At 71.5% G+C, this 57671-nt stretch carries 47 protein-coding genes and 2 pseudogenes (1 of these 49 running past the window's edge); 22 read left to right on the forward strand and 27 right to left on the reverse strand.

Features of this window, described 5'->3' with window-relative positions; all coding sequences use genetic code 11:
• The first annotated feature begins 62 nt into the window (after nt 1-62).
• Both ligD and ACRWND_RS04860 read left to right on the forward strand, forming a co-directional pair.
• Nucleotides 63-962, forward strand: a complete 900-nt coding sequence (ligD, locus tag ACRWND_RS04855; RefSeq protein ID WP_431946252.1) for a non-homologous end-joining DNA ligase — start codon at nt 63-65, stop codon at nt 960-962.
• Between the two features lie 138 nt (nt 963-1100).
• A complete protein-coding gene (locus ACRWND_RS04860) occupies nt 1101-1955 on the forward strand; it encodes a DNA ligase (protein WP_431946254.1) in 855 nt (284 codons plus the stop codon).
• Nucleotides 1956-1978: 23 nt separating this feature from the next.
• Here the strand turns inward: ACRWND_RS04860 and ACRWND_RS04865 are convergent, their stop codons facing one another.
• From ACRWND_RS04865 to ACRWND_RS04905, 9 genes and pseudogenes are all read right to left on the reverse strand, one after another.
• On the reverse strand, nt 1979-3031 hold the full coding sequence (locus ACRWND_RS04865; RefSeq protein ID WP_431946256.1) for a PHP domain-containing protein: 1053 nt from the start codon (nt 3029-3031) through the stop codon (nt 1979-1981).
• Between the two features lie 10 nt (nt 3032-3041).
• Nucleotides 3042-3863 carry an ABC transporter permease gene (locus ACRWND_RS04870; RefSeq protein ID WP_431946258.1) on the reverse strand — a complete coding sequence of 274 codons (822 nt, stop codon included), beginning with the start codon at nt 3861-3863 and terminating at the stop codon, nt 3042-3044.
• The gene (locus ACRWND_RS04875) at nt 3860-4840 is read right to left on the reverse strand and encodes an ATP-binding cassette domain-containing protein (protein ID WP_431946260.1); all 981 of its coding nucleotides are present in this window, start codon (nt 4838-4840) and stop codon (nt 3860-3862) included. The genes ACRWND_RS04870 and ACRWND_RS04875 overlap by 4 nt, the downstream gene beginning before the upstream one ends.
• Before the next feature lie 535 nt (nt 4841-5375).
• The gene (locus tag ACRWND_RS04880; protein WP_431946262.1) at nt 5376-5639 is read right to left on the reverse strand and encodes a hypothetical protein; all 264 of its coding nucleotides are present in this window, start codon (nt 5637-5639) and stop codon (nt 5376-5378) included.
• Between the two features lie 85 nt (nt 5640-5724).
• Nucleotides 5725-6204 carry a hypothetical protein gene (locus ACRWND_RS04885; RefSeq protein WP_431946264.1) on the reverse strand — a complete coding sequence of 160 codons (480 nt, stop codon included), beginning with the start codon at nt 6202-6204 and terminating at the stop codon, nt 5725-5727.
• 269 nt (nt 6205-6473) lie between these two features.
• Nucleotides 6474-6796 (reverse strand): annotated as a pseudogene (locus ACRWND_RS04890) (replication initiator); the annotation flags it as partial.
• A 65-nt stretch (nt 6797-6861) separates the two neighbouring features.
• The gene (locus ACRWND_RS04895) at nt 6862-7260 is read right to left on the reverse strand and encodes a hypothetical protein (protein WP_431946266.1); all 399 of its coding nucleotides are present in this window, start codon (nt 7258-7260) and stop codon (nt 6862-6864) included.
• The gene (locus ACRWND_RS04900) at nt 7242-7529 is read right to left on the reverse strand and encodes a hypothetical protein (protein ID WP_431946268.1); all 288 of its coding nucleotides are present in this window, start codon (nt 7527-7529) and stop codon (nt 7242-7244) included. The genes ACRWND_RS04895 and ACRWND_RS04900 overlap by 19 nt, the downstream gene beginning before the upstream one ends.
• 339 nt (nt 7530-7868) lie before the next feature.
• A pseudogene (locus ACRWND_RS04905) lies at nt 7869-8774 on the reverse strand (tyrosine-type recombinase/integrase); the annotation flags it as partial.
• Nucleotides 8775-9364: 590 nt separating this feature from the next.
• On the opposite strand from ACRWND_RS04905, the gene ACRWND_RS04910 reads away from it, so the two are divergent.
• The gene (locus ACRWND_RS04910; protein WP_254705840.1) at nt 9365-9640 is read left to right on the forward strand and encodes a hypothetical protein; all 276 of its coding nucleotides are present in this window, start codon (nt 9365-9367) and stop codon (nt 9638-9640) included.
• Nucleotides 9637-10047, forward strand: coding sequence for a type II toxin-antitoxin system VapC family toxin (locus ACRWND_RS04915; RefSeq protein ID WP_189897941.1), 411 nt, complete (start codon nt 9637-9639; stop codon nt 10045-10047). The genes ACRWND_RS04910 and ACRWND_RS04915 overlap by 4 nt, the downstream gene beginning before the upstream one ends.
• A 410-nt stretch (nt 10048-10457) precedes the next feature.
• On the opposite strand, the gene ACRWND_RS04920 is transcribed toward ACRWND_RS04915, so the two are convergent.
• Entirely contained in the window at nt 10458-11300 is an 843-nt protein-coding gene (locus ACRWND_RS04920) for a patatin-like phospholipase family protein (protein WP_431946271.1), read from the reverse strand.
• Between the two features lie 140 nt (nt 11301-11440).
• On the opposite strand from ACRWND_RS04920, the gene ACRWND_RS04925 reads away from it, so the two are divergent.
• Nucleotides 11441-12097: a TetR/AcrR family transcriptional regulator gene (locus ACRWND_RS04925; RefSeq protein WP_431946273.1), complete on the forward strand. Its 657-nt coding sequence runs from the start codon at nt 11441-11443 to the stop codon at nt 12095-12097.
• A 310-nt stretch (nt 12098-12407) separates the two neighbouring features.
• Here ACRWND_RS04925 and ACRWND_RS04930 read toward each other — a convergent pair whose 3' ends face one another.
• From ACRWND_RS04930 to panB, 3 genes are all read right to left on the reverse strand, one after another.
• Complete coding sequence (locus tag ACRWND_RS04930; RefSeq protein WP_431946275.1) at nt 12408-13118, reverse strand: anti-sigma factor family protein; 711 nt, start codon at nt 13116-13118, stop codon at nt 12408-12410.
• Nucleotides 13115-13666 (reverse strand): sigma-70 family RNA polymerase sigma factor, encoded by a 552-nt coding sequence (locus ACRWND_RS04935; RefSeq protein WP_431946277.1) that lies wholly within the window; start codon nt 13664-13666, stop codon nt 13115-13117. The genes ACRWND_RS04930 and ACRWND_RS04935 overlap by 4 nt, the downstream gene beginning before the upstream one ends.
• A gap of 364 nt (nt 13667-14030) precedes the next feature.
• Nucleotides 14031-14912 carry a 3-methyl-2-oxobutanoate hydroxymethyltransferase gene (gene panB, locus ACRWND_RS04940; protein WP_431946279.1) on the reverse strand — a complete coding sequence of 294 codons (882 nt, stop codon included), beginning with the start codon at nt 14910-14912 and terminating at the stop codon, nt 14031-14033.
• Between the two features lie 169 nt (nt 14913-15081).
• On the opposite strand from panB, the gene ACRWND_RS04945 reads away from it, so the two are divergent.
• From ACRWND_RS04945 to ACRWND_RS04965, 5 genes are all read left to right on the forward strand, one after another.
• Nucleotides 15082-16686: a DHA2 family efflux MFS transporter permease subunit gene (locus ACRWND_RS04945; RefSeq protein WP_431946281.1), complete on the forward strand. Its 1605-nt coding sequence runs from the start codon at nt 15082-15084 to the stop codon at nt 16684-16686.
• Complete coding sequence (locus tag ACRWND_RS04950) at nt 16683-17363, forward strand: TetR/AcrR family transcriptional regulator (protein ID WP_431946283.1); 681 nt, start codon at nt 16683-16685, stop codon at nt 17361-17363. The genes ACRWND_RS04945 and ACRWND_RS04950 overlap by 4 nt, the downstream gene beginning before the upstream one ends.
• Before the next feature lie 295 nt (nt 17364-17658).
• Nucleotides 17659-18579 carry an endonuclease/exonuclease/phosphatase family protein gene (locus ACRWND_RS04955; protein WP_431946460.1) on the forward strand — a complete coding sequence of 307 codons (921 nt, stop codon included), beginning with the start codon at nt 17659-17661 and terminating at the stop codon, nt 18577-18579.
• Nucleotides 18580-18752: 173 nt separating this feature from the next.
• Complete coding sequence (locus ACRWND_RS04960) at nt 18753-19976, forward strand: MFS transporter (RefSeq protein WP_431946285.1); 1224 nt, start codon at nt 18753-18755, stop codon at nt 19974-19976.
• A gap of 303 nt (nt 19977-20279) precedes the next feature.
• Nucleotides 20280-20996, forward strand: a complete 717-nt coding sequence (locus tag ACRWND_RS04965; RefSeq protein WP_431946287.1) for a hypothetical protein — start codon at nt 20280-20282, stop codon at nt 20994-20996.
• Nucleotides 20997-21259: 263 nt separating this feature from the next.
• Here ACRWND_RS04965 and ACRWND_RS04970 read toward each other — a convergent pair whose 3' ends face one another.
• Nucleotides 21260-23017 (reverse strand): NAD+ synthase, encoded by a 1758-nt coding sequence (locus ACRWND_RS04970; protein ID WP_431946289.1) that lies wholly within the window; start codon nt 23015-23017, stop codon nt 21260-21262.
• A gap of 272 nt (nt 23018-23289) precedes the next feature.
• On the opposite strand from ACRWND_RS04970, the gene ACRWND_RS04975 reads away from it, so the two are divergent.
• Nucleotides 23290-24651 (forward strand): glutamine synthetase family protein, encoded by a 1362-nt coding sequence (locus ACRWND_RS04975; protein WP_431946290.1) that lies wholly within the window; start codon nt 23290-23292, stop codon nt 24649-24651.
• 162 nt (nt 24652-24813) lie between these two features.
• On the opposite strand, the gene ACRWND_RS04980 is transcribed toward ACRWND_RS04975, so the two are convergent.
• Nucleotides 24814-28602, reverse strand: coding sequence for a hypothetical protein (locus ACRWND_RS04980; RefSeq protein ID WP_431946292.1), 3789 nt, complete (start codon nt 28600-28602; stop codon nt 24814-24816).
• A gap of 362 nt (nt 28603-28964) precedes the next feature.
• Nucleotides 28965-30026 (reverse strand): hypothetical protein, encoded by a 1062-nt coding sequence (locus ACRWND_RS04985; protein ID WP_431946294.1) that lies wholly within the window; start codon nt 30024-30026, stop codon nt 28965-28967.
• A 329-nt stretch (nt 30027-30355) separates the two neighbouring features.
• Between ACRWND_RS04985 and ACRWND_RS04990 the strand changes: the two genes are divergently transcribed.
• Both ACRWND_RS04990 and ACRWND_RS04995 read left to right on the forward strand, forming a co-directional pair.
• Nucleotides 30356-30829, forward strand: a complete 474-nt coding sequence (locus tag ACRWND_RS04990) for a carboxymuconolactone decarboxylase family protein (protein ID WP_431946296.1) — start codon at nt 30356-30358, stop codon at nt 30827-30829.
• Between the two features lie 149 nt (nt 30830-30978).
• On the forward strand, nt 30979-31902 hold the full coding sequence (locus tag ACRWND_RS04995; RefSeq protein ID WP_431946461.1) for an RNA polymerase sigma-70 factor: 924 nt from the start codon (nt 30979-30981) through the stop codon (nt 31900-31902).
• 42 nt (nt 31903-31944) lie between these two features.
• Here ACRWND_RS04995 and ACRWND_RS05000 read toward each other — a convergent pair whose 3' ends face one another.
• The 4 genes from ACRWND_RS05000 to ACRWND_RS05015 form a co-directional block, all read right to left on the reverse strand.
• A complete protein-coding gene (locus tag ACRWND_RS05000) occupies nt 31945-32997 on the reverse strand; it encodes an SPFH domain-containing protein (protein ID WP_431946298.1) in 1053 nt (350 codons plus the stop codon).
• Between the two features lie 4 nt (nt 32998-33001).
• Nucleotides 33002-33433, reverse strand: coding sequence for an NfeD family protein (locus ACRWND_RS05005; protein ID WP_431946300.1), 432 nt, complete (start codon nt 33431-33433; stop codon nt 33002-33004).
• Nucleotides 33434-33643: 210 nt separating this feature from the next.
• A complete protein-coding gene (gene glpK / locus ACRWND_RS05010) occupies nt 33644-35158 on the reverse strand; it encodes a glycerol kinase GlpK (RefSeq protein WP_431946302.1) in 1515 nt (504 codons plus the stop codon).
• 165 nt (nt 35159-35323) lie between these two features.
• Nucleotides 35324-36091, reverse strand: coding sequence for an IclR family transcriptional regulator (locus ACRWND_RS05015; protein WP_431946304.1), 768 nt, complete (start codon nt 36089-36091; stop codon nt 35324-35326).
• Between the two features lie 182 nt (nt 36092-36273).
• On the opposite strand from ACRWND_RS05015, the gene ACRWND_RS05020 reads away from it, so the two are divergent.
• The gene (locus tag ACRWND_RS05020; RefSeq protein WP_431946306.1) at nt 36274-36699 is read left to right on the forward strand and encodes an ATP-binding protein; all 426 of its coding nucleotides are present in this window, start codon (nt 36274-36276) and stop codon (nt 36697-36699) included.
• Nucleotides 36700-36802: 103 nt separating this feature from the next.
• Nucleotides 36803-37225, forward strand: a complete 423-nt coding sequence (locus ACRWND_RS05025; RefSeq protein WP_431946308.1) for a TOBE domain-containing protein — start codon at nt 36803-36805, stop codon at nt 37223-37225.
• Nucleotides 37226-37334: 109 nt separating this feature from the next.
• Here ACRWND_RS05025 and ACRWND_RS05030 read toward each other — a convergent pair whose 3' ends face one another.
• From ACRWND_RS05030 to ACRWND_RS05045, 4 genes are all read right to left on the reverse strand, one after another.
• Nucleotides 37335-38354, reverse strand: coding sequence for a TolB family protein (locus ACRWND_RS05030; protein ID WP_431946310.1), 1020 nt, complete (start codon nt 38352-38354; stop codon nt 37335-37337).
• Between the two features lie 19 nt (nt 38355-38373).
• The gene (locus ACRWND_RS05035) at nt 38374-39624 is read right to left on the reverse strand and encodes an MFS transporter (protein WP_431946312.1); all 1251 of its coding nucleotides are present in this window, start codon (nt 39622-39624) and stop codon (nt 38374-38376) included.
• A 7-nt stretch (nt 39625-39631) separates the two neighbouring features.
• Nucleotides 39632-40531 (reverse strand): alkaline phosphatase family protein, encoded by a 900-nt coding sequence (locus ACRWND_RS05040; protein WP_431946314.1) that lies wholly within the window; start codon nt 40529-40531, stop codon nt 39632-39634.
• Nucleotides 40532-40726: 195 nt separating this feature from the next.
• Nucleotides 40727-43084, reverse strand: a complete 2358-nt coding sequence (locus ACRWND_RS05045; protein WP_431946316.1) for an N-acetylmuramoyl-L-alanine amidase — start codon at nt 43082-43084, stop codon at nt 40727-40729.
• 224 nt (nt 43085-43308) lie between these two features.
• Here ACRWND_RS05045 and ACRWND_RS05050 point away from each other — a divergent pair, with 224 nt between their 5' ends.
• Complete coding sequence (locus ACRWND_RS05050) at nt 43309-46269, forward strand: bifunctional [glutamine synthetase] adenylyltransferase/[glutamine synthetase]-adenylyl-L-tyrosine phosphorylase (protein ID WP_431946318.1); 2961 nt, start codon at nt 43309-43311, stop codon at nt 46267-46269.
• Nucleotides 46270-46348: 79 nt separating this feature from the next.
• On the opposite strand, the gene ACRWND_RS05055 is transcribed toward ACRWND_RS05050, so the two are convergent.
• Genes ACRWND_RS05055 through ACRWND_RS05065 form a run of 3 tightly spaced genes read right to left on the reverse strand, consistent with a single transcriptional unit; the run spans nt 46349 to nt 50001 of the window.
• Nucleotides 46349-47188, reverse strand: coding sequence for a phosphatase PAP2 family protein (locus ACRWND_RS05055; protein ID WP_431946320.1), 840 nt, complete (start codon nt 47186-47188; stop codon nt 46349-46351).
• A gap of 37 nt (nt 47189-47225) precedes the next feature.
• Complete coding sequence (locus ACRWND_RS05060) at nt 47226-48314, reverse strand: LacI family DNA-binding transcriptional regulator (protein ID WP_431946322.1); 1089 nt, start codon at nt 48312-48314, stop codon at nt 47226-47228.
• Between the two features lie 25 nt (nt 48315-48339).
• Nucleotides 48340-50001 carry a glycoside hydrolase family 13 protein gene (locus tag ACRWND_RS05065; RefSeq protein WP_431946324.1) on the reverse strand — a complete coding sequence of 554 codons (1662 nt, stop codon included), beginning with the start codon at nt 49999-50001 and terminating at the stop codon, nt 48340-48342.
• Nucleotides 50002-50328: 327 nt separating this feature from the next.
• Between ACRWND_RS05065 and ACRWND_RS05070 the strand changes: the two genes are divergently transcribed.
• The 6 genes from ACRWND_RS05070 to ACRWND_RS05095 all read left to right on the forward strand — a co-directional run.
• Complete coding sequence (locus tag ACRWND_RS05070) at nt 50329-51597, forward strand: extracellular solute-binding protein (protein ID WP_431946326.1); 1269 nt, start codon at nt 50329-50331, stop codon at nt 51595-51597.
• Between the two features lie 299 nt (nt 51598-51896).
• Nucleotides 51897-52898 carry a carbohydrate ABC transporter permease gene (locus tag ACRWND_RS05075; RefSeq protein ID WP_431946328.1) on the forward strand — a complete coding sequence of 334 codons (1002 nt, stop codon included), beginning with the start codon at nt 51897-51899 and terminating at the stop codon, nt 52896-52898.
• A gap of 53 nt (nt 52899-52951) precedes the next feature.
• Nucleotides 52952-53872, forward strand: coding sequence for a sugar ABC transporter permease (locus ACRWND_RS05080; RefSeq protein ID WP_431946330.1), 921 nt, complete (start codon nt 52952-52954; stop codon nt 53870-53872).
• 98 nt (nt 53873-53970) lie between these two features.
• A complete protein-coding gene (locus ACRWND_RS05085) occupies nt 53971-55641 on the forward strand; it encodes a glycoside hydrolase family 13 protein (protein WP_431946332.1) in 1671 nt (556 codons plus the stop codon).
• A gap of 31 nt (nt 55642-55672) precedes the next feature.
• Entirely contained in the window at nt 55673-56713 is a 1041-nt protein-coding gene (locus ACRWND_RS05090; RefSeq protein WP_431946334.1) for a LacI family DNA-binding transcriptional regulator, read from the forward strand.
• A gap of 191 nt (nt 56714-56904) precedes the next feature.
• On the forward strand, nt 56905-57671 hold the 5' portion of the coding sequence (locus ACRWND_RS05095) for an alpha/beta hydrolase (protein WP_431946336.1). 520 nt of this gene lie beyond the right edge of the window; the window shows 767 of its 1287 coding nt (coding positions 1-767); its start codon is at nt 56905-56907; the stop codon falls past the right edge of the window.

The raw sequence follows: 57671 nt of genomic DNA on the forward strand, positions 1-57671 counted from the left end.
TTAAGGCCCGGCCCCGCGACGGAATCGCATACTTTTGTCCCTTTCGGGGGACGTTCCTGACCATGCCCGCCCCGTCAGCCTCCCCCGACCGGCAGACGGTCGAGGTGGACGGCCGCCGCCTGGTCCTCACCCACCTGGACAAGGTCGTCTTCCCGGCCACCGGACACACCAAGGCCCGACTGCTGCAGTACTACGCGGGCATCGCCCCGCTCCTGGTGCCGCACGCCGACGGGCGCCTGGCCTCCTTCGTCCGCGCCCCCGAGGGCCCGAACGCCCAGCGCTGGTTCGCCAAACGCCCGCCCGCCGGCACACCCGACTGGATCACCACCGCCGGCGAGGCCGACGAGCCGCACATCGTCGTCGACTCCGTCCCCGCCCTCGTCGCCGTGGCCAACCTCGGCGCCTGGGAGGTCCACGTCCCGCAGTGGACGGTGGCCGGCGGCCGCGACGCCCACGACCGGCTCGTCCTCGACCTCGACCCCGGCGAGGGCGCCGACCTCGTCCTGTGCTGCCGGGTCGCCGAACGCCTGCGGCAGATGATGGAGGAGGACGGGCTCAGCGCCTTCCCCGTGACCTCCGGCAGCAAGGGGCTCCACCTCTACGCCCCGCTGCGGCCGACGCCTGAGGCCGCCGCCACGGGCTACGCCAAGGCGCTCGCCGCCCGCATGCGCGACGAGCACCCCGGTCTCGTCGTCTTCTCCATGACCCGCAGCCTGCGCGCCGGGAAGGTCTTCATCGACTGGTCGCAGAACGCCTCCGCGAAGACCACCGCCTGCCCCTACACCCTGCGGCTGCGCGACCGTCCCGGCGTCGCCACCCCCGTCACCTGGGACGAGGTCTCCGCCTGCCGGAAGGCCGAGGACCTCGCCTTCACCCCGGACGAGGTCCTGGAACGCGCAGCCGGCCACGGCGACCTGCTGGCCGCCCTCCACGACGCCACCGGACGCGGCACCCTGCCGTGACAGCCGCCCCGCGCCGACCGCCCCGTGCCGGCCGCCGCCGTCGGCGAGCCGTTCCCCGCGCCCGGGCGCGCACGGGTCGAAGCTGACCTCATGGATCCCGCGCCGCCGGCAGTAACCCTTCGACCACCGGTCGACGTCATGCGACCCCGGCCGGCGGACGAGATCCCCCCGGGGGACAGCATGCCCGGCGGCTGCCAGTACTCCCTCAAACTCGACGGGTTCCGCGCCCTCGCCTTCGTCCTCGACGGCGAAAGGGTCTTCCTGCAGTCCCGGTCGCGAAGGGACCTGTCCGGGGAGTTCCCCGAGATCGCCGCGCACCTGGGAGCCCACCTGCCGGCCGGAACCGTGCTGGACGGCGAGTTGTGCGCCTACCGCGAGGGCCGGCTGAGCTTCACCGACCTGCTGCGCTCCCACCGGGACCGCGAGCGGGCGGGAGTACCGGTGTCCTACATCGCGTTCGACATCCTCGCCGTCCCGGGCCGGGACGTCAGGGCCCTGCCCCTGGGCGAGCGGTGGGAGCTCCTGGGCGCGGCGCTCTCGGGAGTCGGTCCGCCGCTGCAGCGTGTGCTGGCGACGACGGACGAGGCAACGGCCCACGACTGGTTTCGTGACATGAGAGCCGTGGGCGTCGAAGGGATCGTGGCGAAGGCGCTGAGATCGCCGTATCGGGCCGGGGCGACCTGGAACTGGAGGAAGATCCGGCACTCCGACACCACGGACGGCGAACTCCTCGGGGTCTTCGGCGCGCTGCGGCGGCCGCGGGCCCTGCTCGTCCGGCTCCCCGACGGCCGGACGGTGAAGACCTCGCCCCAGCTGACCACGGTGCAGGCACGGCAGGTGGCCGACCTCGTGGGCGACCGCCCGGGCGAACCGGCGGACCACCCGGAGCACGGCCCGGTGTGGATGCTGGGCGAGCCCCTCCCCGTGGAACTGCGCCAGGCGGCCGGACGCCACGAGACCGCCCGCTTCGTCCGCGTACGGCCTGACGCGTGAACGCGGGGCGCGCCTGCCACCTGTCAGGAGCGGGCCGCCGCGGGCATTTCGCGGGTGCGGGTCCAGCGCAGCAGGGTGTCCGCGTCCCAGGTGTTGACCACCCGCTCCGGGGGCACGCCGCACTCCTCGGCCCGGGCACAACCGAAGATCTGCCAGTCCAGCTGGCCGGGGGCGTGGGCGTCGCTGTCGATGCTGAAGAGCACGCCGGCCTCGACGGCCTGGCGCAGCAGCCGGCGCGGCGGGTCGAGGCGGTCCGGACGGCTGTTGATCTCCAGGGCCACCCCGAAGCGCTCGCACGCCGCGAGGACCAGGTCCGCGTCGAACTCCGACTCCGGGCGCCGCTTGCCGGCCACCAGCCGCCCCGTGCAGTGGCCCAGCACGTCCACGAGCGGATTGCTGATCGCGGAGATCATGCGCCGGGTCATCTCGTCCCGTCCCATGCGGAGCTTGGAGTGGACGGAGGCGACGACCACGTCCAGCCGGTCCAGCAGCCCCGCGTTCTGGTCGAGGGCGCCGTCGGCGAGGATGTCGCACTCGATGCCGGTCAGCAGCCGGAAGGACGGCGGCAGCCGCTCGTTCAGCTCGGCCACCGCGTCCAGCTGGGCGCGCAACCGCTCGGCGGTCAGGCCGCGGGCGACGGTCAGCCGGGGCGAGTGGTCGGTGAGCGCCGCCCACTCGTGGCCGAGCTCCATCGCGGTCCGGGCCATCGCCTCGATCGGGCTGCCGCCGTCGGACCAGTCCGAGTGCACGTGGCAGTCGCCGCGCAGCGCGGCCCGCATCCGCCGGCCCGCGTCGCCCGCCGGCCGGGCCACGGCGTCCGCGGCGCCCTCCGCCAGCCGGGTGAGGTAGGCGGGCCGCTCACCCGCCAGGGCCTCCCGGACGACCGCGGCGGTCTTCGGCCCGAGCCCCTTGACCTCCTCCAGGCCGCCCGGCCGCTGCGCCCGCCGCCGCAGCTCCTCCGGCGGCAGCGCGGCGATCACGGCGGAGGCGCCGCGGAAGGCACGGACCCGGTACGTCGGGGCGCCGTCCCGTTCCAGCAGGAACGCGATCCGGTCCAGCGCCTCGACGGGGTCCATGCCTCCAGCATCACGTCTTGTCGCGGAACCTCGCCACCGCCAGCGGCGCGCTGATCACCGTGATGCCCACGGCCCACATCACCGTCATCGTCGCCGAGTGGGCCACGGCGCCGCCGTTGATCAGGTTGCGGGAGGCGTCCGCGAGGTTGGACAGCGGGTTGTAGCGGGTGAAGGCCTCCAGCCAGCCCGGCATGGTGGTCGGCTTGGCGAAGATCGAGCTGCCGAACTGCAGCGGCAGGACGACGATCATGGCGAGCCCCTGGACGGACTGGGGGGTCCGGGCGACCAGACCCAGGAGGATGAAGACCCACATCAGCGAGGCCCCGAAGGCCAGCGACAGCACCACCGCGCCCAGCAGCCCGAACACGCCGTTGTCCACGTGCAGCCCGAGGATGAAGCCCATCAGCAGCAGGATCACCGTGGCGACCAGCGCCCGGCCGATCTCCACCACGATCTTCGCGATCAGCACGGAGGAGCGGGCGATCGGCATCGTCCGGAAGCGGTCCATCACCCCCGTCTTGAAGTCGGAGTTGACGCCCGTGCCGACGGCCATGGCGATGTTCATGCCCATCATGGCCATCAGGCCGGGCACCATGTAGTTGACGTACTTCTCCTGGCTGCCCTCGAGCGCGCCGCCGAAGACGTACACGAACAGCAGCGTGAAGACGATGGGCATCAGCAGCGCGTCGAACATCGACTCCGGGTCCTGCCGGATCTGCAGGACGTTGCGCCGCACGAGGGCGCCGATGTGGCGCAGGTTGGCGCGCAGCCCGATCCGCGGATCGGCGGTCGTGGCCCTGGTGCCCCCTGCGGGGACGGTGACGGCGGTCATGCCGCGAGCTCCTCTCGTTCCCGGGTGCCGCTGCCGTGCGTGACGGCCAGGAACACCTCGTCCAGGCTGGGCAGATGGGTGTCGATGCCGGCGATGGCGAAGCCGTGCGCGCCGAGCGAGGCCACGATCTGCGTCAGCTGCCCGTCGCTGAGGATCGGCACGTTGAGCACCCCGCCCGTGTGGTCCGCCACGGCCCGCGCGCCCGCGCCGAGCGCCGCCGCCATCGCGTCCAGCGCCCCCGGGTCCACCGGCCGCACCTGCAGCGTCCGGCCGCCGACCTTGGCCTTCAGCTCCTCGACCCGGCCGCCGGCGATCACCCGGCCGCGGTCGATGACCGTCAGCTCGTGCGCCAGCTTCTCGGCCTCCTCCATGTACTGCGTGGTCAGCAGCACGGTCGTGCCGTCCGCGACCATGCTCTGCACCTCGTCCCACACCTCGTTGCGGGTGCGGGGGTCCAGACCGGTGGTCGGCTCGTCCAGGTACAGCACCGCCGGGCGTCCGATCATCGACGCCGCCAGGTCCAGGCGGCGGCGCATGCCGCCGGAGTACTGCTTGGCGGGCTTGCGGGCGGCGTCCGTCAGCGAGAACCGCTCCAGCAGTTCGTCCGCCCTGCCGCGGGCGTCCCGGCGGGACAGGTCCAGCAGCCGGCCGATCATGTAGAGGTTCTCGCGGCCCGACAGCGACTCGTCGACCGAGGCGTACTGTCCGGTCAGCCCGATCACCCGGCGCAGCTGCCGGGGCTGCGCCACGACGTCGTAGCCGGCGACCGTCGCGGTGCCGGCGTCCGGCCGGATCAGCGTGGACAGGATCCGCACCAGCGTCGTCTTCCCGGCGCCGTTCGGCCCCAGCACGCCGAGCACGGTCCCCTGCCGCACATCGAGGTCCACCCCGTCGAGGGCCTTCGTCTCCCCGTAGCGCTTGACGAGCCCCCGCACCCTGACGGCGGCGTCCGCGCCCTTGGCATCTCGTTGTGTCATGCCGCCACGGTCGCGCGCCCCACCGACAGGGCACCGACATGTCACCGACAGCCCACCGACAGCCCACCGACAGCCCACCGACATGGCACCGACCTCCGCTCCCGCGCGAGTTCGGCGAGGAGGCGGAGGCGGTGGTCGAGGGTGCCGGTGGTGGTCTCGGCGCCCTTGGTGGCGTACTTGGCGATGTAGGCGGCGACGTGCCGGTCGGTGACGGGGTCGTCTCCAGTGGCCCTTCGCGCCCGTTGCCGGGCCCGCCGAGGGGTGACCGGCCCCGCTGCCGGCGGGTGTGGATGAGGTCGTAGACGGTGGAGCGGCCGACCTTGAGGTAGGCCATGACCTCGGGGACGGTGAGGAGTTCGGTGCCGGCGGTCCCCGCGCTGCTGGACTGGCCAACGCATGCGCCGGCCGACCGTCGAGCCGCCGAGAGCCCCCCGGACCGCCCACGGGGCCCGGGATCTGGCAGGCCGCCGGCCCAAGATCGGGTCAACACCCCGCGGATCGTGGACGCGGTAGGTGGACAGGAGGTGAGGGGAGATCAGTCGGTGGCTTTGGGGTGTCCGGTGCCTGCGTAGGTGATCCAAGCGGTGCGGTTGGCGTCGTCGACGAGATACCAGATGCGGCCGCCGCCGGTGACCTCGTACTGCCAGCGCTCCAGCGTCTGCCCCTTCCAGATCGTGGAGCCGAGCTTGCCCTTGAGGCGGTGGTGGCGCTCGGGGTCGTCGGTGGCGCGCGGGGCGGATCGGATTTGTCGAAGGTGCGGCGGAGGTTGCCTGCTGCGTGGCGGGAGAGATGGTCCCATCCGTTGGCCGCCTCGGTGTTGGCGAAGCGTAGGTCGCATTCGTCGCCGACAGGGGGCGGGGCCGCGCGGTCACCGCGCTTGGGGCTCACTCGGCGGTCTCGCCTTCAGGTACGGGGACAGTGCCGAGGTCGCCCTCGGGCTCGCGGGTAAGGATGGCGTGCAGGGCTGGGTCGGCGTAGATCTCGGCGCTGTGCCGCCACTGGGCCAGCAGGAGGGCGATGGGTGCGAGGTTCTCCAGCGCAGCAGCTCCGCGGGCGGTGTCCACGAGCTCGCCGAGCATCGCCTCGACGTCGTCCTCGGGGAGGAAGACCGACCAGGGCAGGGCATCTGGCAGGGCCTGGCGCAGTGCGGCGGTGTTCTCGGTGCGGACCAGCCCGGCGAGCAGGCGGGCGGTGAAGTCGACGACGGTGGAGTCCTGCTCCAGCTGGTCGGCGCGAATGAGTGCGAGGTCGCCCGCGTCGCGTCGGCGCAGGCGCAGGGCGCGGACCGTGTCCAGGCGCCGGGCGGTGGCAGCGGGGTGGTGGAGCAGCTCGCTGAAGGGCACGTCCTCGTAGGCCGTCGTCATGACATCCACAGTAGCTCGGATGTCCTGCCTCGGGCAGCGGATCGCGGCCGGGGCGCGCTCGGCAAGGAGACGATCGCGATTGCTGGGGAGTCGCAACAGGGCTATACCTCTGACGGCAACCCGACCTGACACCAGCGCATTTCCACGGACGTCAGCGGACTGCCTATTCGCCGTTGACCTGCGAAAACGCAGGTAGGAAGGGGTCGCCCAGCACACGTACTAACGTCCCCGGCGGGCTGCGGTTGCTTCGCCGGTTCGCCCTCGTGGTGGACGCGGGTGCGTGTGGCGGCGGCGCGGACGGCGTGGTCGAGGAGCTGGGCGGTGGCCCAGGCGGGCGGGGTGCTGCCGGGGCCGGTGGGTCCGTCGATGCGGATGACGGCGTGGAAGTGGACCTGGCCCCGTTTCTGGTACTCGGCGACCTTCGCGTACGAGAGGGTGGCGTGGTCCCGCAGGGCCCGCTGCGTCAGCCCCGCCGCCTTCGCGATCTCGCGGCGCAGGTGGTGGTGAAGCGTGCCCACAGGGCCGGGGCATGGGCGTTCCACAGGACCGCGCCCGCGTAGTCGTACGGCCCCCTGCCCGCACCCGACCCCAACCCGGGCAGGCCACCGGCCCAAGATCCCGCCAACACCCGCGTAGTCACGTGACCGTTGTGGGCTGTCAGACGGTGAAGAGCCGCAGCTTGACGCCGATGGAGTCGGCAAGGTGGTTGAGATCCTCGGGATCGCTGGTGACCACTGCGGCCTGGTACTGGACCGCGGTGGCGACGACGATCGCGTCGACGACGTCCGTGGTCCCGGAGGCCGCGCAGGCAACACCGGCGGCGCGACCGGTGCGCTCGTCGTCGGGGCGGATGTCGCAGCCCTTGAGCACGCGCGGAATCTGGTGCTGCGGTCCGCCGCGCCATGCCTGAGCGAGAACTACCACCGGAACAATCGGCCGAATGCGGGCGGCGGTCAGCTCGTCGTGCAGGGCGAGAAAGTCCGGGTTTCGCCGTTCGGCGGCCAGCAGAGCGCCGGTGTCGTAGACGATCGTGCGCACTACCCGGCCGCCCGCCACGGCTCGTCGTCGAGCAGCCCGGCTTCCAGCAGGAACTCGCGGGCGCGCTGCCGAGACTCCTCGGGCAGCTTTCCGTGCTCGCTCTCGTACTCGGCCACCAGCTCGCGGGCAGCGGCACGGCCCGCCGCATGCAGGGCGGCGATGTGGGCCTTCTCGACGGCGGCCTCGGCCAGCCACGCGGAGACCGGCTTGCCCTCTTCCGCTGCCGCCGCCTTGATCGTCTCCTCGACCTCGGGCGGCACCGAGATCGACAGCTTCCGTGCAGTCATGGCTCCACAATAGCGCTTGGTAGGAACACGTTCCTACCGTTTCCTCTGTCTCGCCAAGGTTCAGACCTCTGACGGTAAGCATCCGGACTTGAGGTCGGCGCCGTTCCGGCTGGCCCAAGTGCTTCGATCGGCCTTCGGTCTTTCGGTTCATGACCTGCAATACGTCACCGCATGGGTGCAAGGTGAGATTTCACTGGAAACACTGGAAAGAGCGCCTTCAGATGACTCGGTAAGTCAGCCTCAGCTCATAACATTCTGTAGAAATTTCGAGAGGCCCCACCGAATAGCTATTCGGTGGGGCCTCTCGGGCGTTTGACGGCAACGCTGACGGCAACGCCAGCGGACGACGGCCGCGGCGGGTGGGTCGTCGTGGTCGCCATCGGTCGACCTGAGGGCGTTGCCGAGGGTGTCGATGGCCTGGCGCTGGAGGCGGAGCCTTACGTGGGCGTAGACGCCGGCGGTGACGCCGATGTGGGCGTGCCCCAGGAGTTCCTTGATCACGACGAGGTCGACGCCCTGTTCCAGAAGCAGGGTGGCGGTCGAGTGCCGTAGGTCGTGAAACCGGATGCGGCGAAGCCCTGCGCGGTTGAGGAGTCGACTGAAGCTGCGGGTGAGATTGGCGGGTTCGAGAGGGCTGCCGGTGGGGGTGGTGAACACGAGGCCGTTGTCCGACCAGCTCGTGCCCGCGGCCTTGCGTGCCTCATCCTGCTGTTCCCGGTGAGTCTTCAGCGAGTTGACGCATTCGATGGGGAGGACGATGCGACGTTCGGATGCACGGGTCTTGGTGTGCAGGACGGTCAGGCCGCTGGTGCGGGTGCGCTGGAGGGAACGGTGGACGGCGGCGGTTCCTGTGTTGAGGTCAAGGTCGTCCCAGTGCAGCCCAAGGAGTTCGCCCTTGCGGAGCCCGGTGTGCAGGGCGAGTTCGTACAGGGCGTGGAGCCGGTCGCTGCTGGCTGCGTGGAGGAACTGCCGGGCCTCGCTCGCGGTGAAGGGCTTGAAGCGCCGGGGGCGGGGTGCCGGGATCTTGACATTTCGGGCGACGTTACGGGGAAGGTCGTCTTCGCGGACGGCGTGCTCCAGGGCGGACTTGAGGACCGAGTGGACGTAGGTCACAGTCAGCGGGGAGAGCCGCTTGTTGCAGCACTGGCCGATGGCGCAGCAGGAGCGCCGGTCGGCGTCCTGCCCCTGGGTGCAGCACTGGCAAGCGACGCGGAGGCGGTCGAGGAAGGTGCGGACGTCGCGGGCGCCACCGCGACCACCCCGACCATGATGCCGAGGCTGATGACCAAGACGGCAGGGAGGTCACCGAACCCGCAAGCGGAACGGCGGCCCGCGTCGAGGCGCTGGAACGTGCCCTGGCCGACGCCCTCGAGGAGATCGCCGACCTCCGTCACCGCGTCCAGGCCCTGGAGGCGGGCGGAGAGGAGCAGGACCACTGACCCGCCGCGCCGGGCGGGCTCCCGGGCTGCGTTCAGATTTTCTCTTCGAGGTTCAAGGCGGGCCCGCCCGCCAAGGCTGACCGCCGTCGCCGACAAGCCCCGCCGCTTGCTCCCGCGATCAGGCGCTACTGGAGGGCCGAGCCGAAGCGGTAGCCGGGCTGCGGGAGCGGCAACCGGCCAGATCGCCGGGATGATCGGAGCCGGGCTCCTGGCGGAGCAAGCTATCGCCTACGACCGTCCTACGGCCGGGTCGCAGGCACGGGGCCGACCAGGGGGCCGACCCTTCACGTGCGTCGCGCAGGCTCACCGAGGGCGGTGGTCGGCACCACGCCAGCGGTGGTGAACCTTCTGCTGATCCGGCTGTCCGAGGCGGTGGGGTCGTCCTACACTGCTGGCGTGACCGCTGCATACGACTACGAGGACATGCACCACCTGGTGGACCGGCTCACCCCGACCCAGGTCCGACGCCTGCGCCTGCTCGTCACCCAGGACGAGGAACTGTCCCAGGTCGCCCAGTCGCTGCCGGCGGTCGAAGCGAACGAGGACGAGGAGTCGGTCCCGGCCGGGCTGCTGGCCCTGATCGGCAGCGTGAACGGCCCAGAGGATTTGGCCGAGCGGCACGACGACTACATCCGCGAGCGGATGCGCGAGCGCTTCGGCGACTCGGCGTGATCGCCACGGTCCTGGACACCGGCCCCCTGGCCGCGGCGTTCAACGCGGCCGACCGGCGCCACCCCGAGTGCGCCTCCCTGCTGACGTCGCTGACCGGCCGCCGCCTGCTGCCCAGCCCGGTCATGACCGAGGTCTGCTGGCTCCTGGAGCGCTGGCCCCAGGTCGAAGCGGCGTTCCTCGCCGAGGTCGCACGGGGAACATTCGAGCTGGTCCACCTCACTCCCACCGACCTGACGCGCATGGGCGAGCTGGTCCTCCAGTACGCCGACTTCCCGCTCGGCGGGGTCGACGCCTCGGTCATCGCGGTGGCCGAGCGCTTCGGCGTGGACCGGGTAGCCACCCTCGACCGGCGACACTTCAGCGTCGTCAAGCCCGCCCACGTCCCCGCGCTGACACTCCTGCCGTAGCCCGACCAGCGGCCCATACCCCTGACGGCAGTACTGACGGCAACAAGCGCGGACACCAGGGCACAGCCACGGACGCCAGCGGAGCACGAAACCACCGGTGACCTGCGAAAACGCAGGTGGGGAGGGGTCGCGTAGCACACGTACTATGTGGTGGCGGGGTCGACGCCGATCTTGGTTCGCAATCCAGGGTTGTGGGGGGATGGCACTCGCACTTACGAGTTCCAGGGCAGCCCGATGAGCCTTCATGAGTTTGCGGATTCGGTCGGCGCTAAGTCCAAGGGCTGTTTCCTGGGTTTCGCCGCGCGGTCAGGTCCGGGAATCGCCGGTTGTACCGCCCTACCGCGTACGAAGGGGAGTCGGCCGTTTCGGCGCCCGCCCTCGCCTCGCGGCGGCGCGGTCCTCGAGGCACGTCACCCCTGCCAGACGGCGGCCACCGAAGGGGCCAGCCCACGGGCCTGGGCGTAGCCCGCGCGGGCGGCAGCCGCCCGGCGTGCGTCGTCCGCCATGTTGCGGCCCATCACGCGCCGCGCGGTGCGATCCGGGGACAGCAGGACGACGCGCGCTCCGGCGTCGGAGAGTTCCGCAGCCTGCTGCGAGGCGCTGGGATGCGGCCCGACCGCCCGGGGGACCGGCGCGACGGCCAGTACCCGCGGGTACCCACGTGCGAGCTGGAGGTTGGCGGTCGAACGGCTGCCGCCGTCCATCCAGCGCCGGCCCCGCACGGTGACAGGCGGCCATACGACGGGCACGGCGCAGCTCGCCGCCACGGCTTCGAGGAGGGTCGCTCCGGAGCGCGAGTCGAACACCTCGGTCCGCCCGTTCTGCGCGTCGACCGCGGCGATCCGCAACTCCCGCTCGGGCCAGGCGCGCACGTCGCCCAGGAGCCCGCCGATCGTGTCGAAGACGTTCGACTGCGGGCCTGTCCGGGCGTCCGATGCGGCCCGGGCGAGGCGTTCGACGGACCGCTGGGGATCGCGGGAACCGAGCGCCGCCCACAGGAAGCGCGCCGTCTGGCGCACCGTCACCGGCAGACGGACCGCGTCCGCGCCGGAGAGCTGACGCTCGTAGAGTTCCGCGGCCGGGGCGCCGGACCGGAGTCGGGAACCGAAGACGGCACCGGCGGAAGTGCCGATCACGACGTCCGCGCCGTCGTCGAGATCGATCCCGGCCTCGGCGAGCCCGGCGAGCACCCCGGTCAACCAGGCTCCCCCCACCGGTCCGCCGCCGCCGAGCACGAGTGCGGTGCCGGACATGTATTCCCCCTCTTCGTGAACGACCGCGAGCGAGCCGCCCGCGGGAAGGCAAAGCGGGGACTGGTCCCCGGTTGCCCCTGCGACGGTACCATCCGTACCGGGGAGCACTCCCCGGTACGGTGTGAGGAAAGGGAGACACGATGGGCGGCCGTTCGCCGGTAGGGCGCCGCGATGCGCTGCGCAACCGCAAGCTGCTGACGGACGTGGCCCGCCAGGTCTTCTCCGAGCACGGCCTGGACGCCCCGCTAGATGAGATCGCCCGGCGGGCGGGCCTGGGCAACGCCACCCTCTACCGCCACTTTCCGACTCGTGCCGCGCTCGTCGACGAGGTCTTCCGGGAAGCGCTCACGGAGACCGCGGCGGCCGGCGAGAGGGCGCGAACGACCGAGGACGCATGGGAGGGACTGACGGAATACCTGCGGACGGTGTTCGCGGGTCTGGCCGCGGACCGCGGTACCAACGACCTGATGACCACCAATCTGGAAGGCGTCGCTTCCCTCGAGGTGATTCACGCCCACAACCGCCGAACCATCGACGAACTGCTGCGGCGTGGTCGGGAACAGGGCACCGTCCGCCCGGACGTCACCACCGAGGACCTGCTCTTCACCTTGGCGGCATTGGGCAGGGCTGTCCCAGCGCTCACCACGGTCGCCCCGGACGCCTGGCTCCGCCCCCTTGCTCTGCTCCTCGACGGACTTCGCACCAGCCCGACCGCGTCCCCCCTGCCCGCGCCTGCCCTCGATTCCCGGCAGCTCGGCGAGGTGCTGCGCGATCTGGGACCGCAGAGGCGGCGTTGAGAGGCCGCTGGCCCGCACGGACGGGCAGACAGGCCAGGCCGCACCAGTGACTGCTCCGCCTTGGTGTCGCGATCGGGCCGACAAGGCTCGCTGAGCGCCCCATCCCGTGCTCCTCGGGGGCATGCCGCACCCACCCCCATCGCTACCGCTGTGGGTGGTGGCAGAGCCTGGCGTGGAGACGGTCTCGGGCCGGAACGTCGGGGTTCGCGCGGGCCGCCGCAGAGCACCGGCCGGGGCGGCGGCGTGAACAACGACGCCCGAGGGGGACGCGCACCGTGCGTCCCCCTCGGGCGTCGGGCCCCGCGGGGCTCTACGTGGGAACCGACACCAGCCGCTGCCCCTGGGACGTGACGACGTCGAAGCGCGAGATGTCGTCCGGTTGCAGCCCCGCCGACCCGTCCAGGGTGAGCGCATCGGGCTGGCCGGAGGTGCCGTAGCCCGTCGCCGGGACGCTCCAGGTGCTGACCGTCTGCTGGGAGCCGTCCTTGCCGACGACGACCAGGCGGCAGGTCAGCGGGCCCCGGACCCCGGCGAGGGTGAGGCCCACCTCGCTGCCCCACTTCTTCTCGTTGACGCCGACGGTCGCCTTGACGCCCGTGGCGTTGTCGGCGCCGGTGAACTGCTCCGCGTACGCCTTGGCCCTGGGCTCGTCCGAGCCGTCGGTGGCGAGCACCGCGGCGGTCGGGCCCGCCACGATCAGCGCCACCGAGGCGGCGAGCGCGAACACCCTGCGCCGGGAGCGGATCCTGCGTTCGTCGGCGACCTTGACGAGGAGCTGCCCGAGCGCCTTGTCGCCGGGGGGCGGGACGGGCGCGCCGGCGCCGGCGGGGGCGAGCTCGGCGAGCACCGGCACCAGGCCGCTGAGCTCGTCCAGCTGCTTCCCGCACTGGTGGCAGAGGGCGAGGTGCTGCTCGAAGCGCGCCATGTCGGCCTCGTCGAGGACCCCGAGGACATAGGCCCCGACGTCGACATGCGGGTCCTGGGGGGTACCCGCCCCGGAGTCGTAACCGTGGACCGTCACGAGGTGGTCACACCCCTTTCCTCAAGAGCGATTTTCAGGGAGCGCAGGGCGTAGAAGACCCGGGAGCGCACCGTGCCGGGCGGCACCCCCAGCTCCGCCGCCGCCTCGTTGACCGTCCGGCCCTTGAAGTACGTCTCGATCAGCACCTGGCGGTGGGCCTCGGTGAGATCGTCCAGTGCGTCGGAGATCGTCATCAGCCTCAGGGAGCGGTCGAGTTCGTCCTCGGCCGGGAGCTGGTCGAGGGCGGCCGGGGAGGCTTCCGGGGGCCGTGCCTGACGGCTGCGGTGGCCGTCGATCACGATGCGCCGTGCGACCGTCACCAGCCACGGCCGCAGGGAACGCGCTGTGGGGTCGAGCTGCGACGCGCTCTTCCACGCCCGCAGGAGGGTCTCCTGCACGACGTCCTCGGCCAGGAAGCGGTCACCGCCGACCAGCCGGAGGACGTAGGCGAACAGGGCGCCCGCGTGTTCACGGTAGAGCGCCCGTACGAGGTCCTCCTCGGGTCCCCCACCGGAGCGATGGTCGGCCACGGACGCATCCTGCCCCATCGGCCGCCGCGGGGCGAGTCGTCGCAGAGCCTGCCGTCCCATCAGCGCCCGCCCGGTCCGTGCGCGCGGGAGGCGCCCGAAGCGCCCGCGGAGGCGGCGACCGCCCCGTCGGCGGCGAGGGCGCCCGCCCGCACCGCCCGGTGCGCGTTCCGTACATGCATGCCAAGGCCCCCGGCACTCTCTCGTCGGTGCCCCGCCCCCGGTCGGGCGGTCGCCCACTCATACGGGGGCGGGGGCGGATGTGCTCAACGTCCCCGGGAAAAACCTTCCGCCCCGGGGAGGGGGTGCCCAGGGCGGAAGCCGGCGGTGGGTCGCACCGCCTCAGGGGGAGTCGCGCCCAGCGGCGCGGCAGGTCATCGGAGGGTCAGTGGAAGCTGTGCTCCGGGGCCGGGTAGGCGCCGCCCACGACGTCCTCGGCGAAAGCCTTCGCCGCGCCGCCGAGGGTCTCGCGCAGCGCCGCGTACTGCTTGACGAAGCGCGGCACCCGGCCGCCGGTCATCCCGGCGAAGTCCGTCCAGACCAGCACCTGGGCGTCGCACTCCACGCCCGCACCGATGCCGACCGTCGGGATGTGCAGGATGCGGGTGACCTCCGTGGCCAGCTCGGCCGGGACCAGCTCCAGCACGACGGCGAAGGCGCCGGCGCCCTGCACGGCCTTGGCGTCGCGCAGCAGCTGCTGGGCGGCCTCCTCGCCGCGGCCCTGGACCGGGTAGCCGCCGAAGGCGTTGACCGACTGCGGGGTGAGGCCGATGTGGGCCATCACGGGGATGCCGGCCTGGACGAGCAGTTCGATCTGCTGGGCGGAGCGCTCGCCGCCCTCCAGTTTCACGGCCCCCACCCCGGCTTCCTTGACCAGCCGCGTGGCGCTGCGCAGCGCCTGCGTCGGGCCCTCCTGGTACGAACCGAACGGCAGGTCGCCGATGACCATCGCGCGCTTGGTGCCGCGCACGACGGCGGCGGACAGCATGGTCATCTCGTCCAGGGTGACCGGGACGGTGCTGTCGTAGCCGAGGTGGCAGTTGCCCATCGAGTCGCCGACCAGCAGCACGGGGATGCCGGCCTCGTCGAAGACGGAGGCGGTCATGGCGTCGTAGGCGGTGAGCATGGGCCACTTCTCGCCGCGCTCCTTGGCGGCGGCGATGTCCCGGACGGTGATCCGCCGGGTCCCCTTGCCTCCGTACAGCGCCTTGCTGCTGTCGGGAGCGGGCTGGGCGGGCGTCTGGGCAGCCGAAACGGCATGCGTCATGGGAACGGCTCCTTGTGTCATCTCGAGGCGCCCTGACGGCGTCCCCGGACCGCTTCCATGCTGACATGTGCCGTGGTTCGCGCAAAGGGGGGCGTCCTCCACGCGCCTTTGCCCAGCTTTTACAATACGAGACGGTCCCGTATCGGAAATCTGGTCTTAGTTTTGCCACATGCCCGCCGACACCTCGCAGCCGCCGAGCCCCCGCGTTCCCGAGGCGGTCCACAGCCGCCGCTGGGGGATCCTGACCGTCCTGCTGTTCAGCCTCCTCGTGGTGGTCCTGGACAACTCGATCCTCAACGTCGCGATGAAGACCATCGCCGAGCCCGCCCCGACCGGCCTGGGCGCCACCCAGAGCCAGCTGGAGTGGGCGATCAACTCCTACACGCTGGTCTTCGCCGGCCTGCTGTTCACCGCGGGCCTGCTCGGCGACCGCCTCGGCCGCAAGAAGGTGCTGCTGTTCGGCATGGCCGTCTTCGGCGTCGGCTCCGTGCTCTCGGCCTTCGCCGGGTCCTCCGGCGAGCTGATAGCCTTCCGCGCGGTCATGGGACTCGGCGGCGCCTTCGTCATGCCCGCCACGCTCGCCATCATCATGAACGTCTTCGAGCGCGAGGAGCAGCCCAAGGCGATCGGCATCTGGACCGGCGCCGTGGGCCTCGCGATAGCCATCGGCCCGGTCACCGGGGGACTGCTCCTGGCGCACTTCTGGTGGGGTTCTGTCTTCCTGGTGAACGTGCCGATCATCGCCGTCGCCCTGGTCGCGATGGTGCTCATCGTGCCCGACTCCCGCGACCCGCGGCCGGGCCGGCTCGACCCCCTCGGAGTGCTGCTGTCCATCGTCGGCCTGGTGCTGCTGGTGTACGGCATCATCAAGGGCGGCCAGCTCGCGGACTTCACCGCCCCCGCGGCCCTGGCGGCCGTCCTCGGCGGCCTCGCGGTGCTCGGCGCCTTCGTCTGGCACGAGGCCCGCAGCAGCCACCCGGCCTTCGACGTCTCCTACTTCCGCAACCCGACCTTCTCCGCCTCGGTCTCCGCGATCGGCCTGGTCTTCTTCGCGCTCATGGGCGTGACCTTCTTCATGGTCTTCTACACCCAGAGCGTGCGCGGCTACAGCGCCCTGCAGTCCGGTCTGCTGCTCCTGCCGCTCGCGGTCGCCCAGCTCGTCTTCGCGCCGCGAGCCCGGCTGGTCGTCGAGCGCATCGGCGCCCGCGCCACCTGTGCCGCCGGGCTGGCGCTGATAGCCCTCAGCTTCCTCGGCTTCCAGGTGCTGGACGCCGACACCCCCATCTGGCAGCTGGAGGTGCTGTTCTTCCTCATGGGCACGGCCATGGCCCATGTGATGCCGCCCGCCACCGTTGCGATCATGTCCTCGCTGCCGCGCGAGAAGGCCGGCTCCGGCTCCGCCGTCAACAACACCTTCCGGCAGGTCGGCGGCGCGCTCGGCGTTGCGGTCCTGGGCTCGCTGATGTCGACGGTCTACCGTGACGGCATCGCAGACCACCTGAGCGGCCTCCCCGCAGGGGTGCAGCACCAGGCCGGCGAGTCCATCGAGGCCACGCGCGCCGTGGCCGAGGGCATGGGCCCCGCGGGCAAGGCGCTGATGGGCCCCGCCACGGACGCCTTCCTCGACGCCATGCACGTCACCGCCTATGTCGCGAGCGGTGTCGCGCTTCTCGGCATGCTCGTCGTCCTGTTCTTCCTGCCCGGCCGCACCCCTGGGGCGCGATCAGCGGGCGGAGGGGACCGCGAGGTCAGCCCCGTGGGGGCGAAGCGGTGACCGGCACGTCGGCGGCGACGGAGCCCGAGGTCGGGACGGAGCCGGACGCCGGGACGGAGCCCGAAGCCGGTGCGGTCCCCGAGGCCGCCCCGCGCGTCCCGCGCGGCCGCCCGCGCAGCGCCGCCGCCGACACCGCCATCATCGAGGCCGTCCTCAAGCTGCTGGAGGGGGGCGCCACGATCGGGGACCTGTCGATGGAGGGCATCGCCCGCGCCGCCGGGGTCGGCAAGGCCACCGTCTACCGGCGCTGGGCGGGCAAGAACGCGCTGATGCTCGACGTCATGAAGTCCGTCGACGAGCAGACCCCGGAACTCGCCGGACGCTCGGTCCGTGACGACCTGGTGACCTGCGTCGAGTTCATACGGCGCAGGGCCCTGGTCAAGCGCTCCTCCGCCCTGCTGCGCAACGTCGTCGCCCAGGCGCAGACCGAGCCGGAACTGTGGGCCGCCTACCACGACACCGTCATCGCGGCCCGCCGCGAGCAGGTCCGCGACGTCCTGCGGCGCGGCGTCCGCGCCGGCGAGATCCGCGACGACATCGACCCGGAACTCCTCGGCGACCTCTTCACCGGCCCCATGCTGTCCCGTTCGATGCTGCGCCCCGACGCGGCGCTGCCGGAGGGACTGGCCGAGCTGATCGTCGACTCGGTGCTGCGCGGCGTCCGCGCCAGGCACTGAGCTGCACGGCGTCCGCGCCAGGCACTGAGCAGCCGGGAGGGCGCAAGGAGAATGTGCTCGTTGTGTCACAGAGCTCCCTTTTCGCCGGGCGGCGGGAACCCGTCGCCCGGCGAGTCCCGTCCTTCGGAGGTCGATCCCCTATGGTCGACTGAGCACCTGGCAACACAGTGAGGACTCCTCCATGGCGCAGGCGTACGAGGCGGACGTGGCCACCGACAGCGGCAGCGGGTCGCGGGGTGCGGACGCGGACGGACGTTTCGGGCGCCTTAGGCGGTACCGGGTGTTCGGCGTCGGCATGTGGCGACGGGGGATCGTCACGGCCGTACTGGCCCTGTCCATCGCGGTGGTGCTGGCCTTCCACGGGGCGGTGCCCAACCGGGTCGGCAACCTGGGCAGCCTCCTGGAGACCTTCCTGCCGTGGCTCGGGCTCGGGCTGCCGGTGCTGCTGGTGGTCGGCCTGCTGCGGCGCTCGGCCACGGCGCTGATCGCCGTCTCGCTGCCGGCCGTGGTGTGGGTGCACTTCTTCGGCGGGCTCCTCACGGACAAGGACACCGGCGAGGGCGACCTGACCGTGCTGACCCACAACGTCAACGCCGACAACCCCGATCCCGGCCGTACCGCCCAGGCCCTCGTCGGCTCCGGGGCCGACCTCATCGCGCTGGAGGAGATCCCGGCCGGGAAGGCCTCCGTCTACGAGTCGGGGCTCGAGGCCCGCTACCCGTACCACGCCAGGCTGGGCACCGTCGGCCTGTGGAGCAGGTACCCGCTCACCCAGGTGCGCCCGGTGGACATCGAGCTCGGCTGGACCCGCGCCCTGCGTGCCACCGCCGCCACGCCGCGCGGGAAGGTCGCCGTCTACGTCGCCCACCTGCCCTCGGTGCGGGTCAAGTTCAACGCGGGCTTCACCGCGGGCCAGCGCGACCACAGCGCCGACGCGCTGGGGGAGGCCGTCGCGGACGAGAAGCTGCCCGACGTGATCCTCCTGGGCGACCTCAACGGCACGATGAACGACCGGGCGCTCGCCAACATCACCTCCCAGATGCGCTCCACCCAGGGCGCCGCGGGCCACGGCTTCGGCTTCAGCTGGCCGGCCCGCTTCCCCACGGCCCGCATCGACCAGATCCTCGTCAGGGGAGTGGAGCCGACCGACTCCTGGGTGCTGCCTGTCACGGGCAGCGACCACCGGCCGGTGGCGGCGAAGGTGGCACTTCCGTAGGGCCGCTGTAGGGCCTCCCGTAGAAGCTGCCGCTCCCGTGGCAGGGGCGCTCGCGCAGCCGGGCGGCCAATCTTCCACCAGGGATTCGCGCCTACGGGAAGATCGGGCCGGGCGGACTTTGTTTCGCAGTTAAACTAATAACTGCTCCCCGCCCTGCCCCGGAAAGGCCTGCCATGCCTCTTGCCCTGCTCGCACTGGCGATCAGCGCATTCGGCCTCGGTACGACGGAGTTCGTGATCATGGGCCTCCTGCCCGACGTCGCGGACGACCTGCACACCACCATCCCGACCGCCGGCTACCTCGTCTCCGGCTACGCCCTCGGCGTCGTCATCGGCGCCCCCCTCCTCGCCGCGGTCACCACCCGGATGCCGCGCAAGGCCCTGCTGCTGTCCCTCATGGGCCTGTTCACCGTCGGCAACACGCTCTCCGCCCTCGCCCCCGGCTTCGGCTGGCTGCTCGCCGGCCGCGTGCTGTCCGGGCTCCCGCACGGCGCCTTCTTCGGCGTCGGCGCGGTCGTCGCAGCCGGCATGGTCGAGCCCGCGCGCAGGGCCCGTGCCGTCTCCTTGATGGTCGCCGGGCTCACCGTCGCCAACATCGTGGGCGTCCCCGCCGCCACCCTCCTCGGCCAGCACCTCGGCTGGCGCGTCACCTTCCTGGCCGTCGGCGTCATCGGCCTGGCCGCCATCGCCGGCATCGCCGCGCTCGTCCCCCGCATCCCGCTCGCTCCCGGCGGCGGGCTGCGCCGGGAGCTGTCGGCCTTCCGCAGCGGTCAGGTCTGGCTGGCGCTCGGCACCACGATCTTCGGCTTCGCCGCCGTCTTCGCCGTCTACAGCTATGTCACGCCCCTGCTGACCGAGGTCGCCGGGTTCGCGGAGAGCAGCGTCACGCTGGTCCTCGCCCTCTTCGGCGTCGGCGCGACGATCGGCAACCTCCTCGGCGGCCGTCTGGCCGACCGCGCCCTGCGGCCGTCCCTGCTCGGCGGGCTGGGCGCGCTCGCCTTCGTCCTGCTGCTGTTCACGGTCACCGCGCACGCCCGCTGGAGCGCGGCGCTCACGGTCGTCCTGCTCGGGATCGCGGCGTTCGCGACGGGGTCGCCCATGATGATGCTGGTCATGGACAAGGCACGGCACGCCCCCTCGCTGGCGTCCTCCGCGAACCAGGCCGCGTTCAACCTGGCGAACGCCGGCGGTGCCTGGCTGGGCGGGGTCGTGCTGGCACAGGGCCTGGGGTACACCGCTCCGGCGGTGGCGGGTGCGGCACTGGCGGTCACCGGGCTGGTCATCGCCGGGGCGGCGGCGCTGTCGGAGCGGCGTGCGTCGGCCGTGCCGGTCGTGGGGGCGTCCGGGTCCCGGCTCGTCGTCTCGGGGCGGCCCCCGGTGCGGGAACGCGTGCGCTGACGGTACGCCCCGCCCGGTGCTTGCGCGCGGTGCCGGCGATGGGACCGATGCCGGCGGGGTGTACGGGACGGGCCGAGGACCGCTCGGACCGTTCCGCTCACCTTGCGGGCGGTGGCTCGCGACGACCCGGGGCCGGTCGCTCCGGCGCTGCTCGACGACGAAACCCTTCCACTTCGGCGCCTGGCTTCTTCGCGCAGCCAATTACTTGCTTCGCGTAGCAAATTGGCTATTCTGATCATGCGGCGATCGCCGCGTTCCGGAGCTACCGCCGCTTGACCACGCAACCGGGAGGGGTCGGCAACGATGTCGACTGTTTTCGAACGATATTTTGGGCTCCTCGACTCTGACGAGAGCGATCCTGACGAGCGGTTCGAGACGTTTTTCGCGCCGGACGCCGAGGTCTTCTACGGGGGCGAGTACGCCGCCGGGGAGTGGATCATCCCCTTCCACCGTCGACTCGCGACCAGGAGGCAGCACTCCGCTCACACCTCCTTTGTCACCGCCGACGCCGACGGGGTCGTGACCGCCGACTGGCAGGAGACCGGAGAGGACTCGCACGGCCGCGCGTACGAGGCCGGCGGAACCGCGACCGCATGGCTGGACGCCAGCGGGCGCATCACCCGCCTCAAGGTGCTGTACGCCGACCACAGCGATCTCGCCTGGCGCGTCATCCGTGCCCACAATCAAGCGTGGCGCGAGACCGACCCTGACGAACGCCAAACGCTGATCAAGGACGCGTACGCGGAGGACTTCACCTTCGTGGAGCACTACGTGGTAGAGGGGCGCGACGCCTGCAGCGAATGGGTCGCGAAGATCCACGAAGCTGCGCCGGTGGCGCTGCTGCAGGTCGGCGAGGTCCTGCGGAACCGCGACGATGTCCTGTGGCAGTGGTTCCTCGCGATGCCGGACAGCACCGAGGTGGAGGGCTGGGAGACACAGCACGTGGACGTGAACGGCAAGATCGACCGCATCGTTGTGATCACCCGGGACATGGAGACCATCGTCGGCGGGGCTTCCTAGGCCCCCTCGGAACCCCGGCGGACGACGGGACCATCACAGGGCCTTGCCGACGGGGCGCCGGGAGCCGGAACTCGAAGCGACACGGCCCGGTTCGACGAACCGTACGGGACTCCCACCCACCGCACGTGGCCCGACCGCACCGCCTCCCCACGCCCAGGCCCGGGGAGGGCGGTGCGGTCGCTGCGGACCACAGAGCGAACATCCGGCTCCCGACCAAGGCGCCGCAAGGGGCACCCTGGCCCGCGAAGTCCGCCGGCGCGGCGTCACGCGTGCTCGCGCCACCGGTTCGTGATGGGCAGCCGCCGGTCCTTGCCGAACCCCTTCGCGGAGATCTTCGTCCCCGGCGGATACTGCCTCCGCTTGTACTCCGCCGTGTCCACCATCCGCAGCACCCTGGCGACCAGCTCCCCGTCGAACCCGGCGGCGACGATCGCGTCGCGCCCCTGGTCCTGGTCGACGTACATCGCCAGCACGCGGTCCAGGACGTCGTAGTCCGGCAAGGAGTCCGTGTCGACCTGGCCGGGCCGCAGCTCCGCGCTGGGCGGCTTGGAGATGGAGTTCTCGGGGATGGGCGGGGTCTGGCCCCGCTCCGCCGCGGCCTGGTTGCGCCACTTCGCGAGGCGGAAGACGGTCGTCTTGTAGACGTCCTTGATGGGCCCGTAGGCGCCCACCGAGTCGCCGTAGAGCGTGGAGTAGCCGACCGCCAGCTCGCTCTTGTTGCCCGGGGCCAGGACGATGTGCCCCTCCTGGTTGGAGATGGCCATGAGCATCGTGCCGCGCAGGCGCGACTGGAGGTTCTCCTCCGCCAGCCCGGTCAGCCCCAGGGCGCCCATGTAGGCGTCGAACATCGGGCCGATCGGCACGGTGCGGAAGTTCAGCCCGGTGCGCCGGGCCAGCTCGGCGGCGTCGTCCTTGGAGTGGTCGGAGGAGTACCGGGACGGCATCGAGACGCCGTACACGTTGGCCGCCCCGACCGCGTCGCAGGCGATGGCAGCGACGAGGGCCGAGTCGATGCCGCCGGACAGGCCGATCAGCACCGAGCGGAAGCCGTTCTTGGCGACGTACGCGCGCAGGCCCACGACCAGCGCGGTGTAGATCTCCTCGTCGTCGCCCAGCCGGGGGGCCTCGCCGCCGTGCACCTCGGGCTCGTACGCGGGCAGCGGCTCGGCGGAGAGGGTGACGTGCTCGATCTCCAGGCCGTCGTCGGCGACGCCGCTCGGCACCCTCGCGGGGTCCGCGGCGGGCAGGTCGAGGTCGACCAGCACGCAGCCCTCCTCGAACTGCGGGGCCCGGGCGATCACCTCGCCGTCCGCGGAGACGACGATCGAGTCGCCGTCGAAGACGAGCTCGTCCTGCCCGCCGATCATGGCGAGGTAGGCCAGGGTGCAGCCGGCCTCCTGGGCGCGCTTGCGTACCAGGTCGAGACGGGTGTCGTCCTTGGCGACCTCGTACGGGGAGGCGTTGACGGAGAGCAGCAGTCCGGCGCCGGCGGTGCGGGTGGCGGGCACGCGGCCCCCGTCCTGCCACAGGTCCTCGCAGATGGCCAGGGCGACGTCGACCCCGTGCACCCGGATCACCGGGAGGGTGTCGCCGGGGACGAAGTAGCGGAACTCGTCGAAGACGCCGTAGTTCGGAAGGTGGTGCTTGGCGAACTTCAGCACGACCTTCCCGCCGTGCAGGACGGCCGCGGCGTTGCGCGGGGAGCCCGCGGGCTGGCCGTAGCGGGGCTGGGCCTTCTCGCTGCGGTCGAGGTAGCCGACGACCACCGGCACCTCTCCCAGGCCCTCGGCCGCCAGGCGTCCGGCGAGCGCCTCCAGGGCGGCACGGCTGGCTTCGACGAACGAGGAGCGCAGGGCGAGGTCCTCGACGGGGTACCCGGTCAGCGCCATCTCCGGGAAGGCCACGAGGTGGGCTCCCTGTTCGGCCGCGTGCCGGGTCCAGCGCACGACCGACTCCGCGTTCCCGGCGAGGTCGCCGACGGTGGAGTCGATCTGATTCAGGGCGAGGCGAAGTTGAGGCACGCCGCTCAGTGTAATCGTCAAAGCGACGCGATGTCGTGGGCGACGCCTGTGGAGTGGCGCACTCGGACCCCTCGAAGCCCCGGCGGACCGGCCTTTTCGGGGCCGTCCCCCTGTGTCAAGATCGCAAGGGTGCAGCACAATGGTGGCGAGGGGTGTCCGGCGGTCCCGGCCGCCGCCGAAACAGGACGGTAACCCCGCGGCGCGATACTGGTCCGGCCCTCACTCGAGCCGGCACGGACGACAGGCCCCATGACCTGCGAGGTTGGAGAGCTATGGATAAGCAGCAGGAGTTCGTGCTCCGCACCCTCGAGGAGCGCGACATCCGCTTTGTGCGGCTGTGGTTCACCGACGTGCTGGGCTATCTCAAGTCCGTCGCCGTGGCGCCGGCCGAACTGGAGCAGGCGTTCGACGAGGGCATCGGCTTCGACGGGTCCGCGATCGAGGGCTTCGCGCGGGTGTACGAGTCGGACATGATCGCCAAGCCCGACCCCGGCACCTTCCAGATCCTGCCGTGGCGCGCGGAGGCCCCCGGCACCGCGCGGATGTTCTGCGACATCCTCATGCCGGACGGCTCCCCCTCCTACGCCGACCCCCGCTTCGTCCTCAAGCGGTCCCTGGCCAAGGCCTCCGACCTCGGGTTCACCTTCTACACGCACCCGGAGATCGAGTTCTTCCTGCTGAAGACGCTGCCTCTGGACGGCACCGTGCCGGTGCCCGCCGACAACTCCGGCTACTTCGACCACACCCCGCAGAACGTGGGCCAGGACTTCCGCCGCCAGGCCATCACGATGCTGGAGTCGATGGGCATCTCCGTGGAGTTCTCCCACCACGAGGGTGCCCCCGGCCAGCAGGAGATCGACCTGCGCTACGCGGACGCGCTCTCCACCGCCGACAACATCATGACCTTCCGCCTGGTCATGAAGCAGGTCGCGCTGGAGCAGGGCGTGAACGCCACGTTCATGCCCAAGCCCTTCAGCCAGCACCCCGGCTCCGGCATGCACACGCACCTGTCCCTCTTCGAGGGCGACCGCAACGCCTTCCACGAGTCCGGCGCCGAGTACCAGCTGTCGAAGGTCGGCCGCTCCTTCATCGCGGGCCTGCTCCGGCACGCGCACGAGATCTCCGCGGTCACCAACCAGTGGGTCAACTCGTACAAGCGCATCTGGGGCGGCGCCAACCGGACCGCGGGGGCGGGCGGCGAGGCCCCCTCGTACATCTGCTGGGGCCACAACAACCGGTCCGCGCTCATCCGCGTCCCGATGTACAAGCCCGGCAAGACCGGCTCCACCCGCGTCGAGGTGCGCTCCCTCGACTCCGGCGCCAACCCCTACCTCTCCTACGCCGTCCTGCTGGCCGCGGGCCTCAAGGGCATCGAGGAGGGCTACGAGCTTCCGCCCGGCGCCGACGACGACGTCTGGGCCCTCTCCGACGGCGAGCGCCGCGCCCTCGGCATCCAGCCCCTCCCGCAGAACCTCGGCGAGGCGATCTCGTACATGGAGCGCAGCGAGCTGGTCGCCGAGACCCTCGGGGAGCACGTCTTCGACTTCTTCCTGCGCAACAAGAAGCAGGAGTGGGAGGAGTACCGGAGCGAGGTCACGGCGTTCGAGCTCCGCAAGAACCTCCCGAACCTGTAGCCGCGGGCTCGGCAGGGGGTATCTGCGCCGAAGACGACGCCGGGCCGGCAGCGTGATGCTGCCGGCCCGGCGTCGTCTCATGTGTTCCGGGCCGTCCGGCGCCGAGTCCGTCGACGGGGCCGGCGTGTCCGTCCCCCGCACGTTCGGCGCCACCCGGTCACGTCACGGCTTGCCCTTCGGGTGGATGTACCAGCGGTCCCCGAGGAGGCCGGCCAGGACCGACCTGAGGGACACCTCGGTGTGATTCGCATTGGGTACGAGGTAGGCGCGGTCGTCGGCGTCGGGGCCCGTCTGGTTGCTCAGCAGTTCTCCACCGTTGCTGTCGCGCTCTTCGAACCACTGCGCACCGCGATCGTTCGCACGGAACGGGCCTGTCGCGATGTTCGCGCCGTCCCGAGGTTCCTCATAGGAAACCGTGGATGTGACGTACTTCCCGTGCCAGACCAGGTAGACGAAGCCCTCCGGGGTGGGGATCGTGACGAACCGCTGGTTGGAGTCGTCGGTGTCCGGGTTCAGGAACAGCGGGAGGGGCTCCTCCTCCAGGTCGTCGACCGAGAGCGCCTGACCGGACGGCCCGGACTTGTCGCCCAGAACGACCTCGTTGACGGAGGCCGCCTCCTTGGCGTCCTGCAGGAACCAGCGCTGGGTGGGCGATTCGGGGTCCTCGTCCTGGGCGAAGAGCTGGCCACCGCTCTGCGGGGCCGTGAGGTACTGCTTGGTCTTGTAGTTCTCCAGGGTCCAGGTGCCGTCGCCCTCGTAGGTCGGTTTCCACAGCTGATCAAGCTCCGGTTCCTTCCACAGCACCAGCTTCGCGTCGCGGCGCCCGCCCTCCTGCCCGAGGTAGTAGTTGTAGTACTTGGGGTCCTTGGCAAGCAGGTTGTAGTAGCCGGGGTAGTCCGAGGATTTCCTGAGGTCGAACTTCAGATTCAGTTCCGGATTGTCGTAGTTGAACGGCACGTCGCCGATCACATTGCTGCCGGGAAGGGGAAGGCCGGCCACGTTGATCGTGTGGACACTTCGCACCTGAACGTTGGTCTGCGGGACGACGACTTGCGGCATGCCCGGCAGCGGCGGCGGTGTGACCTGCTGCGGCAGGTTGGTGACACGGAACCAGACGGGAACGTGATCCGACGTGGTCACATCGTCGAACAACCGACGCTCGCCGATCCAGAGTCTGTTGGGGAAGCTCCCGACGACCGGGTAGTCGAGGGCACTCGTCAAGGGATCCGCGCCGTGCCCGTAAGCGGGGTGCGTATTGCCCACGCGATAGATCCGGTAGTTCACCGGAGTGCCGGGAGGCGGCGTGATCGCCGGATTGAGGTCGTACGGGTCGCGGTTCCAGTCGCCCGCGGCCAGCCAGGGCCGAGGCCCACCGTTCGGACCCCGGGTCGCCATTCTGGCCCGGATCTGGTCCAGCAGGGCAGGGGCGTCCTGGCCTTGGTTGTCCGCCCGCGCGTGCACCGTGAAGTAGGCGGCACCGTCGACGGTGACACCGAGCGCCGGCCGGGAATAGCCTTCCTCCAGCACCGGATCCCATTCGCCCGGCTCGGTGACATGCAGGTCGTCCGGAGCCACGCGTGTGCGGCTGGCGATGGCCACGTTCACCCGGCCGGCGGGATCGGTGCGGTCCGTATGCAGCCAGTACAGCCAGCCGACACTGTTGGCACTGTCGACCCAGTACTCCCGGATCGCCGGATATGAACCGTCCTCACGTTGGTAGACGTGCTGCGCGATCTCTCTCTGGAACCTCAGGAACGGCCTGCTGCTCCCCGCGTCCGGGTTGCCGGCTTCCTGCAGGAGCACGATGGAAGCGTCGCCTGTGGCCAGCCAGTCGCGCACGTCCTCATAGTTGTTGTGGCGTTCCCCGGTGTCAGGGTTCACATAGGTCGCGCCCTGCATGTTCCAGTTGATCACATTGCGCTCGTTGAGCGTGCGGGGGTCGAGTTCACCACCGGTGTCGCGCAGGAAGAGCGACTGCTGACTGCCCACGTCGGTGGTCGCGATTCCGCGGCCTATGTAGTCCAGGGTTTCGCGGCCGGTCCAGTCCGGGATTCCCTGGCCGCCCTGGCTCAGCGGTTGGAACCTCTCCGGGTCGTCGTCGTTCGAACCGAATTCGTAGACGGTTCCCGACTCGGAGCCGCTGCTGCCGTTCGAGTACGGCCCGTACGGCTCGAAAGACCCGCCAGGGGTGGTCTGCTTGATCAGCGTGTTGTTGTAGAAGACGTTCTGCGGGCCGGAGGAGCCGGACCACTTGACCGCCTTGGGGCCGGCCGCCCACCAGATGGGGTACCAGGTCCCCTCGTCGATCTCGCCGCCTTCACCGCCGCAGTTCGTCTCACAGCTGGCGGAGCGGTGCTCGTAGGGGACCCTGACGGTGTTCTGCTCGAACAGGTTGTCGTGTTCCCAGCCGCCGTGCAGGTTCAGGTCGGAGTCGGTGTCGTTGCGGAAGGCGACGTTGCCGCTGGCCGACCACTGGAAGGTGAAGTGGCGCAGGTTGCGGCTGAGGTTGTAGGCCCACAGCGAGTTCCACACGCGGCTGCCGCGCAGATAGCCGTTGCCGCCCTTGCCCTTGTTCCACGCCCCGTCGAAGCTGTTGCGCTCGATCTGGAGGTTGAGGGCGTTCTCCGTGACGATGGGGTGCGAGCCGGTCATGGTGGCCTTGAGCCCGCGCGCCCAGCTGTTGGCGGCCCACTTGTACACGATGCCGTGCATCGCGTACTCGGGAGCCACGTTGCCGTAGTTGTGGACGGCCTGGTCGGGGGTCAGCTGGTAGGTGCCGCCGCCCAGCTTGGGCAGGCCGTTCATGTCCTGGGTGAAGGCGAAGTTCTCGAACCCGACGCCTTCCACGATCTTCAGGGGGGTGACCTTGCTGGCGTACGGCTTGTCGCCCAGCGCTTCGGAGCCGTCAGAGGTGGAGTCGACCGGCAGGTCCCACTCCAGCGGGCGGTCCAGTCTGATCGTCTTCGCATCGGCGTCGACGCTGGTGACCCGGAACATCTGCTGGCGCATGTGGAGGTCGTCCATCACGCTCTTGTCGGTGACGCCCTGCTGCTCGTAGAACTTGACGCTGTTGGCGGCGCCCACCCAGACGTAGCCGCCGGGCGTGAACTTCGACATGGTGGCAGTCGAGATGAGCTGGACGGTCGTGCTTCCGCGACGGGCGGAGTACCCGGGGTCCCCGGTCTTGGCGGCGAGCTTGATGCCGGAGGCCCAGTGCTGGTTGACCGAGCCTTCGAAGATGTCCTTGCGGTTGGCCGGGGCCGCCGCCCAGTCGTCCTTGTAGCGGTCGGCGATGTCCCGGGTCTGCACCCGGAACATGCCGCGCCCCGGCCACATCCAGCCGCCGGTGCCGACGTCGCTGCCGCTGCCGGCCTTCATGCTGTCCTGGTCCCAGCGGCCGTTGACCAGGGTGTCGTAGCGGGTGTCGACGTCGGGCCGGAACACCAGCTTCGTGCCGCCGTCGCCGGAACCCTGCCCGCGCACGATCAGGAAGCTGGCGTCGACGTAGATCTGACGGGACACATCGATGCGCCCCGCCGGCAACGAGATGAGCGAGAGCCGCTCGTAGCTGGCCGACGGCGAGCACGCGCTCTTGATGTCGTCGATCGCCTTCTGCAGCCCGGCGGTGTCGTCGACGCCGTCGTCGGCGGTCACACCGTACGTGGAGGACAGTTTCTCCGGAGTGATACGGCAGGAGGCATCACCGTTCACCTCGTCGTCGCCGGGCAGCGGCGCGCCGTTCCGGTATCCCACGCGCGACCAGTTCGGCAGGTCGGGGGGCGAGGCGATGCGGTTGGCGTTGCTGAGATCCGGTCCGTCGGCTCCCGGACCGGCCGTCGCCGCGGCGGCTTTCGCCGGCACGGCCGCTGCCGCGCCGGAGGTGAACGCCGGCACTGCGGCGAGAAGGAGGAGGCCGGACAGCAGACCGGCCAAGGGTGGGAAACGTCTCATGGGAGTTCTCTTCTGCGTCATCGTGTGGCATGCGTGGAGGGACGAGGCCGGTCAGGGCCGCCCCCGTGCGGCTGGTTCGGCGCCGCCCCGTCTCCCCGCGCCGTCGACGGCACGGGTGCGCCCGTGTACGGGACCGGTCCTGACACCCAGGTCAGGGCTGGGTGTCAGGACCGGAGGATGCGTGGAGCAGCAGGGCGCGCCGAGTCGGCACGGGGCCGGGTGGACGCGGGGGCCGCGTCGGCACGCCGACCGCTGTGCCGGGACCGCCTTCTCATGTGCGGCCCGTACACGTACGGTCGGGACCGGGACGAGGTCCCTCTATCGGACCGTGCGGACCTGCTGCTCCGGGAGGGCGCCCGGTGTCACCACTGCGGGGCGGGAGGCGTGGGCTGGCCGCGGAAGTCGGCGGCCTGCTTCCACACCACTCCGCTCGTGCCGCCGCCCGCGCCGGTGAGGACGTTGTAGACGAGGGGACCGCTGCTCACGGCCAGCGGGGAGGTGTTGGTCCAGCCGTAGCTCGCGTCCTTGAAGCTGGCCACGACGTCCCCGTGCCGGTTGATCTCGTAGTTGCCGACGGTTCCGTCGAAGTCGCGGAAGGTGATCACGCCATAGCCGTTGTCGGTGAGGGCGACAGAGGGGGCGTACGTCGTGTACGGCCCGACCTTCTTCGGGTTCGTCCAGTTGGGGGTGCCGTACTGCTGCCGCGCCATGTAGATGTTGAAGTCGGTGCCCTCGAAGGCGAGGACCACCTGGTTCCAGGGGGCGGGGTCGTCACCGTCGTTCACCTGCGCGGCCAGGGACGGCGCGTCCTGGCTCCGGGCGTTCGGGACCTGCTGGGCGGTGTCGAACTTCGTGGTGGCGGCGTCGTAGTACATCGTCCAGATGCTGTCGTCGCTCTGGCTGTTCCAGGCGAGCATGAAGGAGTTGCCGGGAAGTGCGGCGGCCGCCACGGGCTGGTTGGTGTTGGTGCGGGCGTTGTTGGGGACCTGCGTCGCGTTGGGCAGGGTCCCCGGCAGCTGGTAGGACGTGGTGAGCTGGATGCGGTGCTGGTATATGTGGCCGTCCTTGCCGGTGTGGAAGATCCGGAAGTTGCCACGGCCGCCGTCGTCGGTCCAGATCACCATCGGGGCGGCGAGCGTCTGTGCGTGATCGGTCGACCCGGCCGTCGCCGGCAACGGGTAGGCGGGTCCGTTGTTCAGCGAGATCCAGATGTTGTCGTTGTCGGCGCCGCGCCACGCGTGCAGGATGTTGCTGCGGCTGTCACGCGCTTCCCCCTCGGTGCTGCTGCTCTGGATCTGGCCGCCCGAGTACGTCGTCGGGTGCCATCCGTCGCCCGCACCAGGCAGGTCGGCGAAAGCCGGTCCCGCCGTGACGACGACCGCGGCAGCGGCAGCCAGGAGAGCCGGGGCCGCCAGCTTGGACATTTTCGACCTTCTGAACACTTTTTCTCCGCGTCTCAAGGGTGATCTTGTGCGCACACCGATGTAAGTGGCCGGTCGGCTTGCGTTTCGCGTGGATCGACCCGTAACGCCGTGGGTGTGCCGGTTCAGCGTACATTAATTGCTTGTGCAAGCAAATTAATGCACCCTGCTCGCGGCCGGGTGCATCGGGAAGCGTCGACGGAAGGCCGCTGACGGCTCGGTCCGTCCGGCTCGGCGGCGGGGTGACGCGGGTCACATCCATCCGTGTCACAGGGCGTCGGGCCATCTCGTCCCAGGGGGTGTCACCACGGACGACCGCAGAGGAGCACATCATGGACGCGCGACTGGACTACTTCGCCAGCCCGACCGCCGGCAAGGTCCTGAAGCACTTCATGTCGGCGGGCAGGGCCCTCAAGGACTCGCCGCTGCCGGCCGCGACACAGGAGCTGGTGGCGCTGCGCGTGAGCCAGATCAACGGCTGCGCCGTCTGCATCGACATGCACGCCAAGGAGGCCGCTGCTGCCGGCGAGACCCCGGTGCGGCTGAACCTGGTCGCGGCGTGGAGGGAGGCCACGGTCTTCACCGAGGCCGAACGCGCCGCGCTGGAACTGGCGGAGGAGGGGACCCGGGTCGCGGATGCGGCCACGGGCGTCAGTGACGAGGTGTGGGCGCGCGCCGCCCGGCACTACGACGAGGAGCAACTGGCCACCCTGGTGGTCCTGGTCTCCATGTTGAACGCGGTGAACCGGCTGAACATCATCGCGCAGCAGCCCGCCGGCTCCTATGAGCCCGGCCGGTTCCACTGAACGGCGGCGACCGGGCCCGGGGTCCGGCTGCGGGTTCCGGGCCCCGGCCGGCGGCGTTAGCGTGACCACCGGTGGTCCGGGTGGTCACGGACGAGATCAACACCGGTGGGCGCGGCCGGGTGCGAAGGCACAAGGGGAGGGGATTCGCCGTGGACAAGGTCGAGGAGTTCGAGGAGCTGCGCCCGCTGCTGTTCTCGATCGCCTACCGGATTCTGGGCAGCGTGGCGGAGGCCGAGGACGCGGTCCAGGAGACGTGGCTGCGCTTCGACGCCTCGGCGACCCGGGTCGCGTCGGTCAAGGCGTTTCTGTCGGCCACGGTGACGCGGTTCTCGATCGACGTGCTGCGCTCCGCGCGGGTGAGGCGGGAGGAGTACGTGGGCCCGTGGTTCCCCGAGCCGCTGCTCAGCGATCCGTATCAGGATCCGGCGCGTGCGGCGGAGCTGGCCGACTCGGTGTCGATGGCGGCCCTGCTGCTCCTGGAGCGGCTCAGCCCGTTGGAGCGGTCGGTGTTCGTGCTGCGCGAGGTGTTCGGCTTCGGGTTCGACGAGGTCGCCGCGGCGGTGGGGCGTTCGGAGTCGGCGTGCCGGCAGCTGCTGGTACGGGCACGACGGCACATGCAGGCCGGGCGGCCACGGTTCGCGGCGGACCGTCAGGAGCGGCAGGAGATGGCGACGCGGTTCTTCGACGCGCTGAAGGACGGTGACATGGGCGGGCTGCGGGATCTGCTGGCCGCCGACGTCCAGTTGGTCGGGGACGGCGGCGGCAATGCCCCGCAGCTCGCCAACACCGTCAGCGGCCCCGAGAACGTGGCCAGGCTGCTCGCCTCCGTCTTCCCCGCGATGGCCCAGGTCGACGTGACGTTCGAGCGGCACGAGATCAACGGGCAGCCCGGCGCGATCTTCCGGGACCGGGACGGCAAGGTGCTCCACACCGTGGCCCTCGAGGTGCTCGACGGGCAGATCCAGACCATCCGCTCGGTGATCAATCCCGACAAGCTCGGCCACCTCGGTCCTGTCGCCGACGTCTGGGCCGTCGACCGCGAGGTGAGGCGGGCGCGCGGGCGGATGAGGTGACCTCGCCGGCGCCCCAGGGGCGCCGGCGGTCGGCGTGGGTGCTCACGGGGTGACGCCATCGGTCCGGGGGACGGGGCGACCGGTCGGCGTCGCTGACGTCTCCGCCCTCGCGGCGTCGGCGAGGGCCGCGGCGGCGGCCTCCGCCGCCTGGGCCGTGTCGCTGGCGGCCTGGGCAGCCATGTCGTCCGAGGGCTTCTCGCGGGTGGCCGGCGACGGGGGCAGCGCCTCGCTGAAGGCGCGGGACACGCCCTGCAGCGCGGAGGTGACCTCGCTGGGGATCATCCAGAAGGTGCTGCCCGAGCCCTGGGCGAGTTGGGGCAGGGTCTGCAGGTACTGCCAGGCGAGCAGCTTGGGGTCGGGGTCGTTGCGGTGCACGGCCTGGAACACCTCGTCGATGGCCCGGGACTGTCCCTCGGCCTGGAGGATCGCGGCCGTGCGGTCGCCCTCCGCACGTAGGACGGCGGCCTGCTTGTCGCCTTCCGCGGTGAGGATCTGCGACTGGCGCTGCCCCTCGGCGCCCAGGATCGCGGCCCGCTTGTCCCGCTCCGCTCGCATCTGCTTCTGCATCGCGTCCTTGATGGACTGCGGAGGGTCGATGGCCTTGATCTCCACCCGGTTGACCCGCAGCCCCCACTTTCCGGTGGCCTCGTCCAGCACCCCGCGCAACTGGCTGTTGATGGTGTCCCGTGACGTGAGGGTCTTCTCCAGGTCCATGGAACCCACGACGTTCCGCAGGGTGGTGACGGTGAGCTGCTCGACCGCCTGGAGGAAGTTCGCGATCTCGTAGAAGGCGGCTCGCGGGTCGGTGACCTGGAAGTACAGGACGGTGTCGATCTCGACGACGAGGTTGTCCTCGGTGATGACCGGCTGGGGTTTGAAGGACACGACCTGCTCGCGCAGGTCGATCACCGGATGGACTCGGTCGATGTACGGAATGACGAGGTTGAGGCCCGGCTTCAGGGTCCGGTGGTAACGGCCGAGGCGCTCCACGTTGCGGGCCCGCGCCTGGGGCACGATGCGCACCGCCCGCACCACGGTGAAGACCGCGAACAACGCGATGATCAGGCCGGCGATCAGAAACGCGGGAGTCTCCATGGTCTCAGTCCCTGGGGTAGACGAGTGCGGTGGCACCGCTGATCTCGATGACGTCCACGGCCGCCCCGGGCGGTATCACCAGCGATGCGTCGTAGGCACGGGCCGTCCACTCCTCGCCGTCGATGCGCACCCTGCCGCCGACGCCCGTCACCTCCGACACGACATAGGCGGCCCTGCCGACCAGTGCCTCAACGCCGAAGCGCTCCCTTGGGGGGCGTTGCAGATGCCGCACCGCGACCGGGCGCACGAACACCACGCTGACCGTGGCGACGACGGCGAACACGACGAACTGGAACGGCAGCGGCAGTCCGACCGCGGCGGCCCCGGCGGTGAACAGTGCGGCCGCACTGAGCATCCCGAGCGCCGCGGTCAGGGTGAGGATCTCCGCGACGGCCAGCGCCGCCGCGAGGAACAACCAGATCAGCCATGGATCCATGAGCGTGCCCCTTTTGACCGGTGCGGGCATGCAGGGCCGGTATCTCCACTTCACTGGGCTCCTACCCCGGTCGCCGCGCCTCGCACCGAGTCCGGGGCCCGCACCGCTGCGTGGTCCCCGGCCGCGAGGCCAGGACCGTCCGCGGCGCCGCCTACCGGACCCCCGGGGACGGGTGGCCGGCCGGGCTGTGCTCAGCGGCCCGCCCCGGGGTCATGGCGCCCCGGGCTGTCTGATCCAGCCGAGGGAGCGGTCCACGGCGCGACGCCAGTTCGCGTACTCGGCCTCCCGGCGCGCGGGGTCCATGTCGGGCAGCCACTGGGCGGCCCGGTGCCAGTTGTTCCGCAGCACCCTCAGGTCCGGCCAGTAGCCGGAGGCGAGGCCGGCGGCGTAGGCGGCGCCCAGGGACACCGTCTCGGCGACCATGGGGCGGACCACCGGCACGTCGAGGACGTCGGCGATGAACTGCATGAGCAGGTTGTCCGCCGTCATGCCGCCGTCGACCTTGAGCTCCTTGAGCGGGAGCGGGGAGTCGGCGTTCATGGCGTCGACGACCTCGCGGGTCTGCCAGCCGGTGGCCTCCAGTACGGCCCGGGCCAGGTGCCCCTTGGTGATGTACGAGGTGAGTCCGACGATGACGCCGCGGGCGTCGCTGCGCCAGTGCGGGGCGAAGAGACCGGAGAAGGCGGGCACGATGTAGCAGCCGCCGTTGTCCTCGACGGTGCGCGCGAGGGTCTCGATCTCCGGGGCGCTGCTGATCAGGCCGAGGCGGTCGCGGAACCACTGCACCAGCGACCCGGTGACGGCGATCGACCCCTCCAGGGCGTAGACCGCGGGCTGGTCGTCGATCTTGTACGCGACCGTGGAGAGCAGCCCGTGCCGCGACCTGACCACCTCCGTGCCGGTGTTGAGCAGCAGGAAGCTGCCGGTCCCGTAGGTGCATTTCGCCTCGCCCGGGGAAAAGCAGGTCTGGCCGAAGAGGGCCGCCTGCTGGTCGCCGAGCGCGGCGGTGATGCGGACGCCCGGCAGCACGGTGCGGGCCGCGCCGTAGTTCTCGGCGGAGGCGTGGATCTCCGGGAGCATCGCACGGGGGACGCCGAAGAAGTCCAGCAGGTCCTGGTCCCAGGTCAGCGAGTGGATGTTCATCAGCATGGTGCGGCTGGCGTTGGTGGCGTCGGTGATGTGCAGACCGCCGTCGACCCCGCCCGTCAGGTTCCAGATCAGCCAGGTCTCCATCGTCCCGAAGAGCAGCCGCCCGTCGCGGGCGCGCTGTTCGAGCTCGGGCGTCTCGTCGAAGAGCCACCGGATCCGCGGCGCGGAGAAGTAGGTGGAGGGCGGCAGGCAGCAGCGCTCCAGGAAGAAGTCGTCGCCGGGGTCCCGGCGCAGCCGTTCGACGAGCGGTGCGGTACGGGTGTCCTGCCAGACGACGGCCCGGCCCAGCGGTACTCCCGTGCTCGGGTCCCACAGCACGGTCGTCTCCCGCTGGTTGGCGATGCCCATGGCGGCGACCTCGTCCGCCGCGATCTCGGCGGAGGACAGCGCCTGCGGCACGATGCGCTCGAGGTTGCGCCAGATCTCCAGGGCGTCGTGCTCCACCCAGCCGGGCCGGGGGAAGTGCTGCTGGTGCTCCCGCTGCGCCACCGACACCAGGCGGCCCCGGTGGTCGAAGAGGATGCATCGGGTGGAGGTGGTGCCCTGGTCGATGGACAACACAAACCGTTCAACCATGGTCGGGGCCTCTCCGATGCGTTCTCTCCGATGCGTTCCGATGCCGCCGCCGCCTGATCGTTTCGGTGCTCTCCCGGCTGCCTCCTCGTGCTCTCGTCGCAGTCGCCGTGCCCCTTCGCTGTGCCGGCACGTCCGTAGCGGGGTGTCCGCCGCACGGCACGGGCCTCACCAGCGGGCCGCGCCGAGGTCTCTGGAGATCGCCCGCGCGGCCTCGCGGAGCAACGTGACCAGGGACGCGTGGGGGCGGCTCTTGGTGTCGCAGATCCGCTCGACCGGGCCCGACAGGCCGATCGCCCCGACGACGAGCCCGCCCGAGCCGCGGATCGGCGCCGCGACCCCGGCCTCGCCCATCGACATCTCCTGCACCTCCGCCGCCCAGCCCTGCTCGCGGACCTCGGCGAGCGCCCGGGTCAGATCCTCCTGCGCCACCAGGGTGTGCCGGGTGTACGCCTGCGGTTCCTCCTTCAGCAGCACCTCCACCGACGCCGCCCCGTAGGCCAGCAGGATCTTGCCGAGTGAGGAGGCGTGCAGCGGCAGCAGGGTGCCGACGTCGAGAGTCTGCAGGCTGTCGTCGGGCCGGAAGACGTGGTGGACGACGAGCACCTGGCCTTCGAGCGGGGTGCCGAGGCGCACCGCCTCGCCGCTGCGCGCGGCGAGCGCGTCGGCCCAGTTGATCGACCTCGACCGCAGTTCGTTGACGTCCAGGTAGCTGGTGCCCAGGTGCAGCAGGGCCGCACCGAGCTGGTACTTGCCCGTCGCCGGGTCCTGCTCGACGAAGTCCACGTGCTGGAGGGTGCGCAGGATGCCGTGCGCCGTGCCCTTCGCCAGCCCGAGGGAGCCGGCCACTTCGCCCAGCCCGAGGCGGCGGGGTCCGCCGGCCAGCAGCCTGAGGATCGCCGCCGCCCTTTCGATGGACTGGAGCGGACCGGCCATACGTCGATGCTATCCCCGGCAATCCCGAGCGGCATCAGCACGTTTGCGCAGGTCGTTCGACGTATAAGGGCAGCGTTCGATAATGCCGACCCCGATTCATTGACCGGTGCGGCCCCCGTCTCGGAGGCTTGTCGGTCAGGCCCGGGAGTCCGCCCGGCAGGACTCCCCGGGAGGAGGACACCATGGCGTCGGAGCCCGAGACGATGTCGCAGCGTGCGGACGTGCACGCCTGCGCGCTGTCGTACAGGCCCGGCGCCCTGTCCGTCGTGCGCCGGCGGGTACGCGCCGTGCTGGCGGAGTGGGACCTGCGTCCGGAGGTCGTGGAGGACGTGCTGCTGGTGATCTCGGAGCTGACCACGAACGCGGTCGTGCACGCCGAGGGCCCCGCCGGGTTGCGTATCCGCTGGACGGACGTCGACGGGCGCAGCGCCCTGCGCGTCGAGGTGACCGACGGCGGCCCGGCAGTCCGGACCGACCCTCCCGGAGGGTCCACCGACCCCGACGAGCACGGGCGCGGGCTCGGCATCGTCAGCGCCCTGTCGATCCGGCACGGGGTCCGTACCGACCGCGCGGGCTTCACCCACTGGGCGGACCTGGTCACCGCCTGATCGACCTCTCCGGCCGCCGTCGGTGGGCTGGACCGCCGCCCGGGCCCGGGGCGGGCGGCGGGTCTGCGCGCGGCGGGCCGGGAGCGGGCTTACGGTGCCGCTCATGGCACTGAGCATGCGCAACCAGATCGAGGGCAAGGTCGCCTCGGTGGTCCCGGGCGAGGTGATGGCCGTGGTCACCGTCCGCCTCGACGGCGGCGGGCCGGACTTCACGGCGGCCGTGACGGCGGAGGCCGTGCGTGAACTCGGCATCATCCCGGGCGGCGGAGTGACCGTGCTGATCAAGGCGACGGAGGTCGCCCTGGCGACGGCACCCGTGCAGGGCATCAGCATCCGCAACCGGATCCCCGGCACCGTCACCGCCGTGACGCGGGGCGAGGCCATGGCGACCGTGCGGATCGCCTTCGGGGGCAGTCGTGAGCTGACCGCGGTGATCACCCGGGAGGCCTTCGACGAGCTGGGCGTCGCGGAGGGCGACCAGGTCGTCGCGCTGGTCAAGGCCACCGACGTGTCGCTGGCGACCTGACATCGGAGCCCCGGCGACCGGAGGACCCGGCGACCTGACGGCTTTCCGCCCGCCGGGTGGTGCGCCGGACGCGGCCCCGCCCGCCGAGCAGCGCCGGGGAACGCGGGCCCTACCCGAGGTAGGCGGGGGCCAGGGCCGCCGTCATCATGCGGCGGGCCCGGCCCGTGCCGTCGGCGGGCACCGTCCACAGGTCCGCGCCGAAGTCCCCGGCGAGGGCGTAGACGAGCGTGCGGTCGTCGCGCCAGACGACCTGGTCGTCGACGCTGCGCCGCTCGGCGACCGGGGTCTCGCGCAGGGTGGCCAGATCCAGGACGTACAGCCGCCACGGCGCGTCGGGGGAGAGGCCGGGGACGCGCTTCTTGAAGACGAGCCGGGTGCCGTCGGGCGAGAGCGAGGGGCACTCGACGTTGTCGCGGAGCGTCCGCACGGAGCGGGCCGCGAGGTCGCCGCGGACGAGATAGGTGCGGCCTCCGGTGCCGAGGGTTGCGTAGAAGTGGGCGTCGTCGGCGAAGGTGACGCCCCAGAAGTTCACGTCGGCGGCGCGGTAGGACCTGCCGTCCCTGGTGATCCGGAAGTCCTCGAGGTTCTTCACGAGCGTCCAGGTACGGGTGTCCAGGACGGAGGTGCGGGTGGAGAAGTCGGTGCCCGCGTAGGAGTCGCCGCCGACGAACACCGTCCAGGCGACCATCCGTCCGCTGGGCGAGACCCGGGCCCGGGTCGGGATGCCGGCGAGGGGGAAGCGGCGCAGCTCGCGCAGCCGGGCGTCGAGCACGACGGCGCGGTAGCCGTCCTGGACGGCGCCCTTGACCGACTGCAGGCAGATGCCGGTGCCCGCGGCCGCGTAGAAGCGCAGGCACGCGACCTTCGAGGCGGTGCGCACGGCCCCGGGGCTGTCGGCCGGGACGGTGGCGAGCTCGTCCCGGTGCGGCCCCCACGCCATGTTGCGGAACACCAGGCGTGGCGCGTCCGGCGCCAAGGTCACCGTTCCGGCGGTGACCGCGGGGCCGCCGGCCTGCGGGCGGTCCTTCTCCGCCGCGCGGTCGGAGGCGCGCAGCACGGACACGGCGGCGACGGCGGCCAGCGCCGCCACGGCGGCGAGCAGCAGGAACAGACGGCTGCGGGTGTTCATGGGGGCCTTTCCTCGGGGGTCACTTGCTCTGCGCCGGACGCAGGCACCAGGCGCAGACCGCGCACGCCGTCAGCGCCAGCGCGGCGGTGGTCAGGGCCGTGACGTCGCCCCACGCGGTCCAGGCGGCGCCGAAGGCCAGGGAGGCGGCGAAGCGGGCCGTGGCCTGCCCGGTTTGGACGAGGGCGAGCCCGGCGCCGCGCAGTTCGTCGGGTACGGCGGTGGAGGCGGCGGCCATCAGCACCCCGTCCGTGGCGGCGTAGAAGGCGCCGTGCAGCAGCAGGACGGCGTACGCCGGGCCGTGCGCGAGCAGCAGTCCGTACGCGGCGAGCAGCGCGACGTGCCCGGTCAGGAACATCCGCCAGCGCCCCACCCGGTCGGCCAGCCGCCCCAGTGGCACGGCGAGCAGCAGGAAGGCCGCCGCGGTGCCCAGTGGCAGCAGCGCGAACCAGCGGTCGGGGACTCCCAGGCGGTGCTGGAGCAGCAGGTAGACGAAGGAGTCGCTGACCGTCGACAGGCCCAGCAGCGTCGCGCAGACCGTCAGCCGCCGCACGTCCCGGCGGCGCAGCAACGCCAGGGACGCCCGCAGGGACGGCGCCGGGGAGCCGGCGGCGGCCGGGGTGGGAACCCCGCGGCGGCGGCCCGGCACGAAGAGCAGCAGCACCAGCACGCCCACGGCGGCGACGCAGAAGCTCACCGTGAAGACGGCGTCGTACCCCTCGGCGGCCTGCCGCAGGATGAGGAAGGCCACCAGCGGTCCCAGCAGCGCCCCGGCGGTGTCCATGGCGCGGTGCACGCCGAAGGCCCGGCCGCGCGCCTCGGGCGTGGAGGCCAGGGAGATCAGCGCGTCCCGCGGCGCGGTGCGCAGCCCCTTGCCGGTGCGGTCGGCCGCGAGGACGGCACCGATCAGCGGGAGGCCGTGGGCCAGGAGCAGCGCGGGCTTGCACAGTGCCGACAGGCCGTAGCCGAAGGCCGCGACGGCCTTGTGCCGGCCGCCGCCCCGATCGGCGAGGTGGCCGCCGGCCAGCCGCACGAGCGCGCTGAAGCCGTTGTACACGCCGTCCAGCAGGCCGAAGCCGAGCGGGGAGAGACCGAGTCCGGCGACCAGGTAGAGGGGCAGCACGGCCGTGACCATTTCCGACGAGACGTCGGTGATCAGGCTGACGGCGCCCAGGACGAGGACGGTGGGGGCGACGGCGGTGGCCCGCGGTCCGGGACGCGGCGCGTCCCGGACCCCGGTGCCGGTTCCGCCGCGGCTGTCCGCGACGTACACGTCGGCCTCAGCTCGCCCAGATGCCGGTGATGTCCGAGGCGGAGGCGGCGTTGCCCGCGTGCGTGCTCAGACCCGCCAGGTCCTCCAGCGTGCGGAGCATGTTGTAGTGGTTGTACGTCGTCGCGGAGGACGAGCCGGCCTTGACCGGCTGGCCGTACAGCACGGTCGGGATCTTGTTGCCGCTCAGCCGGTTGTCCTCGTCGAAGGTGACGACGAGCAGGCTGTTGTGGGTCTTCGCCCAGGTCGCGTACGCGCCCAGCTTGTTCTTCAGCCAGGTGTCACCGGTGGAGACCGAGCAGTCGTGCATGTCGCTGCACAGGTTGGGCACCACGAAGGAGACCTTCGGCAGGGTGGTGAAGTCCGTCGGGAACTGCGCGAAGGTCTTCGCCGTCGACGTCGGGACGTTGCTGAACGCGAACCACGGGTTGTGCTTGCGGGCGTAGGTGCCGCTGCTGCAGGTGGTCGAACCCTGACTGGGCAGCGTCTCGTTGTAGCTGGCCCAGCTCTTGCCCGCGGCGATCAGCTCGGAGGCGAGGTTGGGCTTGGAGCTGAAGCCGGGGGTGTAGCAGCCGTCGTCGGTGACGCCCTGGTTGCCGCCCGAGAAGATCTGCAGGTAGTTGGGCTGGCTCGGGTGCGTGATGCCGTACGACTGCGTCAGGTTGGCGCCGCCGGCCTTCAGCGTGTTGTTGATGTAGGGGGCGCTGGAGCTGCCGATGACCTGGTTGTAGGCGTGGTTCTCGAACATCACCACGACCACGTGGTCGGGGTTCGGCACGCTGCCCGCCGCGTGGGCGGTCTCGGACCCGCCGAGCCCGGCCCACAGGCCGAGGGAGGCGGCGGCGACGCCGAGGGCGGACGCCAGAGCGGTGACGGTGCGACGGGGACGGGGCAGGGACCAGCCGGACACGGCGGACCTCCGGGGAGCGGGGGACGGGGACGGGGGTGGTGCGGCGCCAGATTAGGAGGGGCCGTGGACGTCCGAAGCGCCGTGGAAGTGAAGGTCCGGGGAACGGTGCGAACGTTCCGGCTCGCGGGGGCGAGCGCGGGCAGAAAAAGCCCGGGGAGCGCAACTCGCGCTCCCCGGACTCTTGTTGTCAGGGCGTCACTTGATGTAGGTGATGCCGTCCGTGGTGATCGTCGGGCGTCCGGAGGTGCCGACGACGACGATCTTGAGGGTGTGCTTGGCGCTGGTGCTCCAGGTCTTGGACCAGATCGTCTGGCGGTAGGCGGTGGTGGAGGACTTGAGGTCCACCGTGGCCGCCTTGACCCCGTCGACGTAGACGTACGCCTGGCCGGAGGTCGAGGCCCGGGACACCACCCAGCCGACCGAGCGGCCGGTGAACGTCCAGGTCAGGCTGGCGTTCTTGGAGGACGAGGTGGAGGACTTCCCGCCGAGGTAGCTGGTGGAGCTCTTCGTCGACCAGGTACCGGACTTCGTCGCCGAGGTCTCCTGCAGGATCGCCGCAGTGCGGCTCACCGAGGCGGTGGTGTAGTTCCCGGCCGCGTCGGTGGCCTTCAGGCCGTACGTGACCGCGGTGTTCACCTTGCCCGTGGTGCTCCACGAGGTGGTGGTCGGACCGAAGGCGGCGGTGGTGGGGGCGGTCGCCGCGACGCTCTTGAGGGCGCCGTTGTCGGCGGCCTTCCAGGTCACGGAGACCGGCACGGAGGTGCTGGACACCGTGGCGTTGCGGATCTTCACCGCGGGCGCGGTGGTGAACGTCGGCTTGGTCGTGTCGCCGACCACGCTGTACGAGGACGCCGAGGTCGCCGTCTTGTTGTTGATGTGCACGGCGCGGACGGTCACGGTGTGCCTGCCCGCGGCGACCGTGATCGGCGCGGAGAGCGCGGTGGGCTTGGCGGTGGCGGCGACCTTGCCGTCCACGAGCACCTCGAACCGCTTGATGACGGCGGTCGGGGTGGACTCCTTCCAGGCGACCGTGGCCGAGCCCTTGGTGTAGTACGAGGACCCGGAGAGCGTGGCGCCGCTGACCCCGTTCAGGGTCGGCGCGGCGACGCCCGAGGAGTAGGAGCGGATGGTGGGCACCTTGGCGTACAGGTTGGTGCCGGGGCACGCGGTGGCGAACCCGTCGCGGTGACCGGAGATCGGGTAGAACGCCTTGCCGTTGACGGTCTGGGTCTTGGTCCCGGGGTTGGGGTCGATCTTCTTGAAGCCCAGCTTCCAGGCGGCCAGGGCGGTGACCGAGCCCAGCATCTGCGAGGTCATCGGCGTGGCCTTGGAGACGTGCGTGTCGGTCTGGAAGTAGCCGATGACCGCGATGCCCGAGGTACCGGTGTTGTAGCCCTCGGTCTGGGCGCCCACCACGGCACGGTCCACGCCGCCGTAGCGGCCCTCGTAGATCGTGCCGCACTTGTCGACGAGGAAGTTGTAGCCGATGTCCCGCCACGTCTGGCTGACGTGATACGCGTAGATCTGCCGGATGATGCTCGGCGAGTCGCTGCAGCTGTAGTCACCGCTCTTCGCCTGGGCGTTGTACGTGGCGGTGTGGTGCACGAAGACCACCTGCACCCCGTTGGGCGCGTAGGCCGGCTCCGTCTGCTCGCGGATGCTCTCGTCGGCGCCCCAGCCCGCCCTGGTGACGATGGGCGGCTTGGGCATGGTCGAGGTGGGGGGCGGGGATGAGGCGGAAACGGATGCTGAGGCCGACGCCGACGCCGACGCCGACGCCGACGCCGACGCCGACGCCGACGCGGAGGCCGTCGCGGAGGCCGTCGGGGAGCTCGTGGTGGGCGGGCCGCTGGTCGCCGGGGCGCCGCCGGCGGGGGCGGAGCTTTCCGGGGCGCTCGGCTCGGTAACCGGAGGCTCCGTCGTGGCCGGTGCGGTCGTCTCGGTGGACGTCGGGGTCTGCGTGGGATCCGCGGGCGGCGACGCGGGGTCCTCGGAGTTCTCGGAGTCGGCGGCGAAGGCGGCAGGCGCCATCGCCACGTCGACGCTGCTCTTCTTGTCGCTCTCGCCGACCAGGGCGAGTCTCAGGCCCCTCGGGATGCCGGCCGCGCCCTTGTCGGACCGGACGCGGACCTGCACGCCGTCGGACCAGCCCACCCACAGCGGAGGGGTGCCACCGCGTCCCGCCGCCTCGTCGCCGGCGTCCGGTGCGTCGTCGTTGTGCGTCTCGATGCCGAACCAGTCGGACCATGTGCCGGACTTCTGCGCCCGGACCCGCAGCTCGATCGTGCCGTCCAGCTCCGCCTTCGGATCGTCCCAGGTCACACCGAGGGTGCCGAAGGCGTCCGTGCGCTGCTGGGGCAGCTCCCGCTCGCCGCCGGTGCCCTTGAGCTCCAGCGCGTCCACCGTGGTGCGCACCGGCCCCTTGTGGGCCGCCGACGAGACGGTCCCCTCCGGGCCGCTCGCCACGGAGGCGGCGGTCACGGCTCCGGCCCCGCCGAGCACGACCGCCCCGACCGCGAGCCAGGCACGCCCGCGCACACGTATTCGTCCCATGTAGTCTTCCCCGCCCCGTCCCACCCCTGAGCCCGTGGGTACCGTTGGTTGAATTCCAAACCCCTGAATCGGGAAGCGCTTTATACCAGAGCGGCCGGGCCCCCTTCATCCCGCTGGACGTTCGATGCGAAAGCGGCGATACCGTCAGATAACGGAGAAACGGCCGGACGGATACTCTCTCCAGGGCGGATCAGCCCGGCCGGAGCGCGGGAAAGGCAGGCGGAGTGCTGGAAGGGCGACGGGACACCAGGTTCGGGCGGCTGCTCAGGCACGGCTTCTGCGACGCCGTGGCCGCCGAGGCGCTGCTGGGCGGCGACATCCTCGCCCCCGTCCGCAGCGATCCGGTCCTGCTCGACGCCCTCGGCGCCACCGCCGACCCCGACCAGGCGCTCGCCTCCCTCGTGCGGCTCCTCGAGGCACTCGCCCCCGGGGAACGGCGCACTCTCCTCGACACGCTCACCACGGCCAAACCGCTGCGCGACCGGCTGCTGGGGGTGCTCGGCGCCTCCTCCGCCCTGGCCGACCACCTGGCCCGGCACCCGGACCACTGGCACTCCCTGGTCACCTACGAGCACGCCGACCTGCACCCCGGCACCGCGGAGTTCGAGCGGCAACTGGCCGAAGCCGGCGACCCGGAGTCGCTGCGCGTGGCCTACCGGCGCTGCCTGCTGGGCATCGCCGCCCGCGACGTGTGCGGCACCAGCGACCTGGTGGAGACCGCCGCCGAGCTCGCCGACCTCGCCACCGCGACGCTGCGCGCGGCGCTGGCCATGGCCGAGGCCGAGGCGCCGGACGACGCCGCGCAGTGCCGGCTCGCGGTGATCGGCATGGGCAAGTGCGGCGGCCACGAGCTGAACTACATCTCCGACGTCGACGTCATCTTCGTGGCCGAGGCATGCCCCGACGCCGAGGAGGCCAAGGCGCTGCAGGCCGCCACCCGGCTGGCCGCGCACCTGATGCGGATCTGCTCCGACACCACCGTCGAGGGCAGCATCTGGCAGGTCGACGCCAACCTCCGCCCCGAGGGGCGGCGCGGCCCGCTGGTGCGCACCCTCTCCAGCCATGTGGCCTACTACAAGCGCTGGGCCAAGACCTGGGAGTTCCAGGCGCTGCTCAAGGCCCGCCCGGTGGCCGGCGACCCGGCGCTCGGGCAGGAGTACGTCGAGGCGCTGTCGCCCATGGTGTGGCAGGCCGCCGAGCGCGACCACTTCGTCCAGGACGTGCAGGAGATGCGGCGCCGGGTCGTGGAGAACATCCCCGCCGCGCACCTCGACCGAGAGCTCAAGCTCGGCCCGGGCGGCCTGCGGGACGTGGAGTTCGCGGTGCAGCTGCTCCAGCTCGTGCACGGCCGCACCGACGCTTCGCTGCGCAGCGGCACCACCCTGACCGCGTTGTCCCAGCTCGCCGCCGGCGGATACGTGGGCCGCGCGGACGCGGCGGCACTCGACGCCGCGTACCGCTTCCTGCGGACGATGGAGCACCGCATCCAGCTCCAGAAGCTGCGCCGCACCCACCTGATGCCCGAGGACGCGGCCGACCTGCGGCGGCTCGGCCGCTCGATGGGCTTCCGCGCGGACCCGGTGACGGAGCTGACACGGGAGTGGCGGCGGCACGCCAGGGAGGTGCGCCGCCTCCACGAGAAGCTGTTCTACCGTCCACTGCTCGACGCGGTCGCCCAGCTCGCTCCCGGGGAGGCGGGCCTGTCCACGGCCGCGGCCAAGCAGCGCCTGGAGGCGCTCGGCTACGCCGACCCCGCCGCGGCCCTGCGCCACCTGGAGGCGCTGGCCTCCGGGGTCAGCCGCAAGGCCGCGATCCAGCGGACCCTGCTGCCGGTGCTGCTCGGCTGGTTCGCCGACTCTGCGGACCCCGACGCGGGCCTGCTGAACTTCCGCAAGGTCAGCGACGCCCTGGGCCGCACCCCCTGGTACCTGCGGCTGCTGCGCGACGAGGGCGCCGCCGCGATGAACCTCGCGCGGGTGCTGTCCTCCGGTCGGCTCGCCCCCGACCTGCTCATGCGGGCCCCCGAGGCGGTCGCCCTGCTCGCCGACGACGAGGGGCTCCAGCCGCGCGGCCGCGCCGCCCTGGACCAGGAGGTGCTGGCCGCGGTGCACCGCGCGGACTCCGCCGAGCAGGCCGTCGCCGCGGTCCGCGGGGTGCGCCGCCGCGAGCTGTTCCGCACCGCGGCCGCGGACCTGGTGGGTGTCCACCGCGACGACCCGGACGCGGTGGGCGCCGCCCTCACCGACCTCAACGCCGCCGCCGTCACCGGGGCCCTGCAGGCCGCGGTGGGCGCCGTCGAGGCGGCCGAGGACGAGCCCCTGCCCACCCGGTTCTCCGTCATCGGCATGGGCCGCTTCGGGGGCCGCGAACTGGGCTACGGGTCCGACGCGGACGTCCTGTTCGTCCATGACCCCTATGAGGGTGTCGACGAGCACCGGGCCGCCCGGTCCGCGCTCAAGGTCGCCAACGAACTGCGCCGGCTGCTGCAGATCCCCACCACCGACCCGCCGCTGCTGATCGACGCCGACCTGCGCCCGGAAGGCAAGAGCGGACCGCTGGTGCGCACGCTCGGTTCGTACGCCGCCTACTACCGGCGCTGGTCGCTGGTCTGGGAGCGGCACGCGCTCCTGCGCGCCGAACCGGTCGCGGGCGACGAGGACCTGGGCGCCCGCTTCATCGCCCTCGCCGACCCGCTGCGCTACCCGGCCGACGGGCTGCCGGAGGAGGCGGCGCGCGAGATCCGCCGGCTCAAGGCCCGGATGGAGTCCGAGCGGCTGCCGCGCGGCGCGGACCCGACAACCCACGCCAAACTGGGACGGGGCGGGCTCAGCGACGTCGAGTGGACGGTGCAGCTGCTGCAGTTGCGGCACGGCGCGCGGGTCCCCGGGCTGCGGACCACCCGTACCCGCCCGGCGCTGGCCGCCGCCGTGGCGGCGGGACTGGTCCCCGCCGAGGACGCCGAGGTCCTGGACGCCGCCTGGATCCTGGCGAGCCGGTTGCGCAACGCCGTCATGCTCGTCCGGGGCCGCCCCGGCGACACCTTCCCCGGCGACGGCAGGGAGCTCGCCGCGGTCGGGCGCTACCTCGGCTACGAGCCGGGGCACGTGGGCGACATGGTCGAGGACTACCGCCGCACCACGCGGCGGGCCCGCGCGGTGGTCGAGCGCCTCTTCTACGGCATGTAGGGGGCGCGTTGCACGTACCGGTTCTGCCCCGGGCCTGCCCCGGTCCGCGCACCGAAGCGTGCTCGTCCGCGCCGCCCGGCTACACCGCCGCGACGCGTACCTGGCGCGGCAACCGGTAGGCGAGGCCGCCGTAGACGGCCCAGGAGGCGGCGAAGCCGACGCCGAGGCAGAGGCTGCCGCCGACGGCGTCCAGCCAGAAGTGGTTGGCGGTCGAGACGATGACGACCAGCGTGGCGACGGGGTAGAGCACGCCCAGCACCCGCACCCAGGCCCGCTGCGCCAGCATGGCGATGGTGATGCCGCACCACAGCGACCAGCCGATGTGCATCGACGGCATGGCCGCGTACTGGTTGGAGACGTGCGCCAGGTCGCCCGAGGCCATCGACCCCCAGGTGTGGTGGATCCGGACGGTGTCGACGAAGCCCCCGCCCTCCATCAGCCGGGGCGGCGCCAGGGGGAAGAAGTAGAAGCCGAGCAGCGCGATTCCGGTGGTCACGAAGAGGACCAGCCGGGTCGGCGCGTACCGCCCGGGATGCTTGCGGAAGAGCCACACCAGCACCGCCAGGGTGACGATGAAGTGCAGCGTCGCGTAGTAGTAGTTCATGCCGACGATGAGCCACGTGACGGAGTTCACGGCGTGGTTGACCGCGTGCTCGAAGGCGAGGCCGAGGGAGTGCTCGAGTCCCCAGACGTGGCTCGCGTTCCGCATGGCGTCGTCCTGCTGCTCGGGCACGGCGTTGCGCACGAGCGAGTAGATCCAGTAGCTGACGGCGATCAGCAGGATCTCGAACCACAGCCGGGGCCGGCGTGGCGCCAGCAGCCGGCCGGCCGGCGCTCCATCGATGTCACGGGAATCGATGGAGCGCGTCGGCACGCCGCCACTGCGGTGGTCCATGGTCTTCGCGGTCGATTCCCCCATGGGGCGATAGTCTGCCATGCGGTCCGGCACCGTCCGATCAACCCCCGATGGGATCCTGTACATCCCGTGCACGCCTCCCGGCCGACTGCTGTACGAACACGGCTGCCCCGGCTTCGGGACCCGATGCCGTCGAACCGCGGACGACCAGTTCTGGCAGGAAGACGAACTCGCTGTGCGGGGCCGGGGTGCCGCCGACCTCCTCCAGCAGCGCGCGCACGGCGGCCTGGCCCATGGCCGTGACCGGCTGCCGGATGGTGGTGAGCGGCGGATCGGTGAAGGCGATGAGCGGGGAGTCGTCGAAGCCGACGACGGAGACGTCGCCGGGGACGGACAGCCCCCGCTGCCGAGCCGCGCGGACGGCGCCCAGGGCCATCATGTCGGAGGCGCACACCACGGCCGTGCAGCCCGCCTCGAGCAGGCCGGAGGCGGCGGCCTGACCACCCTCGAGAGTGAACAGCGAATGCCGGATACGCTCGCCCGCCTCGTCGGCGGATATGCCGAGGACCTCCTCCATGCTGCGCACGAAGCCCTCGATCTTGCGCCGCACGGGGACGAACCGCTCGGGGCCGACCGCGAGGCCGATCCGCTCGTGGCCGAGCGCGGCCAGGTGGGTGACGGCGAGCCGCATGGCCCCGCGGTCGTCGGGCGACACGAACGCCGCCTTGATCCGGGCGGAGAAGCCGTTGATCAGCACGAACGGCACGCCCTGGCCGTGCAGCCGGTCGTAGCGCGCCATGTCGGCGGTGGAGTCGGCGTGCAGCCCGGAGACGAAGATGATCCCCGCGACGCCGCGCTCGACGAGCATCTCGACGAGTTCGTCCTCGGTCGAGCCGCCCGGGGTCTGGGTGGCCAGCACCGGGGTGTACCCCTGCCGGGTCAGGGCCTGCCCGATGACCTGGGCGAAGGCCGGGAAGATCGGATTCTCCAGCTCCGGCGTGATGAGCCCGACGAGGCCCGCGCTGCGCTGCCGCAGCCGTACGGGCCGCTCGTACCCCAGCAGGTCGAGGGCGGCCAGCACGGACTGGCGGGTGGCCGCGGAGACGCCTGGCCTGCCGTTGAGGACCCGGCTGACCGTCGCTTCGCTCACCCCCGCCTGGGCTGCGATGTCGGCAAGCCTTGCGGTCACGGGATGCGACTGTACCGGTCGTACCTCAGATCGCCCACCAGATACATGAATCGGCCGGAAGACGGACGGAACCGCCGGTGGGGGAGACCGGCTCGGAGGAGAGCACCGGCCGCCCCGGGACGGGGACGTGCACCGGCTCCGAGGTGACGTTGACCGTGCACACCATGCCGGGCCGGGAGAACGCCAGCACCCCCTCGGGGGCGTCCAGCCAGCGCATCGGGCCGTCGCCGAGCCCGGGCAGTTCGCGGCGCAGCCGCAGGGCCGAGCGGTACAGCTCCAGCGTGGAGTTCGGGTCGCCGCTCTGCGCCTGGACGCTCAGCTCGCCCCAGCGCGCGGGCTGCGGCAGCCAGCTGCCGGCCGGGCCGAAGCCGTGGCTGGCGCCGTCGACGGTCCACGGGATGGGCACCCGGCAGCCGTCGCGCATCCCGTCCTGGCCGGTGTCCCGGAAGAAGGAGGGGTCCTGGCGGACCTCGTCCGGCAGGTCGGTGACCTCGGGCAGGCCCAGCTCCTCGCCCTGGTAGACGTATACGGAACCGGGCAGCGCGAGCATCAGCAGCGCCGCGGCCCGGGCCCGGCGCAGCCCGGCGACCCCGCCGCCGTAGCGGGTGACATGCCGGACGACGTCGTGGTTGGAGAGCACCCAGGTGGTGGGGGCGCCCACGGAGACGGTGGCGGCGAGGGACTCCTCGATCACCGCGCGCATCGCCCCGGCCTCCCAGGGGCACTGCAGGAAGTGGAAGTTGAAGGCCTGGTGCAGCTCGTCGGGACGGACGTAGAGCGCCATGCGCCGCGCGTTCGGCGCCCAGGCCTCCGCGACGCCGATGCGCTCACCCGGCAGCGCCTGCGAACGGGGTCCGGGGGAGTAGGAGTCGAGCAGCCGGCGCCAGGAGCGGTGGATCTCGTGGACCCCGTCCTGGTCGAAGAAGGGGAGCACCTGGGCGCCGATCATCTTGACCTGCTCCGTGTGGCCGATGTCGGGCAGGCCGGCCGCCTTGACCATGCCGTGGGCGACGTCGACGCGGAAGCCGTCGACGCCCAGGTCCAGCCAGAAGCGCAGGACGGAGTCGAACTCCGCGCGGACCTCGGGGTGGTCCCAGTTGAGGTCGGGCTGCTCGGGCGCGAAGAGGTGGAGGTACCAGTCGCCGTCGGCGACCCTTGTCCAGGCGGGGCCGCCGAAGACCGACTCCCAGTCGTTGGGCGGCAGGTGGCCGTGGGCGCCCCTGCCGGGGCGGAAGTGGTAGCGCTCGCGGGCCGGCCCCCCGGGGCGGTCGGCCAACGCCGCCCGGAACCACGCGTGCCGTTCGGAGGTGTGGTTGGGGACGATGTCGACGATCACCCGCAGGCCCAGCCCGTGGGCGGTGCGGATGAGCGCGTCGGCGTCCGCGAGGGTGCCGAAGAGGGGGTCGACGCTGCGGTAGTCGGCGACGTCGTAGCCGCCGTCCGCCTGGGGCGAGGCGTAGAAGGGGGTCAGCCACACGGCGTCGGCGCCGAGTTCCGCCAGGTAGGGCAGGCGGGCCCGGATGCCGGGCAGGTCGCCCACGCCGTCGCCGTCGCCGTCGGCGAAGGAGCGCACGTACACCTGGTAGATGACGGCGCTGCGCCACCAGCCGGGGGCGCGGCCCGCGTCGGGGGCGGCCGGGGTCTCGTCGGCCGCGTCGTGGCGGACGGGGGCGAGCTCTTGGGTCATGTCGTTCCCTCGTGGGTCGGCGCCGGTCTCAGCCGATGATCCCGATCCCACGCGTGATCGGCAACGCCTTCCAACTTTTTGCGGAAGATCGCGCAACCACTTCCAGGTCGGCTGCCATTCCCTCGGCGCGTCTCCTCCCGGAAACCCCGTGGACACGCAGGTGTAACGATCGGAAGATCTTTCAAGTTTTGCAGCAAGGTCTTTCGTCAGGCTTGCATCCCTGTTACGTTCCTCGACAGCCCGGCGGCCGCAACGGCGCAGTCGGCAGTGGGGGGCCGCGGCGACGCGCCCAGCACCATCACGGGCTTTCATCCTGGAGGAGATCACATGCGGCGTGGCATAGCGGCCACCGCGCTGGTTGCGGCGCTCGGGCTTGCGACGACGGCTTGCGGGGGCGGCAGTGACAAGGCCGACGGCGGTCCCGTCACCATCACCTGGTGGGACACCTCGAACGCGACGAACGAGGCGCCGACCTACGAGGCCCTGATCGCGGACTTCGAGAAGGCGAACCCGAAGATCAAGGTCAAGTACGTCAGCGTGCCGTTCGACCAGGCGCAGAACAAGTTCCAGACGGCCGCCGGCAGCAAGGGCGCCCCCGACGTGATCCGTGCCGAGGTCGGGTGGACGGCCTCCTGGGCGAAGTCCCAGTTCCTCGCGCCGCTGGACGGCACCCCGGCGCTGGCCGACCAGGACGACATCAACCCGTCCCTGCTCAAGCAGGCGCAGTACGAGGGGAAGACCTACGGCGCCCCGATCGTCACCGACACCCTCGCGTTGATGTGGAACAAGGAGCTGCTCAAGAAGGCCGGCTTCGACAAGGCGCCGGCCACCTGGGACGAGCTCAAGACGGTCGCCAAGGCCGTCAAGACCAAGGCCGAGGCCGACGGCTTCTGGCTGCGCGCCGACTCCTACTACGAGCTGCCCTTCCTCTTCGGCGAGGGCACCGACATGGTCGACGCCGCGGCGAAGAAGATCACGATCAACTCGCCCGAGGCCGTCAAGGCCGTCGACGTCAGCAAGTCCGTGCTCGCCTCCCCGGGAGTCCACGAGCTCGACGTGACCGCTGACGCGTACGCTCACATGCAGGACGCGTTCGTCAGCGGCAAGGTCGCCATGATCATCCAGGGCCCCTGGGAGCTGACCAACATCTACAAGGGCTCGGCCTTCACCGACAAGGCCAACCTCGGCATCTCCGCCGTCCCGGCCGGCTCCACCGGCAGAGCGGGCGCCCCGACCGGCGGTCACAACCTCGCCGTCTACGCCGGTTCCGACAAGGCGCACCAGGAAGCCGCGCAGAAGTTCGTCGGCTGGATGACCTCCGGTGCGACCCAGGCCGAGATCGCCCTGAAGAACGGCACCCTGCCGACCCGCACCTCCGCCTACACCGCCGAGGTCAAGGCCGCGCCCGGTGTCGCCGAGTTCCAGGACATCCTGGCCGACGTGGCCCGCCCGCGCCCGGAACTCCCCGAGTACAGCTCGCTCTTCGCCGACTTCGGCACCAACCTGACCAGCATCCTGCAGGGCAAGGTCGCCACCCAGAAGGGCCTGGACCAGACCGCCGAGTCCTACAAGAAGCTCGTCAAGGACTTCCAGTAACAGGCCGCGGGCCCAGGCGGGGTGGAGAAAGGAGCGGGTCGAGGGCCGAGTCCGGTACGGCGGGGAAGGAAGACGCAGCGGAGCTGCGGCGACCGACCACACCGCCGCCGGGCGAGAGCCGTCGACCCGCGACGCCGGCCCGCCTTTCCGTGTGGCCTCCGAGGCAGCCATGAACCGTCCGGTCCGCCGCGCCCGCCACGGGCGGCGGACCGGACGGCCACCGCCCGCGTCCGCACGCACACCCTCCGCCGTGCGGCCGGGCCGTACCCCCTGAGCGAACTTTCGAGAAGGTGCCGAAGATGACCGTCGCCGCCGAGGGCGGAACCCGGGAGACCAAGCGCGGCGAGGCGCCGCGCCCCGGTCCGCTCAGCCGCATCCGGCAGTCCTACAACCGCAACTGGTATGCCTGGGCCATGGTGGCGCCGGTCGTCGCCGTCATCGGCCTGCTGGTGCTCTACCCCCTGGTCCGCGGCGTCTACCTGTCGCTGACCGACGCCGACAGCCAGAACGTCGGCCGGACGATCGGCGTCAACAAGATCCCGGACTCCTTCTCCTGGGTCGGCCTCAAGAACTACACGGAGATCCTGTCGGGCGCGGACCACCAGTTCTGGCCGCACTTCACCTGGACCATCGTCTGGACGGTCGTCTGCGTCACCCTGCACTACGGCCTCGGCCTCGGCCTCGCGATGCTGCTGAACCGCAAGCTCCGGGCCCGCACCTTCTACCGGCTGGTCCTGATCCTGCCGTGGGCCGTCCCGACCTTCGTCACGGTCTTCTCCTGGCGGCTGATCCTCGCCGACGACGGCGGCATCCTGAACACGGCCCTGCACGCGATGCACCTGCCGACGCCCGCTTGGCTGAGCGACCCCTTCTGGCAGAAGACCGCAGCGATCATGGTCAACACCTGGGTCGGTGTGCCCTTCATGATGGTCTCGCTCCTCGGCGGCCTGCAGTCGATCCCCTCGGAGCTGTACGAAGCGGCCGAGATGGACGGCGCCACCCCCTGGCAGCGGTTCCGCCACGTGACGCTTCCCGGCCTTCGATCGGTGAGCAGCACGGTGATCCTGCTCGGCGTCATCTGGACCTTCAACCAGTTCGTCGTCATCTTCCTGCTGTTCGGCGTGAACGCGGGACAGGACGCCCAGATCCTGGTGACCTGGGCCTACCGCCTCGGCTTCGGGCAGGACCCGCGCGACTACGCAGGCTCCGCCGCCTACGGCGTGATCATCCTGTCCATGCTCATCGTCTTCGCCTCCGCGTACCGGCGCTGGCTCGCCCGCACCGAGAACGCGGCCGCCTGACGGCCGCACCGGCCAGGACAACCGCCATGACGCAAGAGAGGGCAGCCACCCCCATGAGCACCACCGCAGACCTCCCCGCCGCGGGAGCCGCGAAGGACGCGGCCCCCGCCCCCGTCCGCGCAGCGACGCGCCGGCGCACCGGCCGCGGCGAGCGCGGCCGGGCCGCCTCGGTGCTGATCCACGGCGTACTGATCACCGCGAGCCTCATCGCCGCGTTCCCCGTGCTGTGGATCGCCTGGGTCTCCTTCGGCCCGGACAAGACCGACTTCCTCCACCCCGCCGACATCGCCGGGAAGTTCAGCTTCGAGAACTACACGAAGGTCCTCGCCGACACGAACTTCCTCCGGTGGTTCCTGAACTCCGCGATCGTCGCCCTCGGCACCTGCCTGCTGGGCGTGTTCGTCGCCGCCAGCGCCGGCTACGCGGTCTCCCGGATGCGCTTCCCGGGCCACCGCCAGCTGATGTGGACCTTCCTGGTGACCCAGATGTTCCCGGTCGCCATTCTCATGGTGCCGCTGTACAACATCCTGGCCGATCTGGGCCTGCTCGACACCTACTGGGGGCTCATCCTGGTCTACTGCACCACCGCGGTGCCGTACTGCGCGTGGCTGCTCAAGGGCTACTTCGACACCATCCCCCAGGAGATCGACGAGGCCGGACGGGTCGACGGACTCAGCCCGTTCGGCACCTTCTACCGGCTGGTGCTGCCGCTGGCCCGGCCGGGACTCGCGGTGGCGGCCTTCTACACCTTCCTCACCGCGTGGGGAGAGGTCGCCTACGCCTCGGTCTTCATGCTCGGCGAGGACAAGTACACCCTCGCCGTCGGCCTCACCACCTTCGTCAGCGAGCACGACAACCAGTGGGACCTGATGGCCGCCACCTCCGTGCTCATCGCGCTGCCCGCGTCGGGCTTCTTCTACGTCGTCCAGCGGCACCTGGTCACCGGCCTCACCGCCGGCGCGGCCAAGTCCTGAACCGCACCACCCGGGGCGCCCGGGCCCGGCCCAGGAGGCCGGGCACCCCGGCCCCGCCCCGTCGCCGCACCGAGCCCTCCATCCTCCAAGGGATCACCATGACCCAGTACCTGGCGGACACCACCCGTCACCCCCACACCTCCGACCAGCCCGCGGCCACCGCGGACTGGTGGAGAGACGCGGTCATCTACCAGGTCTACCCCCGCAGTTTCGCCGACGGGAACGGCGACGGCATGGGCGACCTCCCCGGCATCCGCGAGCGCCTCCCGTACCTGCGCGACCTCGGCGTCGACGCCGTCTGGCTGAGCCCCTTCTACGCCTCCCCGCAGGCCGACGCCGGCTACGACGTCGCCGACTACCGGGCCGTCGACCCGATGTTCGGCACCCTGCACGACGCCGACGGGCTGATCCGCGACGCCCACCGGCTGGGGCTGCGGATCATCGTCGACCTGGTCCCCAACCACACCTCCGACCAGCACGAGTGGTTCAAGCAGGCAGTGAGCGAGGGCCCCGGCTCCCCGCTGCGGCAGCGCTACCACTTCCGCCCCGGCAAGGGCGCGGGCGGCGAACTCCCCCCCAACGACTGGGAGTCGGTCTTCGGCGGACCGGCCTGGACCCGCGCCGCCGACGGCGAGTGGTACCTGCACCTGTTCGCGCCCGAGCAGCCCGACCTCAACTGGGAGCACCCGGCCGTCCAGGACGAGTTCCGCTCGATCCTGCGCTTCTGGCTCGACATGGGCGTCGACGGCTTCCGCATCGACGTGGCGCACGGCCTCGTCAAGGCCGACGGCCTGCCCGACATCGGCGCCCACGAGCAGCTCAAGCTCCTTGGCAACGATGTCCTGCCCTTCTTCGACCAGGACGGCGTCCACGAGATCTACCGCTCATGGCGGCGGATCCTCGACGAGTACTCCCCGAGCCACTCCCCGAACCTGCGGCCGGGAGCGCTCCCGGGCGCCCGCATCGCCGTCGCCGAGGCCTGGACCCCCACCGTCGAGCGCACCGCGAACTACGTGCGCTCCGACGAACTGCACCAGGCCTTCAACTTCCAGTACCTCGCCACCCGGTGGGACGCCGCCGAGCTGCGCGCGGTCATCGACCGCTCGCTCGACGCCATGCGCCCGGTCGCCGCTCCCACCACCTGGGTCCTTTCCAACCACGACGTGGTCCGCCACGCCACCCGGCTGTCCTCCGACGGCAAGACGTACGACGTGCGCCGCGCCCGCGCCGCCTCGCTGCTGATGCTGGCCCTGCCCGGCTCCGCCTACGTCTACCAGGGCGAGGAACTGGGCCTGCCCGAGGTCACCGACCTGCCCGACGAGCTGCGCCAGGACCCGGCGTTCTTCCGCGCCGCGGGCCAGGACGGCTTCCGCGACGGCTGCCGCGTCCCGATCCCGTGGACGTCCGAGGGCCCCAGCCACGGCTTCGGCAGCGGCGGCAGCTGGCTGCCGCAGCCCGAGAGCTGGGCGCGGCTCAGCGTCGCCGAGCAGACCGGCGACCCGGCCTCCACCCTGGAGCTGTACCGCGCCGCCCTGCGGCTGCGCCGCGAGCTGCCCGGGCTCGGCGCCGGCGAGTCCGTCCGGTGGGAGGACGCGCCGGAGGGCGTGCTGTCCTTCCTCCGGCCCGGCTTCGTGTGCACCGTCAACACCACCTCCGAGCCAGTGACACTGCCCGTGCCGGGGGCGCTTTCGCTGGCCAGCTCCGCCGTGGAGATCACGGCGACCGGGGTCGTCGTCCCGGCCGACACGACCGTCTGGTGGGCCGTTTGACGTGCGTCGCCGTCGCATAGGGTCGGTAGCTGTGACCACCACAGCTCGACTTGCCGACATCGCGGCCCAGGCGGGGGTCAGCGAGGCCACCGCCAGCCGCGTGCTGAACGGGAAGGCGGGGGTCGCCCCCGCCACCCGGCAGAAGGTGCTGGCCGCGCTGGACCTGCTCGGCTACGAGCGCCCGGTGCGGCTGCGGCGGCGCAGCGCCGGCCAGATCGGACTGATCACCCCCGAACTCAACAACCCGATCTTCCCCGCCTTCGCCCAGGTCATCGAGCAGAACCTGACCGGCTACGGCTACACGGCGGTGCTGTGCACCCAGCATCCCGGCGGCTCCACCGAGGACGAACTGGTGGAGGCGCTCGTGGAGCGCGGGGTGCGCGGCATCGTCTTCCTGTCCGGGCTGCACGCCGACGTCACGGCCGATCCCGAGCGCTACGCGCGCCTCCTGGGCCAGGGCGTGCCCTATGTGCTGGTCAACGGCTTCAACCCGGCGATCGCCGGACCATACATCTCGCCGGACGAGCGCGCCTCGGCGCGCATCGCCGTCCAGCACCTGGCCGAACTCGGCCACCAGCGGATCGGGCTGGCCGTCGGGCCCGGCCGCTTCGTGCCGGTGCGGCGCAAGGTCGAGGGCTTCGTCGAGGCACTGGGCGAACTGCTCGGGTTCGGCGAGGAGCAGGCCGGAGAGTACGTCCGGCACACCCTCTTCTCGGTGGAGGGCGGCCACGCGGCCGCGGGGACGCTGCTGGACAAGGGCTGCACCGGCATCGTCTGCGGCAGCGACCTGATGGCCCTGGGCGCGGTGCGCGCGGTGCGGGAGCGCGGCCTGACTGTCCCCGGGGACGTCTCGGTCGTCGGCTACGACGACTCGCCGCTGATCGCCTTCACCGACCCGCCGCTGACCACGGTCCGCCAGCCGGTCGAGGCGATGGGCGCGGCGGCGGTGAACACGCTCCTGGAGGAGATCGGCGGCACCCCTGTGCAGCGCTCGGAGTTCGTCTTCCAGACGGAACTGGTCGTCCGCGGCTCCACGGGCAAGGCGCCCGGCGGCAGCCGGCGCCCCCACTGAGGACACCAGCCCGCGCCGCCCGGTGCGTATCCGCTCGCGGCGGCCCGCGCCGGCCGCTGTCGCGCCGTCATGAGCGACCGTGCGGCGCCCTTCCCCTGCGACATCCGGCCCGACCCGCAACCCCGCCGGGCCCGGGGCGTCGTAACGGATGACGGACCTCCGTCATCCGACGCGACGAAAAGAGACAGCCTATGAAGACCCGCAGCGCACGGGCCACGCTGACGACACTGGCCGGTGTACTCGCCCTCCTGGCCGTTCCCGGGACCGCCGGGGCCGAGGACAGGCATCCGGGGCCGGACCACGGCCGGCCGGGTGTGAGCGAGGTGCTCTACGACCTGGGCGACGAGGCGTTCCGGCCGCCCCGTTCCCTGGGGTACGTGGGGGACAACGAGCTGAACGGGGCCGTGTATGTGCCGGCCGACCTCGCGCACGGCCGCCACCCGCTGATCGTGATCGAGCACGGCATCCACGCCACATGCGCCGACGCGGACGCGGCCCGGGACCTGGCCGCCGCGCAGGAGGCCCTGGCGCGGGACGAGGAGGCCGGCGACACCGCCGACGCCGAGAAGCAGCAGGCGATCATAGAGGCGGCCGTCGCCGCGCTCTGGGCGTGGCCGTGCGCGCCCGGCACCGACCGGATCCCCAGTCACCGCGGTTACGACTACCTCGGCCGGGATCTGGCGCGCCGCGGCTTCGTCGTGGTCTCCATCGGCACCAACGGCATCAACGCGACCTCGGCGGGCCAGGCCGACACCGTCTACCAGGCGCGGGCCGCGTTGATCGAACGCCATCTGGTGATGTGGCGGCAGTTGGCGCTGACCGGCGGCGGCCCGCTCAAGGGCCGCTTCACCGACGCCGCTTCTGGGCGCGTGTCGGCGGTGGACTTCCGGGGCCATGTGGATCTCGGCGACGTCGGCCTGATCGGGCACTCCATGGGCGGTGGCGCCGTCATGCAGGA

Source organism: Actinacidiphila sp. bgisy167 (assembly GCF_965342175.1).
Classification (GTDB): domain Bacteria; phylum Actinomycetota; class Actinomycetes; order Streptomycetales; family Streptomycetaceae; genus Actinacidiphila.

Bases quoted from the DNA above. Each gene is read 5' to 3' on its own strand.
- ligD (WP_431946252.1), top strand. From the start codon at position 63: ATGCCCGCCCCGTCAGCCTCCCCCGACCGGCAGACGGTCGAGGTGGAC.
- ACRWND_RS04880 (WP_431946262.1), bottom strand. From the start codon at position 5,639: ATGGGACCATCTCTCCCGCCACGCAGCAGGCAACCTCCGCCGCACCTT.
- ACRWND_RS04945 (WP_431946281.1), top strand. From the start codon at position 15,082: ATGCCCGCCGACACCTCGCAGCCGCCGAGCCCCCGCGTTCCCGAGGCG.
- ACRWND_RS04860 (WP_431946254.1), top strand. From the start codon at position 1,101: ATGCGACCCCGGCCGGCGGACGAGATCCCCCCGGGGGACAGCATGCCC.
- ACRWND_RS05085 (WP_431946332.1), top strand. From the start codon at position 53,971: ATGACCCAGTACCTGGCGGACACCACCCGTCACCCCCACACCTCCGAC.
- ACRWND_RS04900 (WP_431946268.1), bottom strand. From the start codon at position 7,529: ATGACTGCACGGAAGCTGTCGATCTCGGTGCCGCCCGAGGTCGAGGAG.
- ACRWND_RS05005 (WP_431946300.1), bottom strand. From the start codon at position 33,433: ATGGATCCATGGCTGATCTGGTTGTTCCTCGCGGCGGCGCTGGCCGTC.
- ACRWND_RS04920 (WP_431946271.1), bottom strand. From the start codon at position 11,300: ATGTCCGGCACCGCACTCGTGCTCGGCGGCGGCGGACCGGTGGGGGGA.
- ACRWND_RS04985 (WP_431946294.1), bottom strand. From the start codon at position 30,026: ATGTCCAAGCTGGCGGCCCCGGCTCTCCTGGCTGCCGCTGCCGCGGTC.
- ACRWND_RS05065 (WP_431946324.1), bottom strand. From the start codon at position 50,001: ATGACCCAAGAGCTCGCCCCCGTCCGCCACGACGCGGCCGACGAGACC.
- ACRWND_RS04925 (WP_431946273.1), top strand. From the start codon at position 11,441: ATGGGCGGCCGTTCGCCGGTAGGGCGCCGCGATGCGCTGCGCAACCGC.
- ACRWND_RS04885 (WP_431946264.1), bottom strand. From the start codon at position 6,204: ATGACGACGGCCTACGAGGACGTGCCCTTCAGCGAGCTGCTCCACCAC.
- ACRWND_RS05080 (WP_431946330.1), top strand. From the start codon at position 52,952: ATGAGCACCACCGCAGACCTCCCCGCCGCGGGAGCCGCGAAGGACGCG.
- ACRWND_RS05070 (WP_431946326.1), top strand. From the start codon at position 50,329: ATGCGGCGTGGCATAGCGGCCACCGCGCTGGTTGCGGCGCTCGGGCTT.
- ACRWND_RS04980 (WP_431946292.1), bottom strand. From the start codon at position 28,602: ATGAGACGTTTCCCACCCTTGGCCGGTCTGCTGTCCGGCCTCCTCCTT.
- ACRWND_RS04955 (WP_431946460.1), top strand. From the start codon at position 17,659: ATGTGGCGACGGGGGATCGTCACGGCCGTACTGGCCCTGTCCATCGCG.
- ACRWND_RS04875 (WP_431946260.1), bottom strand. From the start codon at position 4,840: ATGACACAACGAGATGCCAAGGGCGCGGACGCCGCCGTCAGGGTGCGG.
- ACRWND_RS04865 (WP_431946256.1), bottom strand. From the start codon at position 3,031: ATGGACCCCGTCGAGGCGCTGGACCGGATCGCGTTCCTGCTGGAACGG.
- glpK (WP_431946302.1), bottom strand. From the start codon at position 35,158: ATGGTTGAACGGTTTGTGTTGTCCATCGACCAGGGCACCACCTCCACC.
- ACRWND_RS05020 (WP_431946306.1), top strand. From the start codon at position 36,274: ATGGCGTCGGAGCCCGAGACGATGTCGCAGCGTGCGGACGTGCACGCC.
- ACRWND_RS05055 (WP_431946320.1), bottom strand. From the start codon at position 47,188: ATGGGGGAATCGACCGCGAAGACCATGGACCACCGCAGTGGCGGCGTG.
- ACRWND_RS05000 (WP_431946298.1), bottom strand. From the start codon at position 32,997: ATGGAGACTCCCGCGTTTCTGATCGCCGGCCTGATCATCGCGTTGTTC.
- ACRWND_RS05045 (WP_431946316.1), bottom strand. From the start codon at position 43,084: ATGGGACGAATACGTGTGCGCGGGCGTGCCTGGCTCGCGGTCGGGGCG.
- ACRWND_RS04965 (WP_431946287.1), top strand. From the start codon at position 20,280: ATGTCGACTGTTTTCGAACGATATTTTGGGCTCCTCGACTCTGACGAG.
- ACRWND_RS04990 (WP_431946296.1), top strand. From the start codon at position 30,356: ATGGACGCGCGACTGGACTACTTCGCCAGCCCGACCGCCGGCAAGGTC.
- ACRWND_RS05030 (WP_431946310.1), bottom strand. From the start codon at position 38,354: ATGAACACCCGCAGCCGTCTGTTCCTGCTGCTCGCCGCCGTGGCGGCG.
- ACRWND_RS04960 (WP_431946285.1), top strand. From the start codon at position 18,753: ATGCCTCTTGCCCTGCTCGCACTGGCGATCAGCGCATTCGGCCTCGGT.
- ACRWND_RS04975 (WP_431946290.1), top strand. From the start codon at position 23,290: ATGGATAAGCAGCAGGAGTTCGTGCTCCGCACCCTCGAGGAGCGCGAC.
- ACRWND_RS05075 (WP_431946328.1), top strand. From the start codon at position 51,897: ATGACCGTCGCCGCCGAGGGCGGAACCCGGGAGACCAAGCGCGGCGAG.
- ACRWND_RS04935 (WP_431946277.1), bottom strand. From the start codon at position 13,666: ATGGGGCAGGATGCGTCCGTGGCCGACCATCGCTCCGGTGGGGGACCC.
- ACRWND_RS05025 (WP_431946308.1), top strand. From the start codon at position 36,803: ATGGCACTGAGCATGCGCAACCAGATCGAGGGCAAGGTCGCCTCGGTG.
- ACRWND_RS04870 (WP_431946258.1), bottom strand. From the start codon at position 3,863: ATGACCGCCGTCACCGTCCCCGCAGGGGGCACCAGGGCCACGACCGCC.
- ACRWND_RS05015 (WP_431946304.1), bottom strand. From the start codon at position 36,091: ATGGCCGGTCCGCTCCAGTCCATCGAAAGGGCGGCGGCGATCCTCAGG.
- panB (WP_431946279.1), bottom strand. From the start codon at position 14,912: ATGACGCATGCCGTTTCGGCTGCCCAGACGCCCGCCCAGCCCGCTCCC.